Origin of the sequence: Micromonospora sp. DT41, assembly GCF_049841715.1 — a bacterium.
GTDB lineage: Bacteria > Actinomycetota > Actinomycetes > Mycobacteriales > Micromonosporaceae > Micromonospora > Micromonospora profundi.
Genome location: NZ_JBNCKU010000013.1, coordinates 1 through 57167, shown reverse-complemented (window position 1 = coordinate 57167; position 57167 = coordinate 1). Strand labels below are relative to the sequence as shown.

General features: G+C 71.6%; 50 protein-coding genes, 1 tRNA gene, 4 pseudogenes and 1 riboswitch (1 of these 56 running past the window's edge). Of the genes and pseudogenes, 22 read left to right on the top strand and 33 right to left on the bottom strand.

Annotated elements, in window-relative coordinates:
• The 5 genes from serS to ACLQ23_RS23385 form a co-directional block, all read right to left on the bottom strand.
• A protein-coding gene (serS, locus tag ACLQ23_RS23405; RefSeq protein ID WP_355595307.1) for a serine--tRNA ligase crosses the window boundary here: on the bottom strand, positions 1-95 show its 5' portion. The gene continues 1189 nt to the left of window position 1, outside the view; the window shows 95 of its 1284 coding nt (coding positions 1-95); the start codon lies at positions 93-95; its stop codon lies off the left edge, out of view.
• A 137-nt stretch (positions 96-232) separates the two neighbouring features.
• Positions 233-1312, bottom strand: coding sequence for a MerR family transcriptional regulator (locus ACLQ23_RS23400; RefSeq protein ID WP_425881105.1), 1080 nt, complete (start codon positions 1310-1312; stop codon positions 233-235).
• A gap of 108 nt (positions 1313-1420) precedes the next feature.
• Positions 1421-2593, bottom strand: a complete 1173-nt coding sequence (locus ACLQ23_RS23395; RefSeq protein WP_425881079.1) for a saccharopine dehydrogenase family protein — start codon at positions 2591-2593, stop codon at positions 1421-1423.
• A 49-nt stretch (positions 2594-2642) separates the two neighbouring features.
• A complete protein-coding gene (locus tag ACLQ23_RS23390) occupies positions 2643-3791 on the bottom strand; it encodes an alcohol dehydrogenase catalytic domain-containing protein (protein ID WP_425881078.1) in 1149 nt (382 codons plus the stop codon).
• A complete protein-coding gene (locus tag ACLQ23_RS23385; RefSeq protein WP_425881077.1) occupies positions 3788-4228 on the bottom strand; it encodes a hypothetical protein in 441 nt (146 codons plus the stop codon). The genes ACLQ23_RS23390 and ACLQ23_RS23385 overlap by 4 nt, the downstream gene beginning before the upstream one ends.
• Before the next feature lie 77 nt (positions 4229-4305).
• Here ACLQ23_RS23385 and ACLQ23_RS23380 point away from each other — a divergent pair, with 77 nt between their 5' ends.
• Positions 4306-7263 carry a LuxR C-terminal-related transcriptional regulator gene (locus ACLQ23_RS23380; protein ID WP_425881076.1) on the top strand — a complete coding sequence of 986 codons (2958 nt, stop codon included), beginning with the start codon at positions 4306-4308 and terminating at the stop codon, positions 7261-7263.
• Positions 7264-7295: 32 nt separating this feature from the next.
• Here ACLQ23_RS23380 and ACLQ23_RS23375 read toward each other — a convergent pair whose 3' ends face one another.
• The 3 genes from ACLQ23_RS23375 to ACLQ23_RS23365 all read right to left on the bottom strand — a co-directional run bounded on the left by ACLQ23_RS23375 (position 7296) and on the right by ACLQ23_RS23365 (position 9088).
• A complete protein-coding gene (locus ACLQ23_RS23375) occupies positions 7296-7844 on the bottom strand; it encodes a DsbA family protein (RefSeq protein WP_425881075.1) in 549 nt (182 codons plus the stop codon).
• Complete coding sequence (locus ACLQ23_RS23370) at positions 7841-8338, bottom strand: redoxin domain-containing protein (RefSeq protein ID WP_425881074.1); 498 nt, start codon at positions 8336-8338, stop codon at positions 7841-7843. The genes ACLQ23_RS23375 and ACLQ23_RS23370 overlap by 4 nt, the downstream gene beginning before the upstream one ends.
• Positions 8339-8401: 63 nt before the next feature.
• Positions 8402-9088: a BON domain-containing protein gene (locus ACLQ23_RS23365; protein WP_355630718.1), complete on the bottom strand. Its 687-nt coding sequence runs from the start codon at positions 9086-9088 to the stop codon at positions 8402-8404.
• 337 nt (positions 9089-9425) lie between these two features.
• Between ACLQ23_RS23365 and ACLQ23_RS23360 the strand changes: the two genes are divergently transcribed.
• Positions 9426-12176 carry a cellulose binding domain-containing protein gene (locus ACLQ23_RS23360; RefSeq protein WP_355630715.1) on the top strand — a complete coding sequence of 917 codons (2751 nt, stop codon included), beginning with the start codon at positions 9426-9428 and terminating at the stop codon, positions 12174-12176.
• Positions 12177-12398: 222 nt separating this feature from the next.
• On the opposite strand, the gene ACLQ23_RS23355 is transcribed toward ACLQ23_RS23360, so the two are convergent.
• A complete protein-coding gene (locus tag ACLQ23_RS23355) occupies positions 12399-12806 on the bottom strand; it encodes a hypothetical protein (protein ID WP_355630712.1) in 408 nt (135 codons plus the stop codon).
• 134 nt (positions 12807-12940) lie between these two features.
• On the bottom strand, positions 12941-13084 hold the full coding sequence (locus ACLQ23_RS23350; RefSeq protein WP_355595167.1) for a hypothetical protein: 144 nt from the start codon (positions 13082-13084) through the stop codon (positions 12941-12943).
• 433 nt (positions 13085-13517) lie between these two features.
• Here ACLQ23_RS23350 and ACLQ23_RS23345 point away from each other — a divergent pair, with 433 nt between their 5' ends.
• The gene (locus tag ACLQ23_RS23345; protein WP_053653152.1) at positions 13518-13880 is read left to right on the top strand and encodes an STAS domain-containing protein; all 363 of its coding nucleotides are present in this window, start codon (positions 13518-13520) and stop codon (positions 13878-13880) included.
• Between the two features lie 27 nt (positions 13881-13907).
• Here ACLQ23_RS23345 and surE read toward each other — a convergent pair whose 3' ends face one another.
• Both surE and ACLQ23_RS23335 read right to left on the bottom strand, forming a co-directional pair.
• Positions 13908-14735, bottom strand: coding sequence for a 5'/3'-nucleotidase SurE (gene surE, locus ACLQ23_RS23340; protein WP_355595169.1), 828 nt, complete (start codon positions 14733-14735; stop codon positions 13908-13910).
• Positions 14732-15694 carry a 1-phosphofructokinase family hexose kinase gene (locus ACLQ23_RS23335; protein WP_425735700.1) on the bottom strand — a complete coding sequence of 321 codons (963 nt, stop codon included), beginning with the start codon at positions 15692-15694 and terminating at the stop codon, positions 14732-14734. The genes surE and ACLQ23_RS23335 overlap by 4 nt, the downstream gene beginning before the upstream one ends.
• A gap of 187 nt (positions 15695-15881) precedes the next feature.
• Here ACLQ23_RS23335 and ACLQ23_RS23330 point away from each other — a divergent pair, with 187 nt between their 5' ends.
• Positions 15882-16349, top strand: a complete 468-nt coding sequence (locus tag ACLQ23_RS23330) for an SRPBCC family protein (protein WP_355595173.1) — start codon at positions 15882-15884, stop codon at positions 16347-16349.
• A 164-nt stretch (positions 16350-16513) separates the two neighbouring features.
• Here the strand turns inward: ACLQ23_RS23330 and ACLQ23_RS23325 are convergent, their stop codons facing one another.
• From ACLQ23_RS23325 to ACLQ23_RS23310, 4 genes are all read right to left on the bottom strand, one after another.
• Positions 16514-17578, bottom strand: a complete 1065-nt coding sequence (locus ACLQ23_RS23325) for a coiled-coil domain-containing protein (protein WP_425735664.1) — start codon at positions 17576-17578, stop codon at positions 16514-16516.
• 5 nt (positions 17579-17583) lie between these two features.
• A riboswitch (cyclic di-AMP (ydaO/yuaA leader) is annotated at positions 17584-17715 on the bottom strand.
• A 140-nt stretch (positions 17716-17855) separates the two neighbouring features.
• Positions 17856-18773: a cation diffusion facilitator family transporter gene (locus ACLQ23_RS23320; RefSeq protein ID WP_355595175.1), complete on the bottom strand. Its 918-nt coding sequence runs from the start codon at positions 18771-18773 to the stop codon at positions 17856-17858.
• Between the two features lie 106 nt (positions 18774-18879).
• On the bottom strand, positions 18880-20997 hold the full coding sequence (locus ACLQ23_RS23315) for a HelD family protein (RefSeq protein WP_355630709.1): 2118 nt from the start codon (positions 20995-20997) through the stop codon (positions 18880-18882).
• A 107-nt stretch (positions 20998-21104) separates the two neighbouring features.
• Complete coding sequence (locus ACLQ23_RS23310) at positions 21105-22064, bottom strand: alpha/beta fold hydrolase (RefSeq protein ID WP_355630706.1); 960 nt, start codon at positions 22062-22064, stop codon at positions 21105-21107.
• Positions 22065-22216: 152 nt separating this feature from the next.
• On the opposite strand from ACLQ23_RS23310, the gene ACLQ23_RS23305 reads away from it, so the two are divergent.
• Positions 22217-22873: a carbonic anhydrase gene (locus ACLQ23_RS23305; RefSeq protein WP_355630703.1), complete on the top strand. Its 657-nt coding sequence runs from the start codon at positions 22217-22219 to the stop codon at positions 22871-22873.
• A 93-nt stretch (positions 22874-22966) separates the two neighbouring features.
• Here the strand turns inward: ACLQ23_RS23305 and ACLQ23_RS23300 are convergent, their stop codons facing one another.
• On the bottom strand, positions 22967-23296 hold the full coding sequence (locus tag ACLQ23_RS23300; protein WP_030330285.1) for a hypothetical protein: 330 nt from the start codon (positions 23294-23296) through the stop codon (positions 22967-22969).
• A gap of 307 nt (positions 23297-23603) precedes the next feature.
• Between ACLQ23_RS23300 and ACLQ23_RS23295 the strand changes: the two genes are divergently transcribed.
• The 3 genes from ACLQ23_RS23295 (at position 23604) to ACLQ23_RS23285 (ending at position 26277) form a co-directional block, all read left to right on the top strand.
• Positions 23604-24095 (top strand): DUF3145 domain-containing protein, encoded by a 492-nt coding sequence (locus ACLQ23_RS23295; RefSeq protein ID WP_053653158.1) that lies wholly within the window; start codon positions 23604-23606, stop codon positions 24093-24095.
• 108 nt (positions 24096-24203) lie between these two features.
• Positions 24204-25940: a glycoside hydrolase family 3 protein gene (locus ACLQ23_RS23290; RefSeq protein ID WP_355595183.1), complete on the top strand. Its 1737-nt coding sequence runs from the start codon at positions 24204-24206 to the stop codon at positions 25938-25940.
• 118 nt (positions 25941-26058) lie between these two features.
• Positions 26059-26277 (top strand): hypothetical protein, encoded by a 219-nt coding sequence (locus ACLQ23_RS23285; protein ID WP_355630700.1) that lies wholly within the window; start codon positions 26059-26061, stop codon positions 26275-26277.
• Positions 26278-26352: 75 nt separating this feature from the next.
• Here ACLQ23_RS23285 and fabF read toward each other — a convergent pair whose 3' ends face one another.
• From fabF to ACLQ23_RS23245, 8 genes and pseudogenes are all read right to left on the bottom strand, one after another.
• Positions 26353-27579 (bottom strand): beta-ketoacyl-ACP synthase II, encoded by a 1227-nt coding sequence (fabF, locus tag ACLQ23_RS23280; RefSeq protein ID WP_355595187.1) that lies wholly within the window; start codon positions 27577-27579, stop codon positions 26353-26355.
• A 2-nt stretch (positions 27580-27581) separates the two neighbouring features.
• Positions 27582-27821 (bottom strand): acyl carrier protein, encoded by a 240-nt coding sequence (locus ACLQ23_RS23275; protein WP_053653162.1) that lies wholly within the window; start codon positions 27819-27821, stop codon positions 27582-27584.
• An 87-nt stretch (positions 27822-27908) separates the two neighbouring features.
• The gene (locus ACLQ23_RS23270) at positions 27909-28853 is read right to left on the bottom strand and encodes a beta-ketoacyl-ACP synthase III (protein WP_053653163.1); all 945 of its coding nucleotides are present in this window, start codon (positions 28851-28853) and stop codon (positions 27909-27911) included.
• Positions 28850-29806, bottom strand: coding sequence for an ACP S-malonyltransferase (locus ACLQ23_RS23265; RefSeq protein ID WP_355630696.1), 957 nt, complete (start codon positions 29804-29806; stop codon positions 28850-28852). The genes ACLQ23_RS23270 and ACLQ23_RS23265 overlap by 4 nt, the downstream gene beginning before the upstream one ends.
• Before the next feature lie 78 nt (positions 29807-29884).
• Positions 29885-31174: pseudogene (locus ACLQ23_RS23260) on the bottom strand (PucR family transcriptional regulator); the annotation flags it as partial.
• Between the two features lie 23 nt (positions 31175-31197).
• Positions 31198-32046 carry a septum formation family protein gene (locus ACLQ23_RS23255; RefSeq protein ID WP_425881073.1) on the bottom strand — a complete coding sequence of 283 codons (849 nt, stop codon included), beginning with the start codon at positions 32044-32046 and terminating at the stop codon, positions 31198-31200.
• Between the two features lie 97 nt (positions 32047-32143).
• Complete coding sequence (locus ACLQ23_RS23250; RefSeq protein ID WP_355595195.1) at positions 32144-32842, bottom strand: response regulator transcription factor; 699 nt, start codon at positions 32840-32842, stop codon at positions 32144-32146.
• Complete coding sequence (locus ACLQ23_RS23245) at positions 32839-34038, bottom strand: sensor histidine kinase (RefSeq protein ID WP_355595197.1); 1200 nt, start codon at positions 34036-34038, stop codon at positions 32839-32841. The genes ACLQ23_RS23250 and ACLQ23_RS23245 overlap by 4 nt, the downstream gene beginning before the upstream one ends.
• Before the next feature lie 199 nt (positions 34039-34237).
• Between ACLQ23_RS23245 and ACLQ23_RS23240 the strand changes: the two genes are divergently transcribed.
• Positions 34238-34777, top strand: a complete 540-nt coding sequence (locus tag ACLQ23_RS23240; RefSeq protein WP_355595199.1) for a hypothetical protein — start codon at positions 34238-34240, stop codon at positions 34775-34777.
• Positions 34778-34879: 102 nt separating this feature from the next.
• Positions 34880-35221, top strand: a complete 342-nt coding sequence (locus ACLQ23_RS23235; RefSeq protein ID WP_425881072.1) for a hypothetical protein — start codon at positions 34880-34882, stop codon at positions 35219-35221.
• A 187-nt stretch (positions 35222-35408) separates the two neighbouring features.
• On the opposite strand, the gene ACLQ23_RS23230 is transcribed toward ACLQ23_RS23235, so the two are convergent.
• Positions 35409-36119, bottom strand: coding sequence for a hypothetical protein (locus ACLQ23_RS23230; protein ID WP_355630687.1), 711 nt, complete (start codon positions 36117-36119; stop codon positions 35409-35411).
• 220 nt (positions 36120-36339) lie between these two features.
• Between ACLQ23_RS23230 and ACLQ23_RS23225 the strand changes: the two genes are divergently transcribed.
• A complete protein-coding gene (locus tag ACLQ23_RS23225; protein WP_425881071.1) occupies positions 36340-36984 on the top strand; it encodes a copper resistance CopC family protein in 645 nt (214 codons plus the stop codon).
• 183 nt (positions 36985-37167) lie between these two features.
• Here the strand turns inward: ACLQ23_RS23225 and gltX are convergent, their stop codons facing one another.
• The 3 genes from gltX to ACLQ23_RS23210 all read right to left on the bottom strand — a co-directional run bounded on the left by gltX (position 37168) and on the right by ACLQ23_RS23210 (position 41288).
• On the bottom strand, positions 37168-38577 hold the full coding sequence (gltX, locus tag ACLQ23_RS23220; RefSeq protein ID WP_425881070.1) for a glutamate--tRNA ligase: 1410 nt from the start codon (positions 38575-38577) through the stop codon (positions 37168-37170).
• Between the two features lie 87 nt (positions 38578-38664).
• On the bottom strand, positions 38665-39942 hold the full coding sequence (locus ACLQ23_RS23215) for an MFS transporter (RefSeq protein WP_355595209.1): 1278 nt from the start codon (positions 39940-39942) through the stop codon (positions 38665-38667).
• Positions 39939-41288 (bottom strand): GH1 family beta-glucosidase, encoded by a 1350-nt coding sequence (locus ACLQ23_RS23210; RefSeq protein ID WP_355630682.1) that lies wholly within the window; start codon positions 41286-41288, stop codon positions 39939-39941. Before ACLQ23_RS23210 ends, ACLQ23_RS23215 begins: the two co-directional genes overlap by 4 nt.
• Before the next feature lie 190 nt (positions 41289-41478).
• On the opposite strand from ACLQ23_RS23210, the gene ACLQ23_RS23205 reads away from it, so the two are divergent.
• On the top strand, positions 41479-41925 hold the full coding sequence (locus ACLQ23_RS23205; RefSeq protein WP_053653175.1) for an SRPBCC family protein: 447 nt from the start codon (positions 41479-41481) through the stop codon (positions 41923-41925).
• A 183-nt stretch (positions 41926-42108) separates the two neighbouring features.
• Here ACLQ23_RS23205 and aceE read toward each other — a convergent pair whose 3' ends face one another.
• On the bottom strand, positions 42109-44847 hold the full coding sequence (gene aceE, locus ACLQ23_RS23200) for a pyruvate dehydrogenase (acetyl-transferring), homodimeric type (RefSeq protein ID WP_355595213.1): 2739 nt from the start codon (positions 44845-44847) through the stop codon (positions 42109-42111).
• Between the two features lie 175 nt (positions 44848-45022).
• On the opposite strand from aceE, the gene ACLQ23_RS23195 reads away from it, so the two are divergent.
• From ACLQ23_RS23195 to ACLQ23_RS23165, 7 genes and pseudogenes are all read left to right on the top strand, one after another.
• A complete protein-coding gene (locus ACLQ23_RS23195) occupies positions 45023-45457 on the top strand; it encodes a hypothetical protein (RefSeq protein ID WP_355630679.1) in 435 nt (144 codons plus the stop codon).
• Positions 45458-45483: 26 nt separating this feature from the next.
• The gene (locus ACLQ23_RS23190; protein ID WP_197281448.1) at positions 45484-45888 is read left to right on the top strand and encodes a secondary thiamine-phosphate synthase enzyme YjbQ; all 405 of its coding nucleotides are present in this window, start codon (positions 45484-45486) and stop codon (positions 45886-45888) included.
• Between the two features lie 476 nt (positions 45889-46364).
• A pseudogene (locus ACLQ23_RS23185) lies at positions 46365-46710 on the top strand (transketolase); the annotation flags it as partial.
• Between the two features lie 377 nt (positions 46711-47087).
• A pseudogene (locus ACLQ23_RS23180) lies at positions 47088-49052 on the top strand (thiamine pyrophosphate-dependent enzyme); the annotation flags it as partial.
• Between the two features lie 112 nt (positions 49053-49164).
• The gene (locus ACLQ23_RS23175) at positions 49165-49602 is read left to right on the top strand and encodes a DUF3052 domain-containing protein (protein ID WP_030330240.1); all 438 of its coding nucleotides are present in this window, start codon (positions 49165-49167) and stop codon (positions 49600-49602) included.
• 80 nt (positions 49603-49682) lie between these two features.
• On the top strand, positions 49683-50147 hold the full coding sequence (locus ACLQ23_RS23170; protein WP_355628987.1) for a peroxiredoxin: 465 nt from the start codon (positions 49683-49685) through the stop codon (positions 50145-50147).
• An 80-nt stretch (positions 50148-50227) separates the two neighbouring features.
• Positions 50228-50302: transfer RNA gene (locus ACLQ23_RS23165), tRNA-Val, on the top strand.
• A 61-nt stretch (positions 50303-50363) separates the two neighbouring features.
• Here ACLQ23_RS23165 and ACLQ23_RS23160 read toward each other — a convergent pair.
• Positions 50364-51071 (bottom strand): tyrosine-type recombinase/integrase, encoded by a 708-nt coding sequence (locus ACLQ23_RS23160; RefSeq protein ID WP_425881069.1) that lies wholly within the window; start codon positions 51069-51071, stop codon positions 50364-50366.
• 151 nt (positions 51072-51222) lie between these two features.
• Here ACLQ23_RS23160 and ACLQ23_RS23155 point away from each other — a divergent pair, with 151 nt between their 5' ends.
• Positions 51223-51870: a hypothetical protein gene (locus ACLQ23_RS23155; protein ID WP_425881068.1), complete on the top strand. Its 648-nt coding sequence runs from the start codon at positions 51223-51225 to the stop codon at positions 51868-51870.
• A gap of 15 nt (positions 51871-51885) precedes the next feature.
• On the opposite strand, the gene ACLQ23_RS23150 is transcribed toward ACLQ23_RS23155, so the two are convergent.
• Positions 51886-53718, bottom strand: a complete 1833-nt coding sequence (locus ACLQ23_RS23150; protein ID WP_425881067.1) for an IS481 family transposase — start codon at positions 53716-53718, stop codon at positions 51886-51888.
• Between the two features lie 689 nt (positions 53719-54407).
• Complete coding sequence (locus ACLQ23_RS23145; protein WP_425881066.1) at positions 54408-54902, bottom strand: hypothetical protein; 495 nt, start codon at positions 54900-54902, stop codon at positions 54408-54410.
• 633 nt (positions 54903-55535) lie between these two features.
• On the opposite strand from ACLQ23_RS23145, the gene ACLQ23_RS23140 reads away from it, so the two are divergent.
• Together ACLQ23_RS23140 and ACLQ23_RS23135 are read left to right on the top strand one after the other, a co-directional pair.
• A complete protein-coding gene (locus tag ACLQ23_RS23140; protein WP_377674917.1) occupies positions 55536-55880 on the top strand; it encodes a hypothetical protein in 345 nt (114 codons plus the stop codon).
• Between the two features lie 1046 nt (positions 55881-56926).
• Positions 56927-57167 (top strand): annotated as a pseudogene (locus ACLQ23_RS23135) (IS1380 family transposase); the annotation flags it as partial.

Here is a 57167-nt window from a genome sequence, read left to right as displayed (position 1 = left end):
TCCAGGGCCTGATCGACCTCGGCGGGATCCAGACGCTTCGCCAGCGCGGTCGCCACCGCCTCGCGATCCTTCCGGATCAACTCCATGTCGAGCATGCTGCTCCGTACGCCTCCGTCCGGGGTCGGGTGGACCACCAGATGCTACCGTCGCGCCCGTTTCGACCCGGGCCGGGGAGCGACGGCCCCGTTTCAGAGCCGAATCGGCAATAGCTGTCAGAGCCGGGCAAGAGTTGTCAGAGCCGGATGGGCATCAGCACGGAGAAGGTGTCGGCGTCGCCCGGCCGGCGCACGGCAAGCGGGGCGATCGGCCCGTCCAGCTCCAGCACCAGCTGCGGCCCACCGGCAGCGTCCAGCGCGTCGAGCAGGTAGTCACCGTTCACCCCGATCCGCAGCCCGCCGGCCCGAGGTGCCTGGTCCGGCTCGTCGGTGGGGTCCAGCACCCGTAGGCCGCCCCGGTCGTCGAGGCCGAGAACTGTCACCGCCAGGGGCCGGCCTGCGTACTCGCGGGCCACTGTGGGGGCGGCCGGGTCCGTCAGCGCGGCGCGCAGCGCTGCCACGTCCACCGGGACGCGGTACGTGGCCTTGTGCTCGCCGACCGCCTCCCGAAGCAGGCGGCGGTAGTCCGGGAAGTCGTACGGCAGGGCGGTTCCGGTCAGCGTCCGGCCCGCCACCGAGACCCGCAGGTCGGTGCCGGCCACTGTCAGCCGTACCGGCTCGGGATCTTCGCTGTCGAGCAGCCGGCGCAACCGGTCGATGAGGTCCACGGGCAGGAGCATCCGCGTCGGCGGACCGTCGACTGTCGCCCCGGCGCGGGCCAGCGCCATCCGGTGCCGGTCGGTGGCGACAAGCCGCACGGCGTCCGGCTCGACGTCCAGTAGCACCCCGCAGAGCACCGGCAGCTCCGGGTCGGCGCCGACGGCGAAACGCACCGCGTCCAGCGCGGCGGCCAGCTCTGTGGGGGAGAGCAGCAGCGTCGTGGCCTGAGCCGGCGCGGGGTCGACCAGGGCCCGGAGCCTGTCGATCTCACGGCGGGCGTCGGCGAGCCCGTCGGCGAGCCGGCGCAGATGCGCGTCGAGCAGCCGGTGCACCTCGGCAGGCTCCGCGCGGACCGCGGCGGCGATCTCCGGCACCGGCATGCCGACCCGGCGCAGCCCGGCCACCAGCCGGGCCGGGGCGATCTGCTCGTCGGTGTACCAGCGGTAGCCGGTCACCGGGTCGACGAGGGCCGGCTCCAGCACGTTCGCCGAGTCGTAGAAGCGCAGGGCGCTCACTGTCAGGCCACTGGCCCGGGCCAGCTCACCGATGCTGTGCAGGTCGCTCACCACGCCGGCATCCTGCCCCCTCGACCTGGTCGAGAGTCAAGCCGCCGCCGTTAGGAAGGGCCCCTTCTTATACAAAAGGCGTTAACAAGGTGCCCTTCCTTACACCAGCACGCGGAAGGTGAGCCCTGCCCGGATCAGGCGGTCGAGCAGCGCGTCGCCCATCGCGCTGACCGGGGTGAGCTGGCCGGCGGCCGGCGGTAGGTCGTCGAGGGCCAGGCAGAGCGCGGACTCGGCGAGCATCTTCGCCGTCTCGTCGTAGCCAGGGTCGCCGCCGGCCACCTCGGTGACCACCCGCTTGCCGCCGCCGACGCCCACGAACCGGACCCGGAACCAGGACGTCGCCCGCTGCTGCGCTGTCGGCCCCTGCCCGGAGGCGAGCCGACCGAGCAGCCAGCGTCGGGTCGGTGGCAGCTTCACCAGGCCGACAAGCGCGCCGAGCCCCACCGCGCCGGCCAGCACGGTCGGCAGCCGCTTCACTGCAGCGAAGTGCCGGTAGCGGAAGTCCGGACCGTATTCGGGGCGGGCCGCCGCCGAGCGGCGGACCACCTGCGGGTCGATGGTGGGCAGCGGCACGGCCCAGATGCCCAGCTCCGACGAACGGGCCACCCGGCCCGGCACCGCCCGGACCCGGCGGTCGTCGGGGCGTGGCTCCACGGCCCGGCGGGCGCGGGCCGCCCGGCTCGCCTCCCCGGTACGGGAGAACGCGGTGAGCGCGGAATGGTAGGTGCCGGCGGAGAACCGGGCGCCGGCGCGTACGTAACCGTCGACAGTGATCGGCACGTCGGCGGGCAACTGCTTGATTGTGAACCAGACGCCCAGGTCGTGCGGGATGGAGTCGAACCCGCAGGCGTGCACCAGTCGCGCGCCGGTGCGGGTCGCCTCGGCGTGGTGCCGGACGTACATCAGGTCGACGAACTCCGGCTCGCCGGTGATGTCCAGGTAGTCGGTGCCGGCTTGGGCGCAGGCGGCGACAAGCGGCTCCCCGTGGTGGACGTACGGGCCCACGGTGCTGGCGACCACGCGGGCGCTCTGGGCGACCGTCCGTAGCGAGTCGGCGTCGGTCACGTCGGCGGTGAGCAGCGCCAGGTCGGCGAGTGCGGGGTCGATCGCGGCGAGCCGGTCGCGTACGGCGGCGAGGCGGTCCTGGTTGCGCCCGGCAAGCGCCCAGCGCAACCCGGGCGGCGCGTGCCGGGCGAGGTATTCGGCGGTCAGCCCGCCGGTGAAGCCGGTAGCGCCGAACAACACCACGTCGTACGTCCGCTCCCCATCCATCCTGCGAGTCTGCCACCCATCGACAGCGCTCGCCGATCACGAGGGCGGTTCACGGCGTGAACACGGCCCGGACGCAGCCGTCGACGCGATCCCGGAACAGGGCGTACCCGTGCGGGCCGTCCTCAAGCGGCAGCTGGTGGGTGGCCAGGTGCTCGGTCCGCAGCTCGTCGCGGGCCATCCGGTGCAGCAGCATCGGCACGTCCCGCAGGTCCGGCCGGCGCGCCCCGCGCAGCGTGAGCCGCCTGTCGGTCACCGCGCCCAGCGGGAACGCGTCGACGAACGCGCCCGCACCGCCGAGCAACACCACGACGCCGTCCTTGCGGCAGGCGTGCACGGCCTCGTGCAGCGCGTCCGGGCGGTCGCCGCCCCGGCCTGCGAGACGTTCGGCGACGGACCGCGCGGGCGGCGCGCCGACCGCCAGCACGCACACGTCCGCGCCGCGTCCACCGCTGCGGTCCCGCAGCTCCGACGGGATGTCGGTGCGCCGGTAGTCGAGCGGTTCCGCCCCGGAGTGCCGTTCGGCCATCCGGAGCCGTTCCTCGTGCCTGTCGACGACGACCACCCGGTCGGCCCCACGCATCATCGCGGCGCGGGCGGTCAACTGGCCGACGGCACCGGCGCCCCAGACCGCCACCACGTCACCGGGTCGCACATCGCCCAACTCGGCGGCCAGCCAGCCTGTCGGCGCGGCGTCGGCGGCGAACAGCGCCCGGTCGTCGCCCACCGCGTCCGGCACCCGGAACGCGCCCACGTCGGCGTACGGCACCCGGACGTACTCGGCGTGACCACCAGCGAAGCCACCCGCCGCCGGGGGCCGACCGAAGCAGCCGGCGTCCGAGCGTTCCCAGCCGGGGCCGGCTGTCACCGGGTCGGTGCTGCCGTTGTCGCAGCAGGAGTGCCGGCCCCGGCGGCAGTACCAGCAGCCGCCGCAGGCAACGCTCGCACCGACCACGACCCGATCGCCGACCCGGTGTCGCCGGACTGCCGGACCGGCCTCGACGACCTCGCCCAGGAACTCGGCCCCGAGCACGTCACCGGCGCGCAGCAGCGGATCCCGACCGCCAAGCAGCGGCAGGTCGGCACCACTTGTGCAGCTGCGCCGGACACGGACGATGGCGTCCCGCTCGTTGCGTAGCTCCGGGTCGGGCACCTCGCGTACCGCCAGCTCGTCGGCGGCCACCCAGCACAGCGCCCTCACCCGGGGGCCTCGGGGCGGTCCAGCGCGGAGCGGTCCGGGCGCAGCACCTCACCGGCCTCGACCCGCTGTTTGACCTGGCGCAACGTCCGGCGGACCAGCAGTCGCGGGTCGTCGCCGACAAGGTGCGCGGCCAAGCCGACGGTCGGGGCGGCGCCGGCCAGCGGGCGGGCCGCCAGCTCGGTGCCGCGGTCGCCGGGCGCCGAGCGCATCCGCACCTCGACAGCGCCGTCCAGGCGGCGCAGGGGCTCCGGCCACCGGCCGTCGGGAAGCACCTGCTCCGGCGGGCGGTCCACCGTCACCACCTCCCACCGCGCGGCCGTGGTGGGGTCGCCGTCCGCACCGGGCCGGCCACGCCACCGGGGTACGCGCACAAGCCGTCGCGCCCTGGCCAGCGCGGCGCGGGTCAGGGCGGATCCCGTGCGTGTCAGGCGTCCCATCCGTCCCTTCCGTCCTGCCGGATCCACGTCCCCCGATCGTGCGTCGACACCGGGTGAAGCGGGCTCGCCCGGAAGGGGTGAACCGTCCCGGGTCGGGTAACCGCAGCCCACCAGGGGTGGGGACGCGTCGGTGGGGGTGGGGCCGGGTGCCGGAACAGCGTGATCGCGTGCGGGTGGGCACGGCACCGGGGTTGCCCGGGGAGCCGCCGCTGCTGGCGTCCCGGCTGACCCCGGCCGTGCCGCCCGAGCCGGTGGTGGCCCGGCCCCGCCTGCTGCGTCGGCTCGACGAGGGCAGCGCCGGGCCGGTCACCCTGGTCACCGCACCGGCCGGCTGGGGCAAGACCACACTGCTGGCAACCTGGGTACGCCTCGCAGCCGCCGCGCCCGAGGCGGGCTCCGCGCCGGACGTCGAGGTCGGGCAGGCGGTGGCACCTGGGCCTGCGCCGGCGTGGGTCTCGGTGGAGGCGGGTGACGACGGCGACCGGCTGTGGGCGTACCTGGCGGCGGCGCTGCGGACCGCGACCGGGGCGGCGGACGACAACCCGGTGGCGCCGCTGCCCGCCGGCCCACCGCGCCCCGACCAGCTGGAACTGCTCGCCGCCGGGCTGGCAGCCCTGCAACGCCCGGTGCTGCTGGTACTGGACGACCTGCACCGCGTCGCCGATCCGGCGGCGCTTACCGGGCTGGAGTTCCTACTGCGGCACTGCGAAGGGCGACTGCACCTGGTGGTCGGTGCCCGGGCCGGGCTGCCGCTGGCAGTGCACCGGCTGCGCCTCGCCGGTGAGCTGACCGAGATCGGCCCGGACGAGTTGGCCTTCACCGACGACGAGGTGGCCGACCTGCTCACCGCGCACGGCGCACCGCTGCCCGCCACTGCCGTACGCCGGCTGCGGACCCGTACCGGGGGCTGGCCGGCGGCGCTGCGGATCGCCGCGCTGGCGTTGCGGGGCAGGCCCGACCCGGAACGCTGGGTGGGGCAGTTCGGCGGCGACCAGCCGGAGATCGCCGGCTACCTGCGCGAGGAGGTGCTGGCAGCCGTCGACCCGGCCGACCGGGACCTGCTGCGCCGTACCGCCCTCGCCGAGACGGTCTGCGCCGACCTGGCCGAGGCGCTCACCGGTCGCGCCGACGCCGGGCAGGCGCTTGCCGACCTGGCCGAGGTCGGTGGCCTCCTGCGCCGGGAGGACAGCCGCCCGCCGTGGTACCGCTGCGACCCCCTGCTCGCCGACCTGCTCCGCGCCGAGCTGGCCCGGCTGCCCGGCGACGAGCTGCGGGAACTGCACGAGCGGGCGGCCGACTGGTACGCCGGGGACGGACGCCCTGCCGACGGCCTGCGGCACGCCCTCGCTGCCGGCCGGTGGGACCTGGCCGGGGATTTGTTCGTCGCGCACTGGCCGGAGCTGACCCGGTACGACGACGAACCCGTCAGCGGCCCGACGCCCCCGTCCCCGCCACCGGACGTGCTGCGCGCCGACCCGGAGGTGGCCCTGGCCTGCGCCGCCGAACGGGCGTACGTCGGCGACCTGCCCGCCGCCACCGGCCATCTGCGCGACGCCGCCGCGTACGCCGATGCCCTGCCGGTGCCGCGCCGGGACCGATTCCTGCGGATGGCGACAGCCCTGGAGCTGACGGTGGCCCGGCTCGCCGGTGACCGGGCCGAGGCCCGCGCCGCCGCCGCCCGGCTGCTGCGCACGCGTCCAGCCGCAAGCACGCCGACCGGCATCGCGTCGGCCGGGCCCGCGTCGGCCACGTCCGTGCCGGCCACGTCCGCGCCGGCTGGGCCCGCGTCGGGCGTGCCTGCGGACCGCCCGCCCAGCACCGACGACGCCGACCTACGGGCGTTCACAGGTACCGCGTTGGGGCTTGTCGAGCTGGCCTGCGGCGCGCTGCCCGTCGGGCGGTTCGTCAGGGCGCGGGAGGCGGCCCGGGAGGCGGGTCGACCCCGCACCGAACTGGTCGGCGCCAGCCGCTCCGCGCTGCTGCTCGCGGTGCGCGGCGATCTGCACGCGGCGGAGCGGGCGGCCCGCGACGCCCTCGGTATGCCGCCGTGCCGGGGCTGGTCCTGCCGGCTCGACTGCGCCTACGCGTACCTGGCGTTGGCGGTCGTGGCGCTGCACCGTGACCAGCCCGAGGAAGCCGGCGCGAACCTCACGCTCGCCGCGCAGGCGACCGGCCCGGTCGGCGCCGTCGACGCGGGCTCCGGGTCGTCCAGCGCGGCGGGTGAACCGGTGGCGACGGCCCTCGCGGCGTGGTGCGGGGCGCACCTGCACCGTGACGCCGGTGATCCGGCGACCGGCCAGCGGATGCTCGTCCGGGCCCGTGAGTCGCTGCCTGACGAGCCGAGCGCCGCCGAACTGTCGGGTCTGCTGCGGGCCGCGGAGGCCGAGATCCGCGCTGAGCGGGGCGACCTGGACGGCGCCCGGGTCCTGCTGGCGGACGCCACCGCCGACGCGGCCACCCCGGCACTCGCCGTGGCGCTGGCCCGGGTCCAGCTGCGCGCCGGTGACCCCGCCGCCGCCGGGCGGACCCTGCCGGACTGGCAGGCGCCGCCCGCCGCCGCCTGGCCCCTGCCGGTACGCCTGGACGCCGGCCTGCTGGACGCAATGCTGGCCGACCGGAGCGGGGACGTACGCCGGGTCGGCCGCACCCTGGAGCAGGTGCTGGACCTGGCCGGCGCGCAGGGCTGCCGTCGGGTCTTCACGCGTGCCGACCCGTCGGTGCGGGACCTGCTGGCCGCGCACCTGGACGCGGGCACCGCACATTTCCCGCTGGTCAGCGACCTGGTGCGCCAGGTGGAGCAGAGCGCGGCCCCGACGTCGGCAGAGCCGGCCCGATCGCTCGACGAGCCGCTCACCGAGCGGGAGCTGACGATCCTGCGCTACCTGCAGAGCATCCTGTCCAATGTGGAGATCGCCGCCGAGCTGTCGCTGTCGGTGAACACTGTGAAGACCCACGTCCGCAACATCTACCGCAAGCTCGGCGCGACCCGCCGGCGTGAGGCGGTCCGGCGGGCGCGCGAGCTGCGCCTGATCTGAGCGGCGGTGAGCCCCTCGAATCAGGCGACGGGTCAGGCGTTGGCTGCGGCGTCCACGGCGGCCAGCAGGTCGGGCAGGTCGAACCCGCCCTCGTGCCGGACGTCGTTGATGTACAGGGTCGGCGTGCCGTTCACGCCGCTGCGGATTCCGCCCACGAAGTCCCGGCGCACCCGGTCGGCGTACGCACCGCGCTCGACCTCGTCGTTCACGGCGTCCGGCGGCAGCCCGAGCTGCTCCACGCCGAGTGACAGGTGCACCGGGTCCAGTTGGTCCTGGTGCTCGTACAGCCAGTCGTGCATCTCCCAGAACTTGCCCCGGCTGGCGGCGGCCTCGGCCGTCTCGGCGGCACGCTCGGCGTACGGGTGCACGTTGGCGATCGGGAAGTAGCGGTAGATGAGCCGTACCGTGTCGGAGCGCTGGCGCAGCAACTCGTGCAGGTTCGGGTAGGCGGCACCACAGAACGGGCACTGGAAGTCGCCGTACTCGATGATGGTCACCGCGGCGTCCGACGGCCCGCGGACGTGGTCCTCGGCGGTGACCGGCTCCCGCAGTCGGGCGGTCACCTGAAACGGCGTGGTCATCCGGCCACCACCTTCCGGTCGACGGCGATCCGCTCCAGCGCGTCGAAGATCCCGTCGGCGCCCGGGTTGACGTCTGGCGAGGACAGGTAGCTCCAGGCGACGGTGCCCGTCGGGTCCAGCACCACGAGCGCCCGTGCCGCCACGCCCCGCGAGGTGTACGCGCCGTACCGGCGGGCCACCTCACCCTTTGGTTCGAAGTCGGCGAGCAGTGGAAACGTGATGCCCTGGCTCTCGGCGAACGCCCGGTGCGACCACAAGCTGTCCACCGAGATGCCGAGCACCATCGCCTGATACTGGTCGAACATCGGTCCCGCCGCCTGGTAGAGCGACATCTGGTCACCGCAGACCGGGCTCCAGTCGGCGGGATAGAAGGCGAGGACGACGGGTCGACCCCGGAACTGCTCGGGCCCGATCTGGCGCCCGTCCGGAGTGCTCGCCAGTGTGAAATCGGGCGCGGGGCGTCCCGGCTGGATCAGCCCGTTGGGATCACTCATGTACCCAGCCTGCTTCCCGGGCGGGTGAGGTGGGCTCACCCGCCCGGGGTGGTTCCGCGTTCGTCAGCGCAGGACCGGGGCGACAGCGATGTGGTTCTGGACCTCCCGGATGCCCGGCGCGGACCAGGCCACCTGCTCCACCTCGGCGCGTTCGGGCATGGAGTGCACGAGCCCGGTGAGTACGACTGTGTCGCCGTGCACCCGGACGCCTATCCGTTCGGCTGCGGTGGCCTCGGCGCGGGCGAGCGCGTCGACGATCCGTTCGGCCAGGTTCGCGCTGTCCAGCGGGGCGACCGGTCGGACGCTGATGCCGTTGCTGACCCCGCGTACGCCGGTCAGCCGGCAGACGGCCCGTTCGGCGGCCCGGCGCTGGTATTCCCACTCGACCTCGCCGTGCAGCGTCACCCAGCCGGCCGACACGGTGACCTGGAGCTTCTCGATGGGCACGAACGCGTCCCACTCCAGTGCGTGACCGGCTGCGGCGGCCAGGTCGGGGTCGGCGCGCTCGGCGCTGCCGGGGAGCCGCACGGCCACGTCGTTGGCGACGGCCCGGACCTGGGCCACGCGGTGCGTGGCCCGTTCGGCTGCCCACTTCTTGGCGTAGCTGTCCACCCGCCCGGTAAGCGTGACGACACCCTCGTCGACTGTCACGCCGATCTCGTGCGGCTGCACCCGGGGTTCCCAGGTCAATTCGTCGAGTACGGCGGACTGGATGTCCTGGTCGGTGCGGCTGATCGTCGCGACGGCCATCGGCCCTCCTCCGCTGGGTTGACTGGCGGACCGGGGTCGCGGCCGGAGCCGCAGGCCCGCCGGGGTCCGATCCTGCCGTCGGCACGGGTGAGGCGTCCTCATCCGGTACGGGTGAGCGTCTCCTTCGCAAGCTACGAACATCGATGATGGGAGCGCTTCCATGGCGGCGCGGGATCGGATAGGGTAAGCGCGTTCCTCGATCGCGCAGAGCCGTCGCGTCGGGTGGTTGGAGTCAGGGCAACTCCGGCCCGTCCCAGCGTCGTGCCCGTCCCCCGGGCCATGGCGTGACCACTCGTCGTTCCCGTCCCCCGGGCGTCCCTGCCGAGAGGAACAAGCAGTGTCCAGGAGTCTCGCTGGTGCGGTGGTGTCCGCGCTGGCCGCCGCCGCGGCAGTCGTGGTGGCCCCCTTCGCCGCCGCCTCGGTGCCAGCGGCCGACTCGGCGTCGGCTGCGGCCGCCGCCGAGGCGTACAGCTGGCGCAACGTCCAGGTCGGTGGCGGCGGCTTCGTGCCCGGCATCGTCTTCAACCTCACCGAAAAAAACCTGATCTACGCCCGCACCGACATCGGTGGGGCGTACCGCTGGGAGCAGTCCAGCCAGTCGTGGACGCCCCTGCTCGACTGGGTCGGCGCCGACCGGTGGGGCTACAACGGGGTCGTCAGCATCGCCACCGACCCGGTGCAGACCAACCGGGTGTACGCGGCGGTGGGCATGTACACAAACGGGTGGGACCCGAACAACGGCGCGATCCTGCGCTCGGCCGACAAGGGCGCCACCTGGCAGATCACCGAGTTGCCGTTCAAGAACGGCGGCAACATGCCGGGCCGGGGAATGGGTGAGCGGCTCGCCGTCGACCCCAACCGGAACAGCATCGTCTACTACGGCGCCGAGGGTGGCAACGGGCTGTGGCGCAGCACCGACCACGGGGCGACGTGGGCGAAGGTCACCGCCTTTCCGAACGTCGGCAACTACCGGGCCGACCCGAGCGACCCCAACGGCTACAACGGGCAGAACCAGGGCCTGACCTGGGTGAGCTTCGACAAGAGCACCGGCTCGGCCGGCTCCACCACGCAGACCATCTACGTCGGCGTGGCGGACAAGGAGAACCCCGTCTACCGCAGCACCGACGGGGGCGTGACCTGGTCGCGGATCCCCGGCCAGCCCACCGGCTACCTGGCCCACAAGGGCGTCGTCGACCCGGTCGGCGGTCACCTCTACATCGCCACAAGCGACACCGGCGGCCCGTACGACGGTGGCAAGGGCGACGTCTGGAAGTTCACAAGGTCCACCGGAGCGTGGACGCGGATCAGCCCGGTGCCGTCCACAAGCGCGGACGCCTACTTCGGCTACAGCGGCCTGACCATCGACCGGCAGCACCCGAACACGCTGCTGGTGGCCACCCAGGTCTCCTGGTGGCCGGACGCGATCTTCTTCCGCAGCACCGACGGCGGGGCGAGCTGGACCCGCATCTGGGAGTTCACCAACTATCCCGAGCAGTCCCGCCGCTACACGATGGACGTCAGCTCGGTGCCCTGGCTGACGTTCGGCGTCAACCCGGCGCCACCGGAGTCCTCGCCCAAGCTCGGCTGGATGAACGAGTCGGTGGAGATCGACCCGCACGACTCCAACCGGATGATGTACGGCACCGGCGCCACCATCTACGGCACCACCGACCTGACCAAGTGGGACACCGGCGGCCAGTTCACCATCAAGCCGATGGTGCGCGGCCTGGAGGAGACCGCCGTACTCGACCTGATCAGCCCGCCCAGCGGCGCGCCGCTGATCAGCGCGCTCGGCGACGTCGGCGGCTTCCGGCACACCGACCTGGACGCCATCCCGTCCATGCTGTTCACCCAGCCGGTCTTCACGAGCACCACAAGCCTGGACTACGCCGAGAGCAAGCCGGCCGTGGTCGTCCGCTCCGGCAACTTCACCGACGCCGACCGGCCCGGCGACAGCCACGTCGCCTTCTCCACCGACGGCGGCGCCACCTGGTTCCAGGGCACCGAGCCGTCCGGGGTCAACACCGGCGGTACGGTCGCCGCCGCGGCCGACGGCAGCCGGTTCGTCTGGGCGCCCGGCGACGCCGGTCAGCGGGTTGTCTACTCGGTCGGCTTCGGCAACACCTGGACACCGTCGACAGGCATTCCCGCCAACGCGACTGTCGAGTCCGACCGGGTCGACCCCAACCGGTTCTACGGCTTCAGCGGCGGTCGGGTCTACCTCAGCACCGACGGCGGTGCGAGTTTCACCGCCACGGCGGCGACCGGGCTGCCCACCTCCGACGTACGGTTCAAGGCCCTGCCCGGCCGGTCGGGCGAGCTGTGGCTGGCTGGTCCCGGCGGGCTGTGGCGGTCCACTGACGCGGGCGCCAGCTTCGCCAAGTTGGGCGGAGTCAGCGCCTCCGGCAACGTCGGCTTCGGCAAGGCCGCGCCGGGGCGGACCAACCCGGCCGTCTTCCTGTACGGCGCTGTGGACGGCCAGCCCGGCGTGCACCGCTCCGACGACGGCGGCACGACCTGGGTACGCGTCAACGACGACAGCCACCAGTACGGCAACCCGACCGAGGCGCTGACCGGTGATCCCCGCGTCTACGGCCGGGTCTACCTCGGCACAAACGGTCGGGGGATCGTGGTCGGCGAGCGCACCGGCGGCCCCACCACCCCGCCGCCGACGACGCCCCCTCCGACGACGCCGCCGCCCACCACGCCCCCTCCGACGACTCCGCCTCCGACCACTCCGCCTCCCACGACCCCGCCGCCTCCGACCACGCCTCCGCCGGGTGGCGGGTGCGCGGCGACGTACCGGGTGACGGGCTCCTGGTCTGGCGGTTTCCAGGCCGAGCTGGTCGTCAGCAATCCCGGAAGCGCGCCCATCGCCGGCTGGACGTTGGGCTGGACCTTCCCGAACGGCCAGCGGATCAGCCAACTCTGGGGCGGCACGCACACCCAGAGCGGGGCGGTCGTCTCGGTTCAGGACAGCGGCTGGAACGGCGCGCTCGGCGCCGGCGCCAGCACCACCGTCGGCTTCCTGGGCACGTGGACCGGCAGCAACGCACCTCCGGCAACCGTCACCTGCACGAGTCGCTGACCTCGGGTGGTCCGGGGACAACCCCCGGACCACCCCCGGAACACCGGTCCGCCGGGGCTGTCTGAGGGGTCCGGCACCCCGGCGGACCGGCCTGACACCCGCTCAGGCTCCTCCATCGTCGGTCGCGCCGACGCCGTGTCGAGCACCAAACCGGCCGCGCACACACAAGAGCGAGCCCCGCCGACCGGAAGGTCGAGCGGGGCTTGTCGTGCGGGTGGGCTGTCAGTCGTCCAGGCCGACGGGGGAGTTGGGGCGGTCCACGTCGACGAACTCGACGTCGTTCACCGCGCGGTCGTCCCGGCTGCCGGCGGCACGAGCGGCGGAGCCGACGGCCCAGCCGACCGCCGCGCCGACAAGCGCGGCACCGATCAGCAGCGTCCACGGCAGGGCCGGCTGGCGACCGGCGAGCGCGTCGAAGGCACGGGAGGCGCGCCGCCGCGCCTCCTCGGCTGCCGAGCCCACCAGATCACCAGCGCCGTCGGCGAGGTCACCGCTGTTGCGGCGGGCCGAGCGGGCGGTGTCCCGGACGCTGTCCCCGGCGGAGCTGACGGCGGAGACCAGGTGCTCCCACGCCTGGTCCGCGATCCGCTCCGGCTTGCTGCGGCGGTCCAGCAGGTTGGTTCCGAACATCGTGGTTACCTCCTCGGGTGCCGAAGCCACCTACCTCGGACTTCGGCGGCTGTCCAGCGCGTCACGGCTCGCTCATCCCGCAGTGCCCCGCGCCGCCCGCGCGCAAACCCGGCCGGCACGGTCTCCCGAACGGTTCAGCGCAGGGTCACCACGGCAGCGCCCCGGGCGAAGTCGTCGTCATCGTCGTCATCGTCGCCCCCGCCACCGCCGAAACCGCAGGCCAACACGAGGGCAAGCAGCAGGCCGACACCAGTCAGCCCGGCCAGTCTCTTGATCATCGAAGGTCCTCTCCGTCACGGTGGGTGTCCCGGGCTGATGCTAGGGGGCATCGGCAACCTCGGGCGGATGATTGGACCTCGGTATCGGATGCCCGAGGGGGAATCACGCCCATCGAGCTCAGCATCCCGGTAGACGCGACACGCCGGGCTCAGTCGGGCTGAGGCGCGGGGCGGGCGGATTGTGGGGCGTGTCGCGTTCGGGCCGCTACCCTTGTCCGCGGCGCGTCGGTTCCGACCGATTGCCGACTGAGCAGATAACGAAAACTATTGACTGATCAGATACCGAAAAGAAGGGATATGGGCCACTTTGGGTGGCCGGATCCGTGAATTGCTCATCCCGAGGGGTGGCGACCGAGGCCGTCGGAGGAATACTCTCGGTCGCGGCCCGCGTACTGATGAGACGCCCGGGGGACGGGCGGGTGGAGGTGCTCGCGTGAGCCTGTCGATCGTGCAATCAGTTCTGTCCGGTGGTGTCGTGGAGATCTCCCCGCGTGGCGAGATCGACGTCGACACCGCATACGAGGTGCGGGAAGCGATCGCGGAGGTGCTGGCCAAGGGCCGCCCGCTGCGCATCGAGCTCAACATGAGGCTCGTCACCTTCATCGACTCCGTCGGCATCAGCGCCATGGTCGCCGGCTTCCAGACCGCCGAGGTCAGCGGCGTCAAGCTCGTCGTCACCGAGCCCAGCCGGTTCGTGCACCGGCAGCTCTGGGTGACCGGCCTGCTCGGCCTCTTCGGTGCCCCCGAGCCCTACTTCGCCGGCGCTGCCACCCCCGAGGTGCTCCCCGGCGCCTGAGCGTCGCCACACCTCGCGCGGGGCCCGTCAGGGCTCCTGGTCCAGACCGGTCAGGTCCACGTCGGCCGCCTCGGTAACCGCCCGGATGGCTGTCACCGACGCGTACCCGCCGGCAAGCAACGCGACGTCCGTGCCGGGCTGCGCGGCCTGGCCGGGCTCCTCCAACGAGGTACGCACGAAGCCGTGCCCCGACTCGGCAACAGTCATCTGCACCTGGCCGAAGCTGGCCAGCGAACCACGGCGCACCCCGCGCAGCCGCCCGTGCGGCAGGTCGGGGGCGTTGACGTTGAGCACGCTCTCCGGCGGCCCTGCCGTGAGCCGGGGCAGCAGGTCCAGGGCTACCCGGGCGGCGGTGCCCCAGTGCCGCTCGACGTCGCGTACCCGTGCCGCGGCGTCCACCGCCGCGCCACCGCTGGCGGCCGTCGCCTCACCGGCCGACAGCACGTCCAGCGACACCGCCATCGCCCGACAGCCGTTCGTGGCGGCGGTGAACGCGGCACCGACAGTGCCCGAGTGCAGCACGGCACGGCCGGCGTTCGCGCCCCTGTTGATGCCGGACAGCACCACCGACGGCGGCGGCCCGAACGCGCCGTGCAGCGCGATGAGCGTGATGAAGCCGGGCGAGCCGCCCACCCCGTACGCCGGCACACCCGGCAGGTCCGCCAGCGGATGATCGTGCACCACGACCCGGCCGTCCCGTTCCACAGCGCTCATCGCGGCGCTGGTACCGCTTGCCTCCTCCAGCGGCGCCGCGACCACCACGTCCAGTCCCCGCTGCGCCGCGGCCCACGCCAGCGCCTGGATGCCCGGCGCGGCGATCCCGTCGTCGTTGGTGATCAGCACCCGCAGGGTCATCTGTCGACCACCCGGTCGGCCAGTTCGTCGGGGGTGGTCCGCTCCTGGGGCCGGCTGTCCGCCGGTGCCAGCTGGACCCGCTCCACCAGCCCGGTGATCGAGTCCAGCCGACCGGTGCCCAGGCCGTGCCGGGTGACGTTCAGTGCCCCGGCTGCGGCGCCGGTGCGGATGGCGGTGCGGATGTCCCCACCGCGGGCGATCACGGCGGCCACCCCGGCGGTCATCGAGTCGCCCGCGCCACGCGGGTCGGCGGCCTCCAGCCGGGGCATCTGCACCTCGAAGAGTTCCCCGTCGATGAGCGTCAAGGCCGGCTGGTCGGCCCGGCTCACCACCACCGTCTCGGCGCCGGCCGCGTGCAGTTCGTACATCGCCCGGGTCAGCTCCGCTGTCTCGTCGTTGCGGGCGCGCCCGTCGCGGATCAGCTCCTCGTGGCTCACCTTGAGGAAGAACACCCCGCTCTCCAGCGCCGCACCGAGGTGCTCCCCGGAGAGGTCGACCACCACCCGGCTGCCGTTGGCGCCGAGGTCGGCGGCGAAGCGCCGGTACACGTCGGCCGGGACGAGCCACGGCTCGTTGGGCCCGCTCAGGATGCTCACCTCGGCGCGGAGGCCCTCGCCGAGCGCCAGGTTGTAGAGCTCGTCGAGCTCGTGCCGGCTCAGCGGGTGCCCCGGCACGTCAACGATCTCCTGCCGGGAGCCGTCCCGACGGTCGTGCACGTAGGCGCCGCTGCCGGAGTCCCGGACCACCACCTTGAGGTCGACGCCCTCGCTTACCAGCAGCGGCTCCAGCACCTGGCCGATCTCGCCGCCGAGCGCGGCGCACAGCACCACGTCGACACCGAGCGACAGCACCATGCGGGCCTGCCAGACGCCCTGCCCGCCGGGGTGCAGGTGCAGCTCGGGGTGGTCGTTCGGCTGATCCACAGTTACCGTCAGTTGCGGTGTGGGCGCGAAGACCATCACGTGCCCGCTCACCGGTCATCCCCGTTCATGCGTCCGCCCTTCATCACGACCGGTGATACCTCAACAGCTGACGGTAGTGATAACGCGTCGCCAATGCCCGGGCAACGGCCGGTGTCCGTCCGGACGTTGCCAGCCCCACCGGTGTACGGGACGATCGTGCGACCCATCGACGGCGGGAGACGGCGTGCTCAGCAGCGACACGTTCAGCTACACCGTGCAGGCCCGCTGTTCGCTCGCCGACGCGGCGGCCCTGCTTGGCGACCTGAGCCGCCAGGGCGAGCTGCACCCACTGATCATCCGGGTGCGGCGAGTCCCGCCCCGGCCCGGAGCCGTGGCCAGCTACACGATCAACGACCGTCTGGTCGCCGGCCCGCTCCGCTTCCGAACCACCTATCACGCGGACGTGCTGACCCTCGACGACGACGAGATCGTCACTGTCGCACGCCAGTGGCCGGCCACCACGGTGCGTAACCACACACGCCTACGCGCCGAGCCCGACGGCCTGGTCCGGATCGACGTCGAGATCACCCTGCGGGCACCGAAACCCCTCTTCCGGTACGCCTTCAGCCAGGCCCGAGTCGCCCACCTGGCCCTGGCGGCCCGGCTGGGAGCGGCCCTGGACCGCAGCGACAACCCCCCACCGTCGACCTGACCAGCCGCCGCTTGGCGCGCGGACCTTGTCATGATCGTGCTCGATCCAGGATGTCGTGGTGTCGGGCCGTTGGGAGGCCACTACATCCTGGTTCGAGTGCGGTCGCGCAGACGTACACCGGCCGGCGTCCCCGCGTGGGGGAGCGCCGGCCGGGTCGGGTCGGGCTAGTACACGGACAGGTGTACGTGGTTGGTGTGGTCGCTGGACGGGTCGCCGTTCGCCCCGCTGTACGACTTCCACCCGCTGCTGGGCAGCCAGATCTGCCTGTACCAGATCACGTACAGCACGGCGAGCCGGTCGGCGTTGCGGATGAAGTACGCGGCCAGGTTGTTGCCGTACGTCTTGTCGCCGCCGGTGGCGTCCCCGCCGAAGCCGTTCTTCTGCGCGGCGAAGTCGCAGGCGCGACCCTTGGGGTGCTCGCCGGAGCCGCCGGAGCGGTGGCAGGAGACGTACCTTGTGAAGCCCGCGGCCTTGGCCTGGTTGAGGGCGTGCAGGGTGCGTGGGGTGATGCAGCCGTTGGCCGGGGTCGGGTCGTTGACGCTGCAGGACTCGGACGGCCAGGAGCCGTCGGAGTTGCGCGGCGCGGGCTTGGCGTTGGCGGTGGAGGTGCCCCGGTTGGAGCCGGAGTCGGAGGCGGTGGTCTGCTGCCTGGTGTTGGCAACGGCCAGGGCGCGTTCGGCCTGCTCCTTGCGCTTGGCCATCACCTCGACCTGCTTGCGCTGCTCGCGGATCTCGCCGTCGAGGGCGACGCGGGTGCGGTTGGCCTCGTCCTTCGTGGCGATGAGGTCGCGCAGCACCCGGTCCTCGTTGGCGGCGACCACGTCCAGCGCGGCGGCGCGGTCCATGAAGCCCTCGGGGCTGTTGGTGTTGAGCAGCGCCGAGACGGTGCTGAGCCGGCCGGTGCGGTACGCGACGCCGGCGATCTCGCCGACCTTGCCGCTGCGTTCGTCCATCTCGGCTTCGGTGGTCTTGAGCTTGGCGGCGAGTTGCTGCTGCCGCTGGATCGAGGTGTCCAGGGCGCGCTTCGCGTCCAGGTAGCCCTTGCTGGCCGCGTCGAGTGCGGCGCGCAGGGCGGGGGTGCCACCCTCTTCGTCGTTGTCGGGTGCCGCGGCCCGTTGGGTGGCCGGGGGAGCGGCCGAGGCGGCGCCGGCGGGGATGGCGACGCCGAGGGTGAACATCATGACGATCAGCGCCGCCAATCGGGCGGCGGGGGGTCGTGCTGGTGCCACTGCGCATGTCCTTCCGTCAGCCGCCGACCGGGTTAGCTGACGGGTTCGGGACGGAAGATCCCTACCGCTGACGCGGATGCACCCCAGGAACATGGTTCCCCGGTTCGCCCTCTCGGGTGATTAGGCGGCGGCCGCCACCGGCGCCGGGAGGGCGCCGCCGGGTGGTGGCCGGGAGCCAGCCTACCGGTGCTCATGGGGCTGGTGCAGCGATTGTGACTGACGGTGCGCGAAGCGCTACCCAAAACACCGACAAAAGGTATAAAAGCTGACAACCCGCTCACCAAGTGACGGCACCGCAGGCCCCCGGGGCCGCACCGGGCTCGATCTGGAGCGTGGCGTGCTCGATCCGGAAGTCCTCCTGCAGGGCGGTGCGCGCCGCCGTGAGCACGGTGCCGACCTCCGCGTCGGGCGCCATCGTCAGGTGTGCGGAGGCCACCTCCATGCCCGAGGTGAGCGTCCAGACGTGCAGGTCGTGCACCTCGACCACGCCGGGTACGGCGGCGAGCCGGTCGTGCACGGCGGTGACCTGGAGGTGTTCCGGAGCGGCCTGCACGAGGATGCGGACCGCGGCGCGGCCGAGCCGCCAGGTGCGCGGCAGGATGAACACGCCGATGGCGACCGCTACCAGTGGGTCGGCCCACCACCAGTCGGTGACCGCGATGAGCAGTGCCGCGCCGATCACGCCGACCGAGCCGAGCAGGTCGCCGAGCACCTCCAGGTAGGCGCCCTGGAGGTTGATGCTGTCCCGGGCGCCGGTGCGGAGCAGGGCGAACGCGATCACGTTCGCGAGCAGGCCGAGCACGGCGACCACGAGCATCGGGCCGACCACCACCTCGTGCGGGTCGCCGAACCGGCCGATCGCCTCGATCACCACGTAGATCGCGACGCCGGAGAGCAGGACGGCGTTGGCGAGGGCGGCGAGCACCTCGAGGCGGTAGAGCCCGAAGGTGCGCTGCGGGTCGCGGGCGGCCCGTTGGGTTGCGGTGATCGCGGCGAGGGCCATCCCGATGCCGAGTACGTCGGTGAACATGTGCCCGGCGTCGGAGAGCAGGGCCAGCGAGCCGGTGTGCAGTGCGGCCACCGCCTCGACCACCATCAGGGTGGCGAGCAGCCCGAACGCTACCCAGAGCCGGCCCCGGTGCTGCTGTGCGGCGTTGCTGACCGACGCGTGGTGGTGGTCATGACCTGAGCCCACGAAACCCACCTTCCTGTGCCGGCCGGGACGGGGTCAAATGTATGTTCACATCGCTATGTATGCAACTGTAGGGCGCTGGTGGACCCTCGGCCCCGCCAACACGGATTCAGCCGATCGGGTCGATGGTGGTCAGTCGCTGGGTGGCCCGGGACAGCGCGACGTAGAGCGTGCGTACACCCGCACCCGGATCCGCCCGGATCTCACTCGGCGCGACGAGCACCACCCCGTCGTACTCCATGCCCTTGGCCTCCAGGCTTGTCACCACCTGCAACCGTGACCCGCCGAGCGCGCCGAGCCAGCCCGCGACCTCGTCGCGGCGGGGGACCGGCGTGATCACCCCGACCGTGCCGTCCACCTCGGCCAGCAGGCCGGTGGCCGCCTCAACCGTCGCGGCCTCCAACCCGGCCGCCGGTACGACGTGCTCGACCGGATCGACCCCGGTGGAGCGGACGGCCCTGGGCAGCGGCAGGTCCGGATACAGCCTGCGGATCTCGGCCGCCGCCACCGCGAAGATCTCCGCCGAGTTGCGGTAGTTGGTGGTGAGCGTGAAGTCCAGCCGCTTGCGCCGACCCAGCGCCTGGTCACGGGCCCGGGTCAGCTCCTCCGGGTCACCGGTCCACGCGGTCTGCGCCGGATCGCCCACGATGGTCCACGAGGCCAGCCGACCGCGCCGGCCGATCATCCGCCACTGCATCGGTGAGACGTCCTGCGCCTCGTCCACCACGACGTGCGCGTAGTCCCGGTAGTCCGCCGGACGCTCCCGCGCCGCCGCGCGGGCCGCCCGCTGGCGGTCGCCAAGTGTGCTCAGCTCCCGGACCCCGCCGGCGAGCTGGAACGGGTCACGCCGGGCGCGGGCCGGCTGCACGGGCTTGCCCAGCAGCGCGTCCAACTCGTCGAGCAGCGCCACGTCCGCGATGGTCAGGCCGTCGGTCTCCAGAGTCCGGTACGCCGCACCGAGCAGCCGGATCTCCGAGCCGGAGAGGATTCCTCCGGCGTACCTACGCAGACGGTCGGGACGGGCCAGCCAACCGAGCACGTGCCGGGGATGCAGCCGGGGCCACCACGCCTTGAGGAACTCCCGGAACTCCGCCCGCTCGGCGACCTCGTCCTCGAAGGCCCGCTGCTCCGGCAGCCGGCCGATGCCCAGGCGACGGGCCTGCGCCCAGAGCGCGGCGAAAACCCCGTCGAAGCCGGCCCGACGGACCTCGTTGCGGCGGGCGCCCCGGTTCAGCGCGCGGTCCCGGATCGCGTCGAGTTCGGCGCGGTCCAGCCGCAGCAGCGTGCCCCGGTAGAGCAGTCGCAACTCACCAGGCCCGCCCGGCACCGCGTCCCGGACGGCGCGCTCCAGCACCCGGCGCATCCGCAGCGAACCCTTCACCGCCGCCACGTCCGGCGGATCGGTGCGGGTGGCTGTCATCCCCGGAAAGAGGGTGCCGAGCGAGTGCAGGGTCGCCGTGTCCTCGCCGAGCGACGGCAGCACCGAGGCGATGTACTCGACGAAGACCGTGGACGGGCCCACCACCAGGATGCCGCCGCCGGCGTACCGGCTGCGGTCGGAATACAGCAGGTAGGCGGCCCGGTGCAGGGCGACAGCGGTCTTGCCGGTGCCCGGGCCGCCGGCGACGATCGTCACCCCGGAACCGGGCGACCTGATCGCCTCGTCCTGCTCCCGCTGGATCGTCGCCACGATGTCCCGCATGCCCCGCCCGGTGGCCTGGGACAGGGTGGCCAGCAGCGCGCCGTCGCCGACGACTGTCATCCCCTCCGGCGTGGCGGTGGGGTCCAGCAGGTCGTCCTCGATGCGGGTGACCCGTTCCCGCCGGGACTGGATGGTCCGTCGACGCACCACGCCCAGCGGCTGCGCCGGGGTGGCCTGGTAGAACGCGGCGGCGGCCGGCGCCCGCCAGTCGACGACGAGCGTTGTCGCGTCCTCGTCGCGGATGCCGAGCCGCCCGACGTGCAGCACCTGACGGTCCCGCAGGTCCAGGCGGCCGAAGACCAGCCCTTCGTGCTCGGCGTCGAGGGTGTGCCGCCGCTGCGCGGCGTGGAAGACCATCGCGTCACGTTCGACGAGCGCGCCGAACGTGCCCACCCGCGCCATCCGGTAGCCGTCGCGCTCGGCGCGGACCGCGGACTGGCGCAGCTCGGCCAGTCGGGCGTACACCCGGTCGAGGTGCCGCTGCTCGACGGCGATCTCCTGCTCCAGGGCGGTCTGGTCGGTCAACGCACGCTCCTTCGATGTCGCCGGCAAGCGGCGCGAACCGCGCGGGCCAACCGCAGAAGGGTACGGCCCCCGTCCGGATCCGCCGCGCCCGAGGTGCGCGAACGTGCTCAGGCACCCGTCCCGACGGCGCTCGCGTCGCCGGGGCGCGGCGACACGGCGTCGGCCGGCGGTGCGGCGAGCACCCGACGCAGGACGCCGGTCAGCGCGGCGTTCACCTCGTCGGGACGTTCCATCATCAGCATGTGCCCGGCACCCGGGCAGACGGTCAGTTCGGTGGCCGGCAGCGCCGCGGCGATCGACTCGGCGCACGGCGGCGGTGTGAGCCGGTCCCGATCGCCGACCAGGGCGGCGGCCGGCAGGTGGGCGAGCGCGCTGAGGGTGTCCAACCGGTGCTGGGCGCCGATCGAGGCGCGGAACCCGCCGATCGAGCGCAGTGAGGCGCGGGCCACCGCCGAGGTCACCAGCCGGATGTCGGCCGGATCGCAGCGGTCGCCGAAGAGCATCCAGCGGATGCTCGGTTGCAGTGCGCGCAGCAGCGGGCGGGGCGGCCGCCACGAGCCGCACCGGGCCAGCACACCGGCCCCGGTGGTCTCGGCGAGCCGGATCAGCCGGGTGATCCGCGGCGAGAGCCCGTAGGCGGTGTGCGTGTGCCCCTCGGCGGTGGTCGAGACGAAGACCAGGCCTGCCGTGCGGGCGGTGAAGTGCGCGGGGTGGCGGTGCGCGTACTCCATGATCGTCATGCCGCCCAGCGAGTGCCCGACAAGTACCACCCGGCCGGCCGGCGCGACCGCGTCGATGACCGCCGCAAGATCGTCGCCGAGCTGGGCCAGGGTGGCCGTGGGCAACGCCATGCAACTGGACCGGCCGTGGCCCCGCGCGTCGAAGGTGACCACCCGCACCGCGCCCTCCGACAGCCCGGTGAGCGCGTCGAGCTGCCGGTGCCAGGCGCGCCCGTCAAGCGTCCAGCCATGCAGCAGGACGGCTGTGACCGGGGCGTCCGCCGGCCCCGTGGTCTCGACGTGCAGCCGCACGCCGTCGGGCAGACCGACCTCGAACCGCTCCGGCATCGCCACCTCCCAGGGTCGCCCAGGCACCACCACCGGCACCGGGGATACCCGGCGGTAACACCGGCTACCCGCCAGCACACCACGCCAATCGCGTCGAGGGAACATTCCCGAGCGCCCACCTGTCCGCCACCGACCGGGCCAAGCTGGACGGCATGGGGTCGACGCAGGCGACGCCCGGCCCGCCAGCCGGCGGACCGGCAGCTCACGAGCGACAGGCCGGGGGTACGCCAAGGGTCGCGCTCGCGGAACTGCTCGCCGGCAACCGGCGCTTCATCAGCGGTCAGCCCATGCACGGACACGACGTGACGGCCGCCGCGGCGGCCTCCGGCGACCAGCAGCCGTACGCGGTGGTGCTCGGCTGCATCGACTCGCGGGTGCCGCTGGAGGCGATCTTCGACCAGACCTTCGGCGCGATGTGCGTGATCCGTACCGGCGGGCACGTGCTCGACCGCGCGGTACGCGGCTCCATCGAGTTCGCCGTGGGCCAGCTCGGCGTACCGCTGGTCATGGTGCTGGGCCACGAGCGGTGCGGGGCGGTGGGGGCAGCGGTGGAGGCGCTGCGCACCGGTCAGCGGCCGGACGGATCGCTTGCCCACCTCGTCGACGAGATCGCCCCTGCGGTCGTCGAGGCGGGGCTCGACGATCCGGCGGTGCAACCGCTGGCGATCCGCCGGCACGTCGGGCGTACGGTGCGCGCGCTGCGCCACGACGACCTGCTGGCCGGGCCGGTCGCCGCTGGCCGGGTGGCAGTGGTCGGCGGTCTCTACGACCTGGCCACCGGTGAGGTCGCCCTGCTCGACCCGCCCTGAAACCCGGGGCCCGAGCGCCCGGACGCGGACGCGAAACCGCCCGCCGGGAAGTCCCGACGGGCGGTTTCGCTGATGATGCGGTGGGGGAGGGGCTCAGCCCTCGAAGACACCGGCCGCGACAAGGCGCTTCTCGGTGGCCTCCCAGCCGTCACCCGGGTGGGTGGCAGCCAGGTTGTTGATCTCCGCCCGGATCTTGGCGGCGTGGCCGGCGGCGGCCAGCACCCGGATCTCCTCGACGAAGGCGTCGGAGTCGGTGCGCAGGTGCGCGGTCTTGCCGTTGGTCAGGTTACGCACGTAGGCGTGCTTGCCGCCGTTGAGCGGGATGAGGTACTTGAACTCGCCCAGCACGCTGAGGGCGCCACCCTGGCCAGCCTGGCCGGCCCGGACGGACGCGCGCGCGGTCTTAGAGGTGTTGCTCGCCACGGAGGTACTCCTTGCAAGACGTACGGGAGGACTGGACGTCCGGGGGCTGTGTGCGGACGACACGTGAGTCGGCCCGCGAGGTGTAACGCGGCATAAGCCGCCGATGGAACTGTACAGGACCACGACATCAAGCTGCTCGTCGCGGTGTCCTCTGAGCCAACCGAGACCACCCGTCCGGCTATTCCGGCCAGCGAATTTTCCGATTCCCTGGCGCACCATCCGTCACAGGAGTCATCATGTGTTGCAGCAACCACCTGGGTGGCCGAGGTCGTAGGGGAAGACGCACCTCGCTCTCCGGGAGGTCACCGTGCCAACGCGTGGCGTCGTATACGTCCACTCGACCCCGCTCGCCGTGTGCTCGCACGTCGAGTGGGCGATCGCGCGCGTCCTAGCCGCGCCGGTCAACCTGCAGTGGACGGCTCAGCCCGTCGACCCCGGCGCACGCCGGGCCGAGTGCGGGTGGACCGGCCGTCCCGGGACGGGCGCCGAGCTGGCTGCTGCCCTCAGACAGTGGCCCATGATCCGTTTCGAGGTCACCGAGGAGCCGAGTTCCGGCGCCGACGGTGAGCGCTACATGTACGTGCCGGCCCGCGGCCTGTTCCGGGCCACCGTCGGCGCGGCGGGGGACATTCAGCTCGGCGAGGACCGGTTGCGGGCGCTCATGGCGTCCGCCCGGGCCCCGGAGGCGCTGTCGCACGCCCTCGACAAGGCGCTCGGCACGGCCTGGGACGACGACCTGGAGCCCTACCGGTACGCAGGTGACGGGGCTCCGGTGACGTTGCTCACCCGGGTCGGCTGACCGGGCCCGTCGCCCCGGTGCTCACCGGGGTCGGGCAGGCCGGCGGCGCGGGCATGCCGACGCCGACCGGTAAGGTCAAGTTGCCCCGATAAGGGGGGACCTGGTGGGATGGGCGGCGTGCCGATTCGCCCGCGACGCGCCGGCATCGCCGTCGCCGCCCTGACCGCCCTGCTCGTCTCCGGCTGCTCGGGTACCCCGGAACGCCCCGACCCGAGCCCCAGCCCTGCGGCGACCTCGGCCGCGCCGAGCACCGCCGCCGCGACGCCGGCCGCCGCCGACCCGGCCGCCCGCGCCGCCGCGCTCGTCGCCACGCTCTCCGACGAGGACCTGGTCGGTCAGGTGCTGATGCCGTACGCCTACGGCGACTCGGCGACGAAGGTCTCACCCGGCTCGGCGGCCGGCAACCAGGCACTCGCCGGCGTCGACACCCCCGCCCAGATGATCGCCAAGTACCGGCTCGGCGGGCTGATCCTGGTCGGCTTCAGCGCCGACGACCCGACAAAGGGCAACCAGGAGACCACGAACGTCGACAACCCCAAGCAGGTCCACGAGCTGACCGGTGGGCTGCGCGAGGCCGCCGGGCGGCTGGCCGCAGGCCCGGCGCCCTTCCTGATCGGCACCGACCAGGAGTACGGCGTCGTCACCCGCGTCACCGACGGCGTCACGCTGCTGCCCAGCGCCCTCGCGGCCGGTGCGGCGGGCGACCCCAAACTGACCGAGAACGCCTGGCGGGCCGCCGGCACCGAACTCGCCGCGATGGGCATCAACGTCGACTTCGCCCCGGTCGCCGACGTACTGGCCACCCGCAGCAAGGTCATCGGCTCCCGCTCGTACGGCTCCGACCCGAAGGTCGCCGCCGCGCAGGTCGGCGGTGCCGTCCGGGGCCTGCAGGCAAGTGGCGTCGCGGCCACCCTGAAGCACTTCCCGGGGCACGGTCACAGCGCCGACGACTCGCACCAGGACCTGCCAGTGCTCACCCAGTCCGCCGAGGCGCTGCGCACCGGCGCGTGGCCGCCGTTCACCGCGGGCATCGACGCCGGGGCCATGGCAGTGATGTCGGCTCACCTGGACGTGCGGGCCATCGACCCGGGCACCGCGGCGACCTTCTCGCGCAAGCTGCTCACCGACGTGCTGCGCGGCCAGCTCGGCTTCAAGGGTGTGGTGATCACCGACGGGATGAACATGCCGCCGGCGAAGCGCTGGGCGCCCGGCGAGGCCGCCGTCCGGGCGTTGAACGCCGGCAACGACCTGATCCTCATGACCCCGAACGTCGGCCAGGCGTACGACGGACTGCTCGCCGCGCTGCGCGGCGGGTCGCTGCCCCGCACCCGGCTGGTCGAGGCGGTGACCCGGGTGCTGACGATGAAGTTCCGGCTCGCGGACGCCCCGGCCGCGCAGATGTCCACGCTCAACTCCCCGGCGCACCGGGCGGCGGCGGAGGCGCTGGCCGCCGGTGCCGTCACAGTGCTGCGAGGCGAGTGCGGCAAGGCGGTACGCGGGCCGGTCACCGTCACCTCCTCGGGCGGCCGGGACGGCACCCGGGCGGCGCTTACCGCCGCGCTCACCGCTGCCGGCGTGACAGTGAAGCCGAGTGGCGGCACCGTGGTGCACCTCGTCGGCTACGGCGACGGCGCCGACGATCTACGCGCCGACGCTGCGGTCACCGTCGCCATGGACACCCCGTACGTGCTGGCCGGGGCGGCGTCGCCCACGCTGCTGGCGACGTACTCCTCCAGCCGGGCGTCGATGACAGCGCTGGCGGCCGTGCTGGCCGGCAAGGCCCGGCCGGGCGGCCGGTCCCCGGTCGCCGTGTCGGGCCTGCCCGCCACGACCTGCGGCACCTGACCCCGACGCCGGCCGGCGCAGCGACGTTGAACAGGGCCGCCCGACGACGCCGCGGCGCCGTTCGGCGGCCCGGAAAATCGTGTCGCGGCAGGCCAGGTGATCTGGAAGCCTCTGCCGCATGCCAGCACCTGAGGGATTCCGGTACGACCAGCGGGCCGACGGCACCGTGGTGATCACCCATCACGGGCAGGTGGCGAGCACACTGCGCGGCGGCCGGGCGGCGGAGTTCCTCGCCGAGGTCGACGACGACCCGCAGCTGGTGATGGCCCGCTGGACGGGCAACTACCGCCGGGGCAACGAGCGCACCGCCAAGCGGCACCCCCGCAACCGGGCCTGAAACGACACCGGGCCCTCTCCCGTCGCCAGGCGACGGGACAGGGCCACTGCTCACCCGCTGCCGCGGGCGGTGGTGTCAGGCTCGCGTGAAGACCAGAGCCACGTTGTGGCCGCCGAAGCCGAACGCGTTGTTCAACGCGGCCGGGATCTCCATGGGCCGTGCCTTCTGGGCTGCCACGTCCAGGGTGAGGCCGTCGTCCGGGTCCTCCAGGTTGACCGTCGGAGGGACGACACTGTCGCGGATGGCGAGGATCGTGGCGATCGACTCCAGCGCGCCGGCCGCACCGAGCAGGTGACCGGTCATCGACTTGGTCGCCGCCAGCACCGGGTGATCGCCGAGCGCCTTGTGCAGCGCACCGATCTCCAACATGTCGCCGACCGGGGTCGACGTGGCATGCGCGTTGACGTGCACGATGTCCTGCTTGGCGACGTCCGCGTCCGCGATCGCCTTGCCGATGGCCCGGATGGCGCCCTCGCCTTCGGCGTGCGGCTGCACCATGTCGTACGCGTCGGAGGTGATACCCGCTCCGGCGAGACGCGCGTACACCCGGGCGCCCCGGGCGGCGGCGTGGTCGGCGCGTTCCAGCACCACGACGCCCGCGCCCTCGCCGAGGACGAAGCCGTCACGGCCCTTGTCCCACGGACGGGAGGCCCGCTCCGGCTCGTCGTTACGTGTCGACATGGCCCGCATCGAGCTGAACCCGGCGATCGGCAGCGCGTGGATGACCGCCTCGGTGCCGCCGGCCACCACCACGTCGGCCCGGCCGGCGCGGATGATGTCCAGACCGAGCGCGATGGCCTCGGCGCCGGTGGCGCAGGCGCTGGCCACCGTGTGCACGCCGGCCTTGGCGCCCAGCTCCAGCCCGACCCAGGCGGCCGGACCGTTCGGCATCAGCATCGGGATGGTGTGCGGGGAGACCCGCCGCGGCCCGGACGCCTCCAGGATGTCGTCCTGGGCGAGCAGGGTGGTGGCGCCGCCGATGCCCGAGCCGATGCTGACGGCGAGCCGCTCCCCGTCGAGGCCGGAGTCGGCCAGGCCGGCGTCCGCCCACGCCTGCTGCGCGGCGATGATGGCGATCGCCTCGGAGCGGTCCAGCCGACGCAGCCGAACGCGGTCGAGGACCTCCGACGGCTCCACGGCCAGCTGCGCGGCGATCCGGACGGGCAGTTGCGCGGCCCACTCCTGGGTGAGGGCACTCACCCCGGAGCGGCCGGCGAGCATTGCGTCCCAGGTCGACGCGACGTCCCCGCCGAGCGGGGTCGTCGCGCCGAGCCCGGTGACGACGACGTCAGGACGACTCATGATCAGGACTGCGCCTCGATGTAGCTGACGGCGTCCCCGACGGTCTTGAGGTTCTGCACCTCGTTGTCCGGGATCTTGACGCCGAACTTCTCCTCGGCCGCCACCACTACCTCGACCATGGAGAGCGAGTCGACATCGAGGTCGTCGGTGAAGGACTTCCCCTCGGCCACGTCGTCCGGGTTCACCCCGGCAACCTCTTCGAGGATCTCGGCGAGGCCGGTGGTGATCTCGTCACGGGTCATTGCGGTTGGTTCCTCTCATAGGGGGATCTCCGGCGGCCGGCGTCGCCGACCGCCGCTCCTCGACGCGTACGCGCCCGAGGGGGTTCATCAGGGGCAGCGGACGACCTGACCGGCGTAGGTCAGGCCACCGCCGAAGCCGAACAGCAGCACCGGGGCGCCCGAGGGCACCTCGCGCCGCTCGACAAGCTTGGACAGAGCCAGCGGTACGCTCGCCGCCGACGTGTTGCCCGACTCCACGATGTCCTTGGCGATGATCGCATTCGGGATGTTGAGCCGCTTGGCGATGCCGTCGATGATCCGCCCGTTGGCCTGGTGCGGCACGAACGCGGCAAGCTCCGACGGGTCGACCCCGGCGCGCTCGCATGCCTGCAGGGCCAGCGGCGCGAGCGCCGTGGTGGCCCAGCGGAACACCGACTGCCCCTCCTGCTGGATGTACGGGCGCCAGCCCTCGATGCGTACCGCGTCGCTCTTCTCCGGCACCGAGCCCCAGACCACCGGGCCGATGCCGGCGGGCTCGTCGTCGGCGGTGGCGGTGACCACCGCGGCGCCGGCGCCGTCAGCGAAGATGATGCAGGTGGAGCGGTCGGTCCAGTCGGTGAAGTCGGAGAGCTTCTCCGCACCGATGACGAGGGCGTTGCGGGACGCCCCGGCCCGGACGGCGTGGTCGACGATGCCGAGCGCGTAGGCGAAGCCCGAGCAGGCGGTGTTGACGTCGAACGCGCCCGGCGCGGTGATGCCAAGCTTGGCGGCGACCCGGCAGGCCACGTTGGGGCTGCGGTCGATCGACGAGCAGGTGGCGACAACGACGAGGTCGATGTCGGCGGCGCTCAAACCGGAGTTGGCAAGCGCCTTGCCGGCTGCGGCGGCGGCCATGTCGGCAACCGTCTCGCTGTCGGCGATGCGCCGGGTGGCGATGCCGACGCGGTCCCGGATCCACTCGTCGTTGGTGTCGACGAGCTGGGCGATGTCGTCGTTCGTCACCACCCGGGAGGGCTGGTAGTGCCCCATCGAGACGATGCGACTGCCGGTCATGAGTGTCCTCCGATGGGGGCGAGCGGTTGGCCCGGTGTGCCGTGACGGGCGATGAGATCCCGCGCGGCCGGCAGGTCGTCCGGCGTGTTGAGGGTGACGATCTCGGGCGCGCCGTCGCCCTTGAGCTCGCGCTTCACAAGGCCGGAGAGGGTGCCGGCCGGGGGCAGCTCGATCACCCCGGTCACGCCCAGGTCGGCCAGCGTGCGCATGCACAGGTCCCAGCGGACCGGGGCGGTGACCTGACGGACCAGGCGTCGCACCAGCTCCTGGCCGTCGGTGACGGAGGTGCCGTCGAGGTTCGACAGCAGGATCCGCGCCGGGTCGGCGGAGGTGATCCCGGCGGCCTCCGTGGCCAGCGCGGTCTCGGCCGGAGCCATGTACGGGGTGTGGAACGCGCCCGCCACCTGAAGTCGGATGACGCGGGCCTTCGACGGTCGCTCGGCGGCGAGCTTGTCCAGGCCGTCCAGCGCGCCGGCGGCGACGATCTGCCCGGCGCCGTTGCGGTTGGCCGGATACAGACCGTGCCCCTCGATCGCGGCGAGCACCTCGTCCGGGTCCCCACCGAGCACGGCGGCCATCCCGGTCGGCTCCAGCGCACACGCGGCGGCCATTTCCCGGCCCCGCACACCGGCGAGCGTGATCGCCGCCTCGGGCGACAGCACCCCGGCGAGCGCAGCGGCGCCCAGTTCGCCGACGCTGTGCCCGGCGGTGACCGACACGTCGTGCAGCGGCAGGTGCCCGGCGGCGAGCAGCGCCGCGGCGACGAGCAGCGGCTGGGTGCGGGCGGTGTCCTTGATCTCGTCGGCGTCAGCCTCGGTGCCCAGGTGCACCAGGTCGACCCCTGCCAGCTCGGACCACGACCGCAGCCGTGCCTCGGTGCCGGTCAGGTCGAGCCAGGGGGTCAGGAAGCCGGGCTTCTGAGAACCCTGGCCGGGACTAAGTACGGCGAGCACGCCTATGACTCTTCCGGATGCCGCTACGGAACGCTGTGCCGGCCCGGACCAAACCACACTAGGACCTTTGGAGGGTTCCTACAAAGATCGGCCAGTATCGTCGCTGATTTGAGCGGATTTCCGGGTTGCCGGGGTCAATGTCTGGGTCGGGACTGACGATGTGACAGGCGCCACCGGATCCAGCCGGCCGACGGTCAACGCCACCTGGAGCGCGAACGAGTCCCGGGGCGACAGCGGCGAAAAGCCTGTCACCTCGGCGATGCGGCGCAGCCGGTAGCGCACCGTGTTCGGGTGCACGAACAGCGCCCGCGCCGCGCTCTCCAACGTGCCACCGGCGGCCAGGAAGGCGTCAAGGGTCTCCAGCAGCTCGCCACCGGCGCGGACAAGCGTCGCGTACACGTCGTGCCGCAGCCGTCGACGTGCCTCCGCGTCGCCGGCCAGGGCGCGCTCCGGCAACAGGTCGTCGGCTGGCACCGGCCGCGGGGCCGTCGGCCACGCCGGCGCGGCCCGGAAACCGGACAGCGCGGCCCGCGCCGATTCCGTGGCCTCGTCCAGACTGGGTACGGCCGGACCGACCACCACCGGGCCCTCCCCGAACGCGTCGAGCAACTTGCCCGCCGCGCTCAGCGGATCAGCCGCGCCGCCCAGCACGATCACCAGCCGGTCGCCGTGCACCCCGCCGATCACCTCGACGTCGATCCGCCGGGCCAACCGGTAGACGACGTGCAGCACGGCGGAGACCTCCCCGCCCGGGGAACGACCGACCGCAACCGCGACCGGCGGCGCGTCCGCCCAGCCCAGCGCGGCCGCCCGGCTGGCCAGGACGTCCGGCGAGTCACCGCGCAGCAGGGCGTCGACAAGCAGCGCCTGCAACCTCGCGTCCCACGCCCCCCGCGACTCTGCGGCCCGCGCGTACACGCGGGCCGCAGAGAAGGCGATCTCCCGGGAGAAGCGCAGCACCGCCTCGCGCAGCTGCTGCTCCTCACCCTCGACGGCCAGTTGCGACACCTGCTCCTCGACCACGTCGATGGTCACCTTGATCAGCGCCACGGTCTGTTGAAGGGTGATCGACCGGGCCAGCGCCAGCGGCGCGGTGGCGAAGACCTCGTCGGAGACCTCCTGCGTGCTGTCCGCCGTGCCGCCGCCGTCGCGCAGCCACTCCACCAGCGACCGGGCACCGGCCTGCGCGACCAGCATCACCCAGGAGCGCTGGTCGGCCGGCAGGGCGCGGAACCACGGCAGCGTCTCGTCCATCCGGGCCACGCTGGCAGTGGCCAACGCTCCCGCCGAACGCTCGATCCGGCGCAGCGTGGCCGACAGCTCTCCACCGCCGGGCGCACTCACCGCCCTAGCCTGACATGTCGTGAGCAGGCCATCCACGCCGGCACCGGTCAACGGGCCTCCGCGAGGCCGGTACGGCCGACACCTTTCAGCGACGTGTTGAGCGGCCGATCAGGGCTGTAGAGGAAGCACCAGACGCCGGGCGTGCCCGCCAGCCACTCGGGCTCGCTCTCCGGCAGCAACGCGAACACGTCGAGCCGGCCGTCCAGGTCTCCCGCTGGTGCCCCGACGTACTCGGAGACGGTCGACAGGCACCCCGCGTCCAGGACCTCGTCGGTGATCTCCTCGACCTCCGGTTCGGCCCACCAGATCCCGGCGAACTCGGTGGCGTGTGGCCCGGAGCAGGAGGCGGGCGGTAGGTCGACGGTGTCGCCGGACTCGGCCGGTTCGGTGAAACAGGTGTACCGCAGTGGCGAATCGCCGGTCAGTCCGTTGCGCAGGCTGTTCGCCCGGGGGTTCGGGAACCACCGGTCCACCGCATGCATCTCCAGCAGGTCGCAGCGGTACCACCGCTCGCCGGCCTTCCGCCGCGCCGCCGACGGGGTCAGCGCCCGCATGGCCAGCCGCGACTCGCGCCACTCGCCGCCCAGGAAACGGGCAGCCTCGGCGTCGCAGGATTCGTACACCCGCCAGATCGCCTCGGTGTCGGCTGCCGGCGGCGCCTTGGCGGCGGCGTCCGCGCCGTCGAACCGGCCGACCAGGAATGTCTCCACCTCGTGCTTCGAAGAGCAGGGGATCGGTGTGTACGACTTTGGGCTGCGCTCGTTGGACGCGGTGGCGTGGCACACCCCCGCCTCGGGAGCGAAGGTTGAGAGCTTCTCCTCGGATAGAAGGCTGTCGCAACCGCCTGCCCCCACGGTCAGCGCCACAAGGACCGTCGTCCCCCACCACCGTCGCACGTCGTCTCCATTTCGGGGCAGCCGCCATCGGCATCGATGGCGCGCAGCGTACGGCAGCCGGGGCACCCGTCGGTGTCCCGTTGGGACCACCCCCGGTTCAGGGCTGCGGGGGAGTGGGCGGGCCCAACTCCTGGGCCAGGATCGCGGCCTGCACCCGGCTGCGCAGGTCCAGCTTCGCCAGGATCCGGCTCACGTGCGTCTTGGCGGTGCTCTCCGCAAGCGCCAGCCGGTCGGCGATCTGCTGGTTGGACAGCCCGAGCCCGAGGCAGGCAAGCACGTCACGCTCCCGTGGGGTGAGCGTGTCCAGCGCGGCCCGGCTGTCGGCCGACGCGGACGGCGCGGTGGCCGCGAAGGCGGTGATCAACCGGCGGGTCACCGCGGGGGCGATGAACCCGTCGCCCCGCGCGACGGTGCGCACCGCCGCGACCAGCCCGGCGGCGTCGGTGTCCTTCAGCAGGAAACCCGCCGCACCGGCGCGGAGCGCGCCGAAGACGTACTCGTCGAGGTCGAATGTGGTGAGGACCAGCACGTCGGCGAGCCCGTCGGCGACGATCGTCCGGGTCGCGGCGATCCCGTCCAGGCGGGGCATCCGGATGTCCAGCACCGCCACGTCGGGGTGCAACTCGCGGCACAGGCGTACCGCCTCGTCGCCGTCGCCCGCCTCGCCTACCACCTCGATGCCCGGCGAGCCGGCCAGGATCAGGGCCAGCCCCGCGCGTACCGCCGGTTGGTCGTCGGCGAGCACCACCCGCACCGGCGGTGCCGCGTCGCCCGGGTCGCGCGCCGGCCCGGTCATCCGCCCACCCCGGTGGGCAGCGCGGCCCGGACCTGCCAGTGGCCGTCGTGCGGTCCGGCGGCGAACTGGCCGGCCAGGAGCGTGGCCCGCTCCCGCATTCCGATCAGCCCGGCCCCGGCGCCCTCCAGGTCCGTCCCGCCCGGGCGCACCGGGTTCTCCACGGTCAGCACCACCTCCGCCGGCCGGTACGCGATTGTCAGCTCCGCCTCGCCCGTGCCGTGCTTGAGCGCGTTGGTGAGCGACTCCTGCACGATCCGGTACGCGGCGAGGTCCACCCCCACGGGCAGCGGGCCGGGCGTGCCGTCGGTGCGCATCCGCACGGCGAGGCCGGCGGCCCGGATCCGCTCGACCAACCCGTCCGCCTCGGCAAGGCGCGCAGTGACCGCATCCGGCAGGGCAGGATCGCCACCCGCCGAGGGCTGTCCGTCGCCGGCCCCGGGCTCGCGGAGCACGTCGATCATCTGCCGCATCTCCGCCAGTCCCTGCACGCTGCTCTCCCGGATCACCCGCAACGCCGACTCGACCTGGCCGCGAGCCAACCCTGGCACGGACAGCGCGGCGGTGGCGTGGATGGCCACCGCGCTGAGGTGGTTGGCGACGACGTCGTGCAACTCCCGGGCCATCCGGGCGCGCTCGGCGCTCACCGCCTGCCGGCGGTCCAACTCGACCAGCCGGGCGGTCTGCTCGGCGCGCGCCCGCTCGGCGGCAGCCTGGTCGCGGTACTGCCGCACGCTGATCCCGGTCAGCACCGGCAGCACCCCGGCGAGCACCACAGGCACCCCGACGGCGACGCCGCGCCACTGCCCGAACCCGACCACGCCGACCACAGCGCCGAGCAGGCTCAGCCCGACGGTCACCCGCAGCAACCACCGCCACAGGCGTGGCGGGCCGTACACGCAGGCGTCGTAGAGCACCTGGGTGTAGATCAGGATCGTCCCCAGCGAGGAGCCGAGCGCGGTGTCCACGACCAGCGCCCCGGTGCCGACGGCCAGGCTCGCGCGCGGGGCGACGCGGCGCAGGCCCACTGCCACGCAGACCGCGAGCAGCGGCGGCAGGAACAGCACCTGCGGCACGTCCGGGTGCGGACGGACCTGCGGTTGCCAACCGAGGCCGTACAGGATCAGACCGCCGGCCAGCGACGCGCCGGCCAGCATCAGATCCCGGCCGGGGGTGCCGGAGCCGAGCCACCGTCGCATGCCCCGATCCCACCACAACCGTCGGCCCGCCGGCTCCGACCGGGGGAGGACCTCGCCGTCCCCGACATGCGCCGAAAGGGGTACGTCGAGCGCTCGCGGGCGGACGAGTCCGTCGAAGGGAGGACACGATGTCGTCTCTCGTGCCGAGGTCAACGCCCTGTTGATCAGCGACGCTGGGTGGCGACGAAGGGGAGTCGACATGCTGGTCGCCTTGATCATCGGCTGTGAGATCGCATTCTGGGTGGTGCTCGCCGCCGGACTCGTGGCCCGCTACCCACTGCGCCGGCCACGGCTCGGAGCGGCGCTGCTGATCTGCGTACCGCTCGTGGACCTGGTGCTCCTCGTCGCGTCGGTGATCGACCTGCGCCGAGGCGCGACCGCGAGCGTCGGCCACGGCCTCGCCGCCGTCTATCTCGGCTTCTCGGTGGCCTTCGGCCACTCGGTGGTGCGCTGGGCGGACCAGCGCTTCGCCCACCGCTTCGCCGGTGGCCCGCCGCCGGTCCGGCCGCCCCGCTACGGCTGGGCCCGCACCCGCTACGAGTGGCGGGAGTGGGGCAAGGCACTGCTCGGCTGGGCCGTCGCGTGCGCTCTGCTCGGCGCTGCGATCCTCTGGGTGAACGATGCGGAAAGAACCCGTGAACTGGGCGGCTGGATCCGTGGCCTCACCGTCGCGATCGTGGTCTGGTTGGTGGCCTTCCCGGTGTGGGAGACCCTCTTCCCGCGCCGTCCGAAGCACTGACCCCCGGGTACGCGTGCACGACCCGTCGGCCCCGGCCAGTACGGTGACAGGGCACGTTCGGGGGGAGCACCCGCGTGTGAGTGCGAGCGTGAGGAGACCGGGATGGCGCACGGGGAGGCCGAGAACGGCTGCGCCCAGGGCGAGCCCTGCCGGCCGGGTCACCACGACCACCAGGGGGCAGGCAAACCTCGTCGGCCGGTCGGTGGGTTGCCGGCGCACCCGGCGCACCCGGTGGAGCCGGCCGGTTGCCGCCCTGCCGAGTGGGCCGACGACGTGCCGGTGCCGCGTCAGCGGGCCGGTGAGCAGGCGCTGCCCGCCGAGCCCGACGACGACGCGGGCTGCCGCAGCGGCCTACCCGGGTGGGCGGGGGCCCACCGGCACGGACCCGTCCGGCCACGTCAGCGCGCCACCCGACGGGAGCGCCCGCCGCGCCGCTGGTGCTGACGAAGCGGCGCTGCTGTCCACGGCCCTGCTGACGACGTGGCTCTGCTGTCCACGGCTCTGCTGTCCACGGCTCTGCTGTCCACGGCTCTGCTGTCCACGGCTCTGCTGTCCACGGCTCTGCTGTCCACGGCCGTGCTGTCCACGGCCGTGCTGTCCACGGCCGTGCTGTCCACGGCCGTGGGGCTGGTCAGCGGGTGCGGCGACGGATCAGCAGGGCGATGCCGGCCAGGCCGATCGTGATGGTGAGCATCACCGCGACGTTGAGCAGCAGCAGCCGCTGCAACTCGCCAAGTGCCTCGTCGATGTCCCTGGCGGGGTCGAGGGCCTCCTCCGGGAGCACCCGCTCACCGCCACCCACGCCGCCGCTGACCGTGTCGAACTGCCGCTCCAGCGGCACTCCGGCGGTGCGCAGCGTCTCGGACATGCTGAGCCGGCCGAGGAACCAACCGGCGCTGGTCTTGCGGCCGTCCGGCTGCTTGGCCGGCCGGTAGACGCGCGGCCCGCCCACAGCCTTGGGATAGAGGTCGTACGTCTGCTTCGGGGTGTCCCCGGCGAGCACCACGACCGTGTACTTCGGCCCGAGATTGGCAGCCTTCGGCCCGTTCGGCTGGCCGGTGCGACCGAGGAAGTTGACCTGGTCGATGACCGCCACCACGTGTGCGGGCTGGGTGTCCGAGCGCAGCCGCAGCGGCTCGGCCAGTCCTTCGCCGGTGACGTCCACCCCGGCGGGCGGCGACTTCGGCGCTGGGGCCTTCGAAGCTGTGGCCTGCAAGGGCGCGGCCTTCGAACCCGCGGCCTTCGGCGCTGCGGTGGCCGGGCCGGTGGTGCCGAGCGTCAGCACTGCCGCGGCCAGCGTTCCCGCCAGCACGGCGAGTGCCCGCCTCATCTGTCGGACCATCCCGCCTCCTCGCCCCGTTCGATGGATGGCTTCGTTGTGACGTCCGGATCGGTCGGCCGGTGATGCCACCGGCCGTGCGGTCGGGCCCACTCTCACAGACTCCGCAGAACGTCGATGAATTGCAGCTTGTGGAACAGTAATTGGAACTATTTGCGATCTCTGCTCGACTAAATGATGAGCCGTTGATCAGCGGGCGGATCGTACCCTTAGGGAGGGGTTCATGGGGGGCAGGGTTACACGTGTGGCGCGGATCGTGCCAGTGGTGCTCGGCGTGGCGTTCGGTGTGTCGTTGCTGGCCCCGGCACCGGCCGCCGCGCACAACTCGCTGACAGGCAGCGACCCGCGCGACGGAGCCCGAGTGGCGACCGCGCCGGCCCGGATCGAGTTGCGGTTTCTGGCCCGACCCGCTCCGGCTACGACGAAGATCACAATAACCGGTCCGGACAATGTGGTCGCTGGCGGGCAGCCCGTCTTCGACGGCAGCAAGGTGCGAGTGCCGTTCACGCCGGGTGCCGCCGGGCTCTACGTCGTCGGCTACCAGGTGGCCTCCAACGACGGTCATCCGGTGAAGGGCGAGGTGCGGTTCACCCTCACCACCGGCACAGCCGCCCAGCCGCCGTCCCCGGCTGCCAGTCCGGATGCCTCGGCGGCCGGTCCCACCGTCGCGTCGGCGGTGCCGTCGGCGTCGCCGACCGCCGTCGCGACCGAGGGGGCGGCTGCCGCTTCGAGCACGCCCGTGCCTGCCGCGCAGGAGAGCAACAACCCGGACGGGCGGAGCTGGTGGCTGTGGACGATCGCGGCGGTCGTGGTGCTGGGGTCTCTCGTGGCGGGACTCCTCTGGCGCCGACGCGCCGCGCGTCGCTGAAATTTCTGGGGCTCGCGCTGCCCGGCCTCGGCCAACCGGGTGACCCCACTTCACGTCCTTTGCTCTGCTTCAACGGACGCAACAGAAATGCTGCTCAGTGGTGCGTGGAGTGAAGCAGAGCAAAGGACGCGCGGGGCGAGGGGACGAACCCGGGCCGGCGCAGGTGACGCCGACCGGAGACCGTCAGACGAGGCGGAGGCGTGCGGCGCGCATCCGGGTCAGGGCGCGCTCCCGACCGAGCACCTCAAGTGACTCGAACAGCGGCAGGCCCACGGTACGGCCGGTGACAGCGACCCGGACGGGTGCCTGCGTCTTGCCGAGCTTGAGGCCACGCTCGGCGCCGACGGCCTCCAACGTCGACTTCAGCGACTCGGCGTCCCAGGACTCCAGCGCCTCGAACGCGGCGACGGCGGCGTCCAGCAGGTCGGCGGAGCCGTCCTTCATGGTCTTGGCCCAGGCCGCCTCGTCGATGAGCGGCGAGGCCAGGAAGAGGAAGTCGACGTTCGGCACGATCTCGCTGAGCACAGCGATCCGGGTCTGGGCCAGCGGGGCGACGGCGGCGAACGCGGCGGCGTCGTACTCCTCGGGCTGCCACGGCGGCGGCGCGATCGTCCCCGTGCCGGTCAGCCACGGCTGGCAGGCGTCGATGAACTCGTCCACCGGCAGCGCCCGAATGTACTCGCCGTTGAAGGCGCGCAGCTTCTTCTCGTCGAAGAACGCCGGGGAGGGGTTGACCTCGTCCAGCCGGAACTCGTCCTCGATCACGGACCAGGGCACGATCTCCCGGTCGCCCGAGGGCGCCCAGCCGAGCAGCATCAGATAGTTGCGCATCGCGCTGGCGAGGTAGCCCTCCTCGCGGTACGCCTCAAGTGCCACCTTGTCGCGGCGCTTGGACAGCTTCTGCCGCTTCTCGTTGACCACCACCGGTACGTGCGCCCAGACCGGCGGCTTGACGCCGAGGGCCTCCCAGAGCAACTGCTGCTTGGGCGTGTTGGGCAGGTGCTCCTCGGCCCGGATCACGTGGGTGATTCCCATGGTCATGTCGTCGACCACGTTGGCCAGCAGGAAGACCGGAGACCCGTCGCCCCGGGCGATCACGAAGTCCTCGATGAGCTTGTTCTCGAAGGTGGGCTCGCCGCGGATCAGGTCCACCACCACAGTCGCGCCCTCGTCCGGCGTACGGAAGCGCAGCGCCCGACCCTCACCCGGGGCGAGGCCCAGGTCACGGTGGTAGCCGTCGTAGCCCTGGTACTGCGAGCCGGTGCGGGCCTGCACGTCCTCGCGGGTGCAGTCGCAGTAGTAGGCGCGGCCGGACTCGTAGAGCCGGGCGGCGGCGGCGCGGTGCTCACCGGCGTTCGTCGACTGGAAGTACGGCCCCTCGTAGCTGTCCCGGGAGATGCCGATCCACTCCAGCGCGGTGAGGATGCCCTCGGTCCACTCGGGCTTGTTGCGCGCCGCGTCGGTGTCCTCGATGCGGAGCACGAACACGCCGCCCTGCTGCTTGGCGAAGATCCAGTTCTGCAGGGCTGAGCGGGCACCGCCGACGTGGAACATACCGGTCGGGGAGGGGGCGAAGCGCACACGTACCGTCACGTCCCCCAGCCTACGGCGACGGACAACCGAGTAAGGAAGGGCCCCTTCTTATCGCCTGGTGTTGTACAGGGGGCCCTTCCTAACAGCTCAGGGGACCGAGCGGATCTTGACGACCAGTGCGCTGCCGATCAGGGTCACAACGGCGGTGACCGCGTAGAGCGTGGGGTAGCCGCCCAGGTAGACCACGAGCGGGGCGGAGAGCGCCGGCCCGAGCACCTGTGGCGCCGAGTTGGCGATGTTGATGACGCCGAGGTCTTTGGCCCGGTCGGTGGCCCGGGGCAGCACCTGCGTGATCAGCGCGGCGTCCACCGAGAGGTAGACGCCGTATCCGGCGCCGAGCAGCAGGGCGGCGACGATCGCCATCGGCCAGATCGGCGCGACCGCGAGCAGCAGCGCCGCCACCGCCATGATCAGCCCGGAGGCGATCACGTAGATCTTGCGCCGACCGGAACGGTCCGACAGCCGGCCGGCGACCACGGCGGTCAGCATCATGCCGAGCGTGTAGAGCAGGATCAGCATCAGCAGCCCGCCCTCGGGGTCGGGGTAACGCACGCCGTCGGTGAGGAAGTACAGCAGGTAGAGGGTGCCCAGCGCGTTGCCGAGCTGGACCAGGAACCGGGTGATCCACGCCCAGGCGAAGTCCGGGTGCTGGCGCGGGCTGACCCACATCGAGGCGAGCAGCGCCCGCATCCGCAGCGCTGGCCGGTGCGTACGCGGCAGTGGCTCGTCGGGTGTGAGCAGCGCGAACGGCAGCGACAGCAGCAGGATGGCCACGGCGATGGCCAGGTAGCCGGCGGCGTTTCCGGTGACCAGTGCGGTGACCAGCACCGCTCCGAGCACCAGTCCGAGCGCCTGCGGAATACCCACCCAGCCGGACACGCCGCCGCGCTGCGTCACCGGTACCCGGTCCGGGATGGCTGCGGTGAGGCTTGCCAGCATCGCGTTGAAGCAGACCTGCGCGGCGACCCAGCCGAGCGCGACCCCGAGGATGGTCCGCTGCTGGGCCAGCAGCACCAGGGCCGCCGCGCCGAGCAGCGCCCCGCCGGCGGTCCAGACGTGCCGGCGGCCGAACTCCCGCCCGGCGATCCGCAGGCAGGTCCGGTCCGACAGCGCGCCCGCGAGGGGGTTGGCGAGCACCGCTGCCAGCGCACCGAGGCCGGTGACCACGGCCAGCATGTTCTCCTTGTCGCCGGGCGCGATCTGCTCGATCTGCTGCGGCAGCAGCACCTGGATGGGTGTGAAGAACGCCATCCACACCCCGAGGTTCGCCGCGAAGATCAACCCGATCCAGCCTCGCCGCACCGGCGCGGTCGGCTCGGCGAGCGCGGCCGGCAGCGCCGCCGGTGTCGGGTCGACGGTGGTCACCGCGCCGACCCCTCCCGGCTGGCCGCGATCACGTCCCGCAGCCAGGTGTACGACGACTTCGGCGTACGCGTCTGGGTGGCGTAGTCGACGTGCACAAGCCCGAAGCGCTTGGTGAACCCCTCGGCCCACTCCCAGTTGTCAAGCAGCGACCAGACGAAGTACCCGCGTACGTCCACGCCGTCGTCGAGGGCGGCCCGTACGGCACGCAGGTGCCCGTCGAGGTACGCGATCCGCTCCCGGTCGTCCACCCGCCCGTCCGCGTCGGGTACGTCGTCGTACGCGCAGCCGCTCTCGGTGATCTCGATGGGCGGCAGCCCGTCGCCGTAGGTGTCGCGCAGCCAGCCGAGCAACTCGTGCAGCCCGTCGGGGGCCACCGGCCAGTCGAAGGCGGTATGCGGGTAGCCGTCGAGCGGGACGAGGTCGAACGGCAGGGGCGAACCTTCCTGCGCAGCCCGTACACCTGTGGGGTTGTAGTAGTTGACCCCCAGTACGTCGATCGGGGCGGCGATGGTGTCGAGGTCGCCCGGGTGGATGAGGTCGGGGTCGAAGCCGGGCAGGTCCGGGTAGCCCCGGCCGAGCAGCGGGTCGGTGAAGAGGCGGTTGTGCAGCGCCTCGTACGCGGCTGCGGCGGCGCGGTCGGCGTCGGTGTCGCCGAGCACCCGCACCGGCGAGTAGTTGTTGGCGATCGCCACCGGGCTGCTGCTCCGGCTGCGCAGCGCGGCGACGGCGAGCCCGTGGCCGAGCAGTTGGTGGTGGGCGACGGGAAACGCGTCGAAGAGCAGCATCCGGCCGGGGGCGTGTTCACCCATGCCGTAGCCGAGGCTCATGTGGATGAACGGCTCGTTGAGGGTGATCCACAGTCGGACGCGGTCGCCGAGGCGTGCGGCGGTCTTCTCGGCGTAGTCGGCGAACCGGGCGGCGGTGTCGCGGTGCAGCCAACCGCCGGCGTCCTCAAGGGGTTGGGGCAGGTCCCAGTGGTAGAGGGTGGCGACCGGATCGATGCCGGCGGACAGCAGCTCGTCAACGAGTCGGTCGTAGAAGTCCAGGCCGGCGGGGTTGACGTCACCGGTGCCGGTGGGCTGCACCCGGGGCCAGGCGATCGAGAACCGGTACGCGGAGACGCCCAGCCCTGCCAGCAGCGCGACGTCCTCGGCGTACCGGTGGTAGTGGTCGCAGGCCACCTCGCCGGTGCTGCCGTCGCCGATCCGGCCGGGGGTCTGCGCGAAGGTGTCCCAGATGGACGGTCCGCGACCGTCGGCGGTGGCGGCGCCTTCGATCTGGTGCGCCGAGGTCGAGGCACCCCAGCGGAAGCCGGTGGGGAACTGGGGCATCGGTGCTGTCGACATGCGCGCCCTCCCGGTCAACGTGAAACGTGCTCGGGACTTTAGGGCGCTGTCGATGAATGCGCCATAGGCCGGCCTGGCGCAATCCGCAATGGTTGATCGGCGTGTCTTTTTCCGAACCCGTCCAGGTAAGTCCGATTTAACGCATAGAGTGCCGATATCGTGGGATGTCCTCACTGGAGGAAAGACGGAAATGATCCTCGTGGAACGTAGTGCGCACGTGGCGGCGCCGATGGAAGTGGTCTGGGACGTCGTACAGCGGGCCGAGCAGTTGCCGGCCTGGCTGGCGGGAGTCCGCGCGGCCGAAGTGCTCTCCGGAGAGGGCTTCGGCCGGCGGCAACTGGTCCAGGCAGGGCGCGGTTCGGCGCATGAGGCCGAGGTGATCGCCTACCAGGAGCCGACGTTGATCGGCTGGCGAGAGCGGGCCAAGGGTGCCGGTGCTCGTGCGGAGGCGCGCACCGAGATCTACGTCCAGCTCACCGCGGACGAGGAGGAGGGCGGGACCATCGTGCGACTCATAGTGGTCCGCTGGCCGGCCGGCCCGGTCAAGGCGGCCCTGCTGCGCCTTGGCCTGCGCCGGGTGGGCGCCGACCTGGAGGAGTCGCTGGCCCGGCTCACCGACCTGGCCGCAGTCGGCTGACGCCGCACCTCCTGGCGTCACCCGCCCCGGCGGTGGCCCGGGATCCCCGCCAGGGACTCCGGACCGCCGTCGCCCCACCTCACCCGCCGTCCGCCCGGTCGATCGGGGAGTACGGGGCGAGGGCGCGGGTGCACCAAAAAGGGCCCGGCGCGGGTGCGCCGGGCCCTTCTCGTTACCGCTTGATCAGCTGTCCCCGCCGGTCTCCCCGACCGGGGCGGCGTTGACGTCGTCGATCGCGTACTTCTTGGCGGCCTCGGCCGGCACCGTGGCCGGCACCGCGCCACTGCGGGCGAGCTGCCGCAGCGTGGCGACCACGATCGACTCCGCGTCGACGTGGAAGTGCCGGCGCAGCGCGTGCCGGGTGTCCGACATGCCGAACCCGTCGGTGCCGAGCGACGTGTAGTCGCCCGGTACCCAGCGGGAGATCAGGTCCGGTACGGCCCGCATCCAGTCGCTCACCGCGACCTTCGGCCCCTCGGCGTCGGCAAGCTTCTGCGCGATGTACGGGACCTTCGCCTCCGCACCCGGGTTGAGCAGGTTGTACTCCTCGACCTGCACCGCGTCGCGGCGCAGCTCCGTCCAGGAGGTCACCGACCACACCTCGGCAGCCACCCCCCAGTCCTGGGCGAGCAACTGCTGGGCCTTGAGCGCCCACTGCATGCCCGTGCCGGAGGCGAGCACGTTTGCCTTCGGACCGTCGACCTGCGGCGCGGGGGAGTAGCGGTAGATGCCCTTGAGCAGGCCCTCCACGTCCACCCCCTCCGGCTCGGCCGGCTGAAGGATCGGCTCGTTGTAGACCGTCAGGTAGTAGAAGACGTTCTCCTGCGCGTCCCCGTACATCCGGTGCAGGCCGTTCTCCATGATGTGCGCGATCTCGAAGGAGAACGCCGGGTCGTACGCGACGACCGCCGGGTTGGTGGCGGCCAGCAGCAGCGAGTGCCCGTCCTCGTGCTGGAGGCCCTCGCCGTTGAGCGTGGTCCGCCCCGCGGTCGCGCCCAGCAGGAAGCCCCGCGTCATCTGGTCGGCAGCCGCCCACAGCCCGTCGGCGGTCCGCTGGAACCCGAACATCGAGTAGAAGATGTACATCGGGATCATCGGCTCGTCGTGGGTGGCGTACGCCGAGCCCGCGGCGGTGAACGAGGCGACCGATCCGGCCTCGTTGATGCCCTCGTGCAGGATCTGCCCGGTCGTCGACTCCTTGTACGACAGGAACAGCTCCCTGTCGACCGAGGTGTAGCGCTGACCGTGCGGCGAGTAGATCTTCGCGGTCGGGAAGATCGAGTCGAGGCCGAAGGTACGCGCCTCGTCCGGGATGATCGGCACCCAGCGCTTGCCGAACTCCTTGTCCTTCATGATGTCCTTGAGCAGGCGGACGAAGGCCATCGTGGTGGCCACCTTCTGCTTGCCCGAGCCGCGCTTGACGTCGGCGAACCGCTCCGGCCCGGGAATGGCCAGCCGCTTGGTGCTGGTCCGCCGGGACGGCAGGTAGCCGCCGAGCTGCTCGCGCCGCTCCTTGAGGTACGCCAGCTCCTCGGACTTCTCACCCGGGTGGTAGTACGGCGGCAGGTAGGGGTTCTCCTCCAGTGCCGAGTCCGGGATGTCCAGGTAGAGCCGGTCGCGGAAGGTCTTCAGATCCTCAAGCGTCAGCTTCTTCATCTGGTGGGTCGCGTTGCGGCCCTCGAAGTGCGAGCCGAGCGTCCAGCCCTTGATCGTCTTCGCCAGGATGACAGTCGGCTGGCCGGTGTGCTCGGTGGCCGCCTTGTAGGCCGCGTAGAGCTTCCGGTAGTCGTGCCCACCCCGCTTGAGGTTCCAGATCTCGTCGTCGCTCAGCGGCTCGACCATCTTGCGGGTCCGCGCGTCGCGGCCGAAGAAGTGCTCCCGCACGTACGCGCCGGACTCCGCCTTGTAGGTCTGGTAGTCACCGTCGGTCGTGGTGTTCATGAGGTTGACAAGCGCGCCGTCGGTGTCGGCGGCGAGCAGCGGGTCCCACTCACGACCCCAGACGACCTTGATCACGTTCCAGCCGGCGCCCCGGAAGAACGACTCCAGCTCCTGCATGACCTTGCCGTTGCCCCGGACCGGGCCGTCCAGCCGCTGTAGGTTGCAGTTGATCACGAAGGTGAGGTTGTCCAGCTCCTCGCGGGCGGCCACACCGATCGCGCCGAGCGTCTCCGGTTCGTCCATCTCACCGTCGCCGAGGAACGCCCACACGTGCTGCTGGGACGTGTCCTTGATGCCGCGGTGCTGCAGGTACCTGTTGAACCGGGCCTGGTAGATCGCGTTCAGACCGCCGAGACCCATCGAAACGGTGGGGAACTCCCAGAAGTCCGGCATGAGCCGCGGGTGCGGGTACGACGGCAGGCCGCCGCCCGGGTGGGACAGCTCCTGGCGGAACCCGTCGAGCTGGTGCTCGCTGAGCCGGCCCTCCAGGAACGCCCGCGCGTACATGCCGGGGGAGGCGTGACCCTGGTAGAAGATCTGGTCGCCGCCGCCGGGGTGGTTCTTGCCCCGGAAGAAGTGGTTGAAGCCCACCTCGTAGAGCGACGCCGAGCTGGCGAACGTCGAGATGTGCCCGCCGACGCCGATCTCCGGGCGCTGTGCCCGGTGCACAAGCATCGCGGCGTTCCACCGGACGTACGCCCGGATCCGACGCTCGACGTGCTCGTCACCCGGGAACCACGGTTCGCGCTCCGACGGGATGGTGTTGATGTAGTCGGTGGTGGTCAGGGGTGGAACCCCGACCTGGCGCTCCCGAGCCCGCTCCAGCAGGCGCAGCATGACGTAGCGAGCGCGTTTGGCGCCGCGATCGTCGATGACACCATCAAGCGACTCGACCCATTCGCTTGTCTCTTCAGGGTCGATGTCCGGAAGCTGGCTCGGTAGGCCGTCGCTGATCACCGGGCGCTTGCGTTCCGTAGCCACAGGCGGTCCCTCGGTTGTGTGTGGGATAGGTCTCTAGCGCCATCCTGCCCCCTGGTGGCACCCCTCGTCACGTCTAGGTGCCCCGGACGCGATGCTGAACACAGGTACCCATCGGTAACTTAGTGCGACGGTCGCCCGAACCCCTCTTTTGCCCGGCGCCACTACCGTGCCGGGCATGGACAGGCGACGGGTGGTGGTGGGTGGCCTTCTGCTGGCGGCCGGCGTCCTCGCGGTGCTTCCGGCCGCGCGGGTGCTGTTGACAGGCGACCTGGCACCGCTGCCGATAATGATCATCGGCGGCGGCGCCATGCTCTTCGGCGCGGTGCGGCTACGCGCTGGCCTTCGCGCTCCGGCACCACGCCGCCCGGTGCGCCCTGGCCCCGGGCAGGGCATGCGGCACGCGGACACCAGCATCCCGGGGACGTACTACGGCGGATCAGACAGTGGGAGTTGGTCCGGCGGCGGAGACTCCGGTGGTGGCTGGTCCGGCGGTGGAGATTCCGGTGGCTCGTCCGGTGGTGGCTGGTCCGGCGGTGGAGATTCCGGCGGCGGCTGGTCCGGCGGCTCGTCCGGGGGTGACGGCGGTGGCGGTGGTGGTGGCGGTTCCTGACCGCGTACTGCGGCAGAATGCGGCGTATGCGCAGTGACGTGATCACCGTCCAGACCGGGTCGCGGCCGACCGTCCGGGACATCACCGCCGAGGCACAGGCGTTCGTCTCCAGCGAAGGCGACGGACTGCTGCACGTGTTCGTGCCACACGCCACCGCCGGCCTGGCGATCATCGAGACCGGCGCCGGCTCCGACGACGACCTGCTCACCGCGATCGACGCCCTGTTGCCCACCGACGGCCGCTGGCGGCACCGGCACGGCTCGCCCGGCCACGGACGCGACCACGTGCTGCCGGCGTTCATCCCGCCGTACGCGACGGTCCCGGTGCTCGACGGCCGACTGACCCTTGGCACCTGGCAGTCGATCTGCCTCGTCGACACCAACGGCGACAATCCCACCCGCCAGGTCCGCTTCTCGTTCCTACCCGGCTGACGCCGCCGCGGCCCGCCCTCGCGCCGCCGCGCCGCCGTCCCGCCTCAAGATCCGCGCAACTTCCTGGAAAGTGTTGCCTCGGCGCGTGCCGAGGCAACACTTTCACTGGTTTTGCGCGGATCTTGAACCCGGGTGCGGGTGCGGGTGCGGGTGCGGCCGTGTTGCCTCAAGATCCGCGCAACTACCCGGAAAGTGCTGCCTCGGCACACGCCGAGGCAGCACTTTCACTAATCTTGTGCGGATCTTGAGCCGGCTCGGTCGCCTGCTGCCCGCGCGGTGCGGGGTCGGGTCATGGGTAGGGGTCGGGGTGATGTCTGACTCCCGACTTCCGGCCGGGCTGGCTGGTCGGGAGTTTCCCTGCCCTGCGTGACCTGGTGTGGAAGGTGCCCGACAGTGGCTGCGCGCAGGCGTGTGAACCGGCGCCAGTCGACCCGTGCCCGCCGTGTCCCAGTGGGCGACTATGGCCCGCGTCGGTAATGCTGTGCGACGTGACCACCCCGCAAGATCTCGACGACCGCTTCCGGGAGACGCTGGCGGCACTTCCCGCCGAGCAACGCCGGCGTGATGCCGCCGACCCGGTCACCGACGACGCTCCACTGACCGGCGCGCAACTGCTCGACCTGTTCGACGCGCAGGTCACCAGCAGGCAGCTCGACCTTGCCGGTCGCTGGCTACGCAGCTTCGGAGAGGGCTTCTACACGATCGGTTCGGCCGGGCACGAGGGCAACGCCGCGGTCGCCGCCGCGCTGCGCCCCACCGACCCGGCGCTGCTGCACTACCGCTCCGGGGCTTTCTACTGCGTGCGCGCCGCCCAGGCCGCCGCCGACCCGCCACCGACGTCCACCGTCGAGCCGAACTCCGCGGCCGGGTCCGACTCCAGCGCGGCGCCGACCTCCGCTGTGGGATCCGGCTCCAGCGCCGCGCCGACCTCCGCTGTCGGGCCCGCCTCCGCTGTCGGGCCCGCCTCCAGCGCCGTGCCCACCTCCGCTGCCATGCCCACCTCTGCGGCCGGGTCCGCCTCCAACGTCGAGCCGGCCTCCGCTGCCGGACCCGCTTCCGCTGCCGGACTCGCCTCGACCGCCGTGCCGGCCCCCAGCGCCGAGTCACGGTCCAGCGCAGGCCCTTCGACCGAGGGGGAGCCGGCGGCCGACCCCGCCGCAGAGGTGCCGGCCAGGTCCACGCCGCTCGGTGGCTTCGAGGCGTACGCGGAGGCGGCCCGGGACGTGCTGCGGGGCATGGTCGCCTCCAGCCAGGAGCCGATCGCCGGCGGGCGGCACAAGGTGTTCGGCCGGGCCGATCTGGCCATCGTGCCGACCACGTCCACCATCGCCTCGCACCTGCCCCGGGCGGTCGGGATGGGGCTGGCCGTGGAGCGGCTGCGCCGGATGGACAGCGCGGGTCGTCGTACCGGGGCGGGGGCTCAGGTGGGCGGTGCCGAGAACGCGCCGTGGCCGCCGGACGCCATAGTGGTCTGCTCCTTCGGCGACGCGTCGGTCAACCACGCCAGTGCCACCGCCGCCTTCAACACTGCCGGCTGGTACGACCACGCGGGGCTGCGCATCCCGGTGCTCTTCGTCTGTGAGGACAACGGGCTGGGCATCAGCGTCCGCTCCCCGAAGGGCTGGGTGGAGGCGACGCTGCGGTCCAAGCCGGGTATCCGCTATTTCAGCGCCGACGGCGCGGACCCGGTGGGTACGTACGCGGCGGCGGCCGAGGCGGCGGCCTGGGTGCGTCGACACCGGCGACCGGCTGTGCTGCACCTGCACACCGTCCGGCTGATGGGGCATGCGGGCGCGGACGCCGAGTCGGCGTACCGTAGCCCGGCCGAGCTCGCCGACGACGTGGCCCGGGACCCGGTGGCCGCCACCGCCCGGCTGCTCGTCGAGGCTGGCGTGGCGACGGGCGAGGAGTTGCTGGCCCGGTACGACGAGACCGGCTGGCAGATCCGCCGGCTCGCCGAGGACGTGTTGGGTGAGCCGAAGCTGGCCTCCGCAGCCGAGGTGGTGTCGGCGCTGGCACCGCGGCGCCCGGTGCGGGTCGCACGTGCGGTGGCCGACGCGGCGGCGCGGGCCAGCGGGCCCGGCGCTGGTGCCCGCGCGGAGGCGTTCGGGGGCAAGCCGCCGGAGCTGACCGGCCCGCTGACACTGGCGCAGAGCATCAACGCGGCGCTCGCCGACGGGATGCTCGACCACCCGCAGATGGCAGTCTTCGGTGAGGACGTGGCCGCAAAGGGCGGCGTGTACGGGGTGACGAAGGGTCTGCGCGACCGCTTCGGGGCGGCCCGGGTCTTCGACACACTGCTCGACGAGACGTCCGTGCTCGGGCTGGGGCTGGGCGCCGGGTTGGCCGGGATGCTGCCGGTGCCGGAGATCCAGTACCTGGCGTACCTGCACAACGCCGAGGACCAGCTGCGCGGCGAGGCCGCCACCATGCAGTTCTTCTCGCAGGGGGCGTTCCGCAACCCGATGGTGGTCCGGGTGGCCGGGCTGGCGTACCAGGAGGGTTTCGGCGGGCACTTCCACAACGACAATTCGGTGTCCGTACTCCGGGATGTGCCCGGGCTGGTGATCGCGGTGCCGGCGCGGCCGGACGACGCCGCGCCCATGCTGCGGACCTGCCTGGCCAGCGCGGCAGTGGACGGCAGCGTCTGCGTCTTCCTGGAGCCGATCGCGCTCTACCACACCCGCGACCTGTACGCCGATGGCGACGGCGAGTGGCTGGCGGGCTATCCCGAGCCGGGCTCGTGGGTGACGGGGCACGTGCCGATCGGCAGGGCGCGGGTCTACCCGGTCGGTGCGGCCGACGACCTGACGATCATCACCTTCGGAAACGGGGTACGGATGTCGCTGCGGGCGGCGGCTGTTCTCGCCGAGGAGGGGGTGGGTACGAGGGTCGTGGACCTGCGGTGGCTGGCTCCGCTGCCGGTGGCCGACATCATCAGGGAGTCCTCGGCGACCGGCCGTGTGCTCGTGGTGGACGAGACACGCCGATCAGGCGGGGTCGGTGAGGGTGTCATCGCCGCGCTTGTCGACGCCGGATATGTCGGTGCGGCGCGTCGAGTAGCCGGAGTTGACTCGTTTGTACCATTAGGTCCGGCAGCACGCCAGGTTCTGGTCTCCGCGGAAGCCATTACCGAGGGTGCCCGTACGCTGCTGGCACGGTAAATTCCGATCCACCCGGTGTGCCACTTGCGCGGGGGCCCACAACTGTGTGGACTTTGCCAGACGGCGTCGGCACGACGCCGCGAGCAGGAACAAGAAGAGGAGGCACGCGACAGTGAGCGCGACCGCTGGTCAGGCCGCCGATGGGGTACGCAGCCTGGCGGACCGGTTCGGCATCGAACCGGGGATGGTCGTCATGGAGATGGGGTACGACGACGACGTCGACCAGGATCTCCGGGACGCCCTGACCGACCGCTGTGGAGACCTGGTCGACGAGGACACCGACGAGGTGGTCGACGCGGTGCTGGTGTGGTACCGCGACGGCGACGGTGACCTCTTCGAGCTTCTCGTCGACGCCCTTGGCCCGCTGGCCGACAACGGTGTCGTGTGGCTGCTGACCCCGAAGGCGGGGCGCGAGGGTCACGTAGAGCCGAGTGAGGTCGCGGAGTCCGCGCCCACCGCCGGCCTTCAGCAGACCTCGACCGTCAACGCCGGTCGGGACTGGAGCGGCGCCCGCCTGGTGCTGCGCCGGGGGGCCAAGGCCAAGAAGTAGCCCAACCGGCCCCCCGCACCCGGCGGTCCACACCGCCGGGTGTGGCAGGCTGGCGTCATCGAGCAACACGAGGAGCCCTCATGCCCATCCAGGTCGGCACCGAGGCGCCGGACTTCCTCCTGAAGGACCAGAACAACCAGGAGGTCCGCCTCTCGGCCTTCCGGGGGCGTCGCACCGTGCTGCTGGTCTTCTACCCGCTCGCCTTCACCGGCGTCTGCCAGGGCGAGCTGAGCGAAGTGCGAGACAACCTCGACGAGTACGTCAACGACGCCGTACAGGTTCTGACGGTCAGCGTCGACTCGGTCTACAGCCACAAGATCTGGGCCGACCGGGAGGGCTACCAGTTCCCGATGCTCGCCGACTTCTGGCCACACGGTGCTGTCGCCCAAGCGTACGGGGTCTTCAACGACGTGGCCGGCGTCGCCAACCGGGGCACCTTCGTCATCGACAAGACCGGCATCGTCCGCTTCGCCGAGATGAACAGCCCGGGGGAGGCCCGGGTCCAAACCTGCTGGCGCAAGGCCATCGCGGAAGCCGCCGCCTGACCGGGGGTACGCCGCGCGCCCCGAGCGGGCGGGAGCAGGTAAGCTTGCCAGCCACCGGCCCGCCACACACGGGGCGTTCCGGGCGCGTAGCTCAGTGGGAGAGCACTCGCCTTACAAGCGAGGGGTCGCAGGTTCGAAACCTGCCGCGCCCACCACCAACCACCAGCCAAAACCGCCCCGAGAAGATCACTCCCCGGGGCGGTGACAGCAACGGGTCTACGAGAGCCGTCCGTCGAGCTTGCCGAGCGCCTGACGCATCGCGTCGAGGTTGGCATGCGAGTAGACCTTCAGAGTGAGCTTCACGTCGGCGTGCCGGGCGATGGCCTGGACGACGTGCGGCGGAACGCCCAGCTCCATCAGCAGCGAGACGACGGTATGCCGCAGGTCGTGCAGCCGCACGTCTGGACAGCCGGCCTTCACCCGCAGCGCCGCGAAGTGGCGATTGAGGTTACGTGGTTCGATCGGGGTGCCGACCTCGGAGGGGAAGACCAGGCCGTGATCCTGCCAGACCTCGGCCAGTCGTTCCCGCTCCCGCTGCTGGCGCTCCTGGTGGTCGAGCAACGCCAGCCAGGTCCAGTCCGGCAGCGGAAGCATGCTGTCCGAGTCCTCGGTCTTGGTGTCCTGTAGGCGCAGCTCGCCGCCGGCCCGCTGAACCGTCTGACCGATGGTGGCGGTGCCGGTGTCCAGATCGAGGTCCGACCACCGGAGCCCGAGCAGCTCGCCCCGCCGAAGTCCGAGGGGCGCCGCCACGACGTAGAGCGCGTGCAGGCGGTGTCCCTCCGTCACCGCGATGAGCCTGCGCACCTGGTCGACCGAGAGGCCCTTACCGACCTTGTAGCGCGGTGAGGGGACACGCACCAGTTTCGCGACGTTGCGGGACACCAGCTCTTCGCGCATAGCGTGTTGAAGCGCGTTGCGCAGCACCGCATGTACGTACTGGATCTGCCGTGCACTGGGAAAGCGCTGGCAGCACTTGCCAACGGAGCAGCACCGCCGGCCGGGCCGGCGGGTGGTATCGAGTCCAGCCGTACAACAGAGGCACTTGCGGCGGAACTCGTTCCATGAACGCCTTGACGTGCTGGACCTGCAATGCGTCGAGACGCTTGGTGCCGAGCGCGGGGACCAGGTGCAGCAGCTCTCGCCGTTCGTCCCTGGGCCTGTCGCGGAGGCACCAGGCGTAGCCCAGTTGCGTACGGAAGTCACCCAAGTGTGGGACGCGTACCAAGCCTCTCGATACGGATACGTCGTCGCGCGATTGCCGCAGACGCTCGCAGCCGGACAAGCCGCGACCCAAACTCACGAGGGCGAAGACCAGGAACAGTCGTTCGCACTTCTGGCGCTCACCTACCAAGCGACCGCAGTCCTGCTCACCAAGCTCGGGGAAGCGGACCTCGCATGGATTGCTGCCGAGAGGGGCTTCACGGCGGCCCAACGATGCGGCGATGTGGTTGTCATCGGGTCGCTCTTCCGCTCAGTCACCCATACCCTGCTCTCGACGGGCCGATTCCGTGAAGCGAAGCAGCTCACCGCCGATGCGGCTGCATACATGCAGCCCGGCTTGGCCGAGGCGACGCCGGAGTACCTGTCGGTCTATGGCACCCTGTTCCTGGCCACTGTCGCAGATCACCTGGCGGACGCGTGTCGCACATCAGCCGACGGAGGACACAGCCGGCTGCCGGCGTGTGATCCGTCAGCTGATGTGCGACGCAGCTCTGCCAGGTGATGTGCGACGGGTGGTCTAGGAAACTGAGGTAGCGATCCGCGGTCGCTGGCCTTTGATGCTACGGACTGGCTGGGTGGTGGTGCGTCGGATGACCTTGGTGTCGCCGTCGGTGAGTTCGATGGCCAAGGTCGTTTCGGAGACGGTCACGGTGACTGTCTGGTGGCGGTGTAGTCGGCCGAGGGCGACTTTCTGGCCGGCGACCATGATGATGCCGCTGGTGGAAGCCCTGCGTTGGACCCTGACGGGTTCGATGGAGGGTCGTGGTGGTGGCCCGGCTGGTCGGGCTCCACGGAGCCGCTTCATCTGTTCCGGGCTGAGCGGGTTGGCGCGGGTGCGCAGCAGTTCGCGGGTGTCGAGGTCGTAGAACATGAGGGTGCTCGGTTCGATGCGGATGCCGACGCGGCGGCCGGCGAGGATCTCTGCGGCCAGGACGATGTGTTGGCCCAGGGAGACACCGCCGCCTCGGTTGACGCAGCGCTCGACCTCGATGGCGTCGCCGTTCTCGATCGGTGGCAGGGGTGGGGGGCCAGCCGGGACGGCGCCCTGGCGGGTGAGGGCGGCCAGGTCGTTGACGCTCAGGTGGGAGCGGACGGTCTTGATGCGGATGCCGGCGATGAGGACGTGGATCAGGTCGCAGTCGGCCCAGATCCGGGCCACCATGCCGGCCCGGTGAGTGCCCATCCAGAACTGGCGTTGGCAGACCATCAGGTTGCCCGAGGGCGGGACGACCCGGTCGAACTCCACCGGTCCACCCGGCTGCACCGGCGGCGGCTGGGCCTGGACGGGTTCAGGGTCGGCCGTGGGCTGCTGGAGCGGGGTGGAGGGGACGGGGTCCAGGGTGGGCGGCAACCACAGGTCGACAAGTGCGCGCTGCTGGGCTCCGACCGGCTGGAACCGGTCAGCCGGGGTGACCGGTGTCTTCGCGTCGAGGCCCTGGTGGGGTCGGTCGGTGTTGTAATGCAGGACGTATGCGTCCACCGCGGCCTGGGCCTCGGCCAGGCTGGTGAACGCCTCGGCGGTGTCGAGGAAGTCCGGGCGGACGGTGCCGTGGAACCGTTCGACCTTGCCGTTCTGGTTCGGTGAAGCGGGTGCGGTGAGCCGGTGGGTGATGCCGTTGTGGCGGCAGATCTTGTCGAACAGCACCTCACCGGTGCGGGGCCGGTACTTGCCGAACCGGTCGGTGAACTGCTTGCCGTTGTCGGTGATGATCTCCTCGGGGACCCCGAACCGGGCCAGGGCCTCCGCCAGGGCCAGACACACCGCCCGGCCGGTGGCCCTCTCGACCACCTTGGCGATCACGCAGTACCGGGAGTGGTCGTCGACGGCGGTGACGAGCTTCGCTTCCCGCAGCACACCGGTCGCGGGGTTGACCAGCTGCACCCCACCGACGATGTCCATCTGCCACAACTGCATCGGGGCAGGTCGTTCCCACCGCTTATACGAGTCCTTCGGCCGTTTCCGAGGTCGGACCCGCAGCAGCCCCTGCCGCTGCAGAATCCTGTCGATCGTCCGCTCCGACGGCACCGCCAGATCCTCCACCAGCCACGGGCCGGCCTTGCGCAGCATCTCCAACCGGATCCGCCGCGATCCCCACCGAGGATGCTCCCGACGCATCTCCGCCACCGCGACCTCGACCGCCTCCGCGACCTGACCGGGACACGAGTGAGGCCGGTGCGACCGGTCGGCCAACCCGGCCAACTGCTCCGTCAGATACCGGCCCACCCACCGATGCACCGTCGACCGATGCACCCCGAGATTGGCGGCTACCTCCATCACATCCGACCCGGCCAACACCGCACGGACCGCGTCCAAGCGTTGCTCGACAACCGACAAGACAACCAGCGCCAATCCCGGCCTCCCCAAGTCCCGACGCCCCGCGGAGACGTCGGGCTCAGAGTGCCGAAACGGACCACTGTCGCAGATCACCTGGCGGACGCGTGTCGCACATCAGCCGACGGAGGACAAGCCGGACTGCCGGCGCGTTGTGCAAAGTTTCTGTACGTCTTCAAGGCGGCCCTTGACGGGCCGCAAGCGCCGCCGCCTGGGTGCGCGTCCGTCGCTGCGCTGGCGCTCCGACTCCGGCCACGCAGAACGCCCGGCGGCTGGCGCGGGGAGCGGGAAGCCCGAGGGGCCGCCGCTGACGGTGGGGCCGAGGGTGGTTGAGGTTGGTGGGCCGGCAGCCGGCCGGGCCGCGCCCGATCGGCGCGGCGCAGGGAAGGGCACGCCGGGTCCGCGCGGCGGGGTGCGGCGGCGGGTTGGTCGCGGTTACCGCGCCTCCGGCGGGGGCGCAACGACTCCGAGATGGCCGGGGGTCCGTCGGCGGGTCGCGGTCCGTGGGGGGTTGCGCAGGGCCATCCCGCCAGCCGACGACCCGGGCGAGCCGAGCAGACCACCGCCCGGCCCGCCAGCGTTCGAACGTGCGTCAAGGTCCGCTTGACGTGGCGGCCCGGGCGGCGGCCCGCTCCCATTAGGGCGGGTCGGCGGCAGACGGGATGGCGTATGAGCCCGATCGCTGGGCGATATCTACCTTGGCAGGCTTAAATCGTGGCGATGACAGTTATGACGACCACGGATAAAAGAATAATCGCCGCAATCTGGTTAAACCAGCCAACTCGCAGGGTTCTTTCCTTCTTCGCGTTTATTTTGCGGAGACTTTCTATCATTTCAATACTCGCTGCGCATATCTCAATACGTGCAAGGTCCTCTTCGTCGCGCCATCGATCGTTCAGCATTCTTTTCAGAGGCGCGATATCCGGCACGGCGTACGCGCGGCTCCATCCTGAGATGATTCCTGCGACGGAGGCCACCGTAAAGGCTATCAGGGCTGCCGCGATAAACGGGAACGCAAGTTGAGGAAGACGCCAGTCGCTGTCTTTACCAAGGAATGCACCGATGGCCGCCAAGACAGTAACAAGGCTTCCTGAGGTGGTAATCAGAGATGCTGCTCGCGCATCGATTGCGGCTTTACGGTCCCGTTCTGCCTTCAGTTCGGATGCAATGAATTCCGGGTATACGCTACTTTGCTCAGCCACGCTCTGGCTCGGTTACTCGAACCGCCTGCCCGCTGGCCTTGAATGATGGATCCTCGCTCCCGCGAACGTGAACAGTCGTAATAAAACCGGTCGGCGTCGGCGTCGGCGTCGGGGGTGGCGGCGGAGGGGGAGGAGGCGGCGGCGAGCTTGATTGCTGGGAGGTGGGCTCTTCGGCCATGGAGGTTCTCCAAGTGCAGGACTGCAATACGCTTCGGATTCAACCATGCGTCGTACGTTTTGACGAAGAGGACATGCCTGCTGCGTGGTTAAAGCTGACGGCATCTGTTGGGCACCCCTGAGAGGCAAGATCATCGGGCACAGATTCGGCACAACAGACGGCGAACAAAGGTGTAAGACGTCGAGAGTTGCCGAGGGTCGCGAGCCAGGTCATCACGTCGGTGCGTCCGGCTTGGCCCGCTTTGCCGTCGCGGTCCGGGTTAGGGGTTCAAGTCTCAGCCACCCAGACCCCCTGCCCGACCCGTGCCCGACGCAGCGGTCAACACTGGCTAGTAGAGACCCGTGGGGAAGCTGCCCAGATGGTCGGTACTCCTACGACCAGGAGACACCCGGCCCCAAGAGCGCTACTCGATCCGATTCCCGAGTTGAGCGTCCGAGGCTGCGATGATGCTTGCCGTGAGTCAGACGTTGGGCTGGGACCGCGTGGTCGAGGGCGCTCGTGTCCGCTTCATGCCCGGTCAGGGCGACGATGCTGCGACGGTCGACAACATCGATGCCCACGTCTACCTCGTTGATGGCACCCGTCGCTACGTCACCTTCATGACGACGGTTGGGGTCGGCCGGGTCCTGGAAAGATGGGCTGAGACCGGGGAGGCTGGAGGCGGTCGGTACTTCTGGTGCTCCGACTTGGTCATCGTTCCAAGACCCGGCGTCGAGGCGATGGTGGCGGCCCTGGGAGAGATGATCCGGTCCGGTGACGTCGACGTGATCCTCAGCAAGGTGGAGGATGGCTCAATCTAGCTGAGTGACTAACCGGGTGACGATCGGGTTGGATGTCGACGGACGAGGATGGACACCGGAGGACCCTTCCGGCAGTTCGGAGCCTGTGAAGGAGCAGGTCAGCGAACCGTGTTGGTTGCCTGGGGGTCAAGGGGTCAAGGTGATGTCCCGCGCGCAGGAGCCGTACGGGATCATGGGCGTGTGCCGACGGACGATGCCCTCCCGAGCCAGAAACGACGCCCGCTCACCGACGCTGAACGAGCGGTTATCGAACGTCTGCTGGGTTCGACGTTTCCTGGTAGTAGGGAGCTGCTGGCCCAACTGCGGCATGCCGCCGTTGACGGTGGATGCGGATGCGGCTGCGCGACGATCAATCTGTCCGTTGACCAATCGCGGGCGATCCCCGCCCCGGTCATCTCAGCGACACCCGTCTCAGCGGACATCAGCGATGGCGACACCTACGCCGGTGTTGTCCTGTTTGTAGAAGGCGGATTCCTGTCGTGCCTGGAGGTTCACTCCATCGGTGAGCCCGTCCGAGGCCTGCCGCCGCCCTACGCCATCACTCCCTGCCCGGTGAGATGAGTCCACACGCCCGAGGCTCGGGGCTCCTGCTGAGGTGACCATCTGAGCTGCGCGCCGAGTCGCTAGGGGCACACAGGGGGCACAAGACACCGTCAAACGTCGTCAACCAGCAAGCAGCCATGGCAGCAGCCAGAGCGGTGTGACCAGGTGTCGGGCACCGCTTCTGCTGGTGGGCTGATCGCGGCCTGTAGTTCCGCTTCAACGTCTGACACTCGGGCTGGGTGACCAACTGGGTGACGACGGGCGCGGGCAAGGCCGGACGTCCGTGGACTGCGGTGGACGGTTCGGGCAGCTCAGCCCTGCGGCTGGCGCAGCTCATAGCCGGCTGGTGGTTCCTTCACACCGAAGCGCTGGCCAAACCTTAGCCTCGGCCCTTCAGTAAGGGCTGGTGGTGGTGACGCCCGGGAACGCGAAAGTGCCTTCTGATCTGGGATGATCTGACTTGTCTAGGGTCAAGATCGTCCGTCACGGAAGGCACTCTCAAGGTGCAGAGTACCGGCACGCGTCCGAAGGTTGTCGTCACTGGTGGTGCTCGAGGCGTGGTCGGTCGTGCCGGCACGCGTCTGCTCACCGACCTTGCCGATAAAACTGGCCTGACCAGGAGTTTCATTCAAGCATTGGGACTGGACCGGCTGCGTCGTTCGGCGCACGAGCCAGGCCGGGTCGCGGTCGATCTGGCGGTGTTACTGGCCGACGGTGGTGAAGCGATCGCTGATCTGGCGGTGC

Coding starts and splice junctions, on each gene's coding strand:
- ACLQ23_RS23240 (WP_355595199.1), top strand. CDS start 34,238: ATGCTGGTCGCCTTGATCATCGGCTGTGAGATCGCATTCTGGGTGGTG.
- ACLQ23_RS23335 (WP_425735700.1), bottom strand. CDS start 15,694: ATGGTCTTCGCGCCCACACCGCAACTGACGGTAACTGTGGATCAGCCG.
- ACLQ23_RS23250 (WP_355595195.1), bottom strand. CDS start 32,842: ATGACCGGGCCGGCGCGCGACCCGGGCGACGCGGCACCGCCGGTGCGG.
- ACLQ23_RS23245 (WP_355595197.1), bottom strand. CDS start 34,038: ATGCGACGGTGGCTCGGCTCCGGCACCCCCGGCCGGGATCTGATGCTG.
- ACLQ23_RS23225 (WP_425881071.1), top strand. CDS start 36,340: ATGGGGGGCAGGGTTACACGTGTGGCGCGGATCGTGCCAGTGGTGCTC.
- ACLQ23_RS23365 (WP_355630718.1), bottom strand. CDS start 9,088: ATGGCCGTCGCGACGATCAGCCGCACCGACCAGGACATCCAGTCCGCC.
- ACLQ23_RS23385 (WP_425881077.1), bottom strand. CDS start 4,228: ATGGGACGCCTGACACGCACGGGATCCGCCCTGACCCGCGCCGCGCTG.
- ACLQ23_RS23305 (WP_355630703.1), top strand. CDS start 22,217: ATGGGGTCGACGCAGGCGACGCCCGGCCCGCCAGCCGGCGGACCGGCA.
- ACLQ23_RS23310 (WP_355630706.1), bottom strand. CDS start 22,064: ATGCCGGAGCGGTTCGAGGTCGGTCTGCCCGACGGCGTGCGGCTGCAC.
- surE (WP_355595169.1), bottom strand. CDS start 14,735: ATGACCCTGCGGGTGCTGATCACCAACGACGACGGGATCGCCGCGCCG.
- ACLQ23_RS23350 (WP_355595167.1), bottom strand. CDS start 13,084: ATGATCAAGAGACTGGCCGGGCTGACTGGTGTCGGCCTGCTGCTTGCC.
- ACLQ23_RS23285 (WP_355630700.1), top strand. CDS start 26,059: ATGCCAGCACCTGAGGGATTCCGGTACGACCAGCGGGCCGACGGCACC.
- ACLQ23_RS23235 (WP_425881072.1), top strand. CDS start 34,880: ATGGCGCACGGGGAGGCCGAGAACGGCTGCGCCCAGGGCGAGCCCTGC.
- ACLQ23_RS23290 (WP_355595183.1), top strand. CDS start 24,204: ATGGGCGGCGTGCCGATTCGCCCGCGACGCGCCGGCATCGCCGTCGCC.
- ACLQ23_RS23275 (WP_053653162.1), bottom strand. CDS start 27,821: ATGACCCGTGACGAGATCACCACCGGCCTCGCCGAGATCCTCGAAGAG.
- ACLQ23_RS23355 (WP_355630712.1), bottom strand. CDS start 12,806: ATGTTCGGAACCAACCTGCTGGACCGCCGCAGCAAGCCGGAGCGGATC.
- ACLQ23_RS23375 (WP_425881075.1), bottom strand. CDS start 7,844: ATGACCACGCCGTTTCAGGTGACCGCCCGACTGCGGGAGCCGGTCACC.
- ACLQ23_RS23370 (WP_425881074.1), bottom strand. CDS start 8,338: ATGAGTGATCCCAACGGGCTGATCCAGCCGGGACGCCCCGCGCCCGAT.
- ACLQ23_RS23230 (WP_355630687.1), bottom strand. CDS start 36,119: ATGGTCCGACAGATGAGGCGGGCACTCGCCGTGCTGGCGGGAACGCTG.
- ACLQ23_RS23195 (WP_355630679.1), top strand. CDS start 45,023: ATGGACAGGCGACGGGTGGTGGTGGGTGGCCTTCTGCTGGCGGCCGGC.
- ACLQ23_RS23205 (WP_053653175.1), top strand. CDS start 41,479: ATGATCCTCGTGGAACGTAGTGCGCACGTGGCGGCGCCGATGGAAGTG.
- ACLQ23_RS23270 (WP_053653163.1), bottom strand. CDS start 28,853: ATGACCGGCAGTCGCATCGTCTCGATGGGGCACTACCAGCCCTCCCGG.
- ACLQ23_RS23395 (WP_425881079.1), bottom strand. CDS start 2,593: ATGGATGGGGAGCGGACGTACGACGTGGTGTTGTTCGGCGCTACCGGC.
- ACLQ23_RS23210 (WP_355630682.1), bottom strand. CDS start 41,288: ATGTCGACAGCACCGATGCCCCAGTTCCCCACCGGCTTCCGCTGGGGT.
- ACLQ23_RS23190 (WP_197281448.1), top strand. CDS start 45,484: ATGCGCAGTGACGTGATCACCGTCCAGACCGGGTCGCGGCCGACCGTC.
- fabF (WP_355595187.1), bottom strand. CDS start 27,579: ATGAGTCGTCCTGACGTCGTCGTCACCGGGCTCGGCGCGACGACCCCG.
- ACLQ23_RS23170 (WP_355628987.1), top strand. CDS start 49,683: ATGCCCATCCAGGTCGGCACCGAGGCGCCGGACTTCCTCCTGAAGGAC.